49 protein-coding genes (2 of these 49 running past the window's edge) are annotated in these 56,652 nt (G+C 67.1%); 21 read left to right on the forward strand and 28 right to left on the reverse strand.

The window, feature by feature from the left end:
- Both BLR24_RS12120 and BLR24_RS12125 read left to right on the forward strand, forming a co-directional pair.
- On the forward strand, nt 1–955 hold the 3' portion of the coding sequence (locus BLR24_RS12120; RefSeq protein ID WP_093017071.1) for an ATP-binding cassette domain-containing protein. Its footprint begins 944 nt before the window's first position; only the last 955 of its 1,899 coding nucleotides appear in the window; its start codon lies off the left edge, out of view; its stop codon occupies nt 953–955.
- 93 nt (nt 956–1,048) lie between these two features.
- On the forward strand, nt 1,049–2,797 hold the full coding sequence (locus tag BLR24_RS12125) for a phospholipase D family protein (RefSeq protein WP_093017073.1): 1,749 nt from the start codon (nt 1,049–1,051) through the stop codon (nt 2,795–2,797).
- Nucleotides 2,798–2,833: 36 nt separating this feature from the next.
- Here the strand turns inward: BLR24_RS12125 and BLR24_RS12130 are convergent, their stop codons facing one another.
- The 4 genes from BLR24_RS12130 to BLR24_RS12145 all read right to left on the reverse strand — a co-directional run bounded on the left by BLR24_RS12130 (nt 2,834) and on the right by BLR24_RS12145 (nt 7,760).
- Nucleotides 2,834–3,739: a copper chaperone PCu(A)C domain-containing protein gene (locus tag BLR24_RS12130; protein ID WP_093017075.1), complete on the reverse strand. Its 906-nt coding sequence runs from the start codon at nt 3,737–3,739 to the stop codon at nt 2,834–2,836.
- Between the two features lie 40 nt (nt 3,740–3,779).
- The gene (locus BLR24_RS12135; protein WP_093017382.1) at nt 3,780–6,065 is read right to left on the reverse strand and encodes a TonB-dependent receptor; all 2,286 of its coding nucleotides are present in this window, start codon (nt 6,063–6,065) and stop codon (nt 3,780–3,782) included.
- Between the two features lie 118 nt (nt 6,066–6,183).
- Nucleotides 6,184–6,555 (reverse strand): DUF2946 family protein, encoded by a 372-nt coding sequence (locus BLR24_RS12140; RefSeq protein ID WP_093017077.1) that lies wholly within the window; start codon nt 6,553–6,555, stop codon nt 6,184–6,186.
- 11 nt (nt 6,556–6,566) lie between these two features.
- Nucleotides 6,567–7,760, reverse strand: a complete 1,194-nt coding sequence (locus BLR24_RS12145; RefSeq protein WP_093017384.1) for a TraB/GumN family protein — start codon at nt 7,758–7,760, stop codon at nt 6,567–6,569.
- A 64-nt stretch (nt 7,761–7,824) separates the two neighbouring features.
- Here BLR24_RS12145 and BLR24_RS12150 point away from each other — a divergent pair, with 64 nt between their 5' ends.
- Nucleotides 7,825–8,238: a VOC family protein gene (locus tag BLR24_RS12150; protein WP_093017079.1), complete on the forward strand. Its 414-nt coding sequence runs from the start codon at nt 7,825–7,827 to the stop codon at nt 8,236–8,238.
- Complete coding sequence (locus BLR24_RS12155) at nt 8,235–9,428, forward strand: toxin-antitoxin system YwqK family antitoxin (protein ID WP_093017081.1); 1,194 nt, start codon at nt 8,235–8,237, stop codon at nt 9,426–9,428. Before BLR24_RS12150 ends, BLR24_RS12155 begins: the two co-directional genes overlap by 4 nt.
- A 26-nt stretch (nt 9,429–9,454) precedes the next feature.
- Here BLR24_RS12155 and BLR24_RS12160 read toward each other — a convergent pair whose 3' ends face one another.
- The 3 genes from BLR24_RS12160 to BLR24_RS12170 are packed head-to-tail and all read right to left on the reverse strand — an operon-like array spanning nt 9,455 to nt 12,449.
- Nucleotides 9,455–10,429: a Bug family tripartite tricarboxylate transporter substrate binding protein gene (locus BLR24_RS12160; protein ID WP_093017083.1), complete on the reverse strand. Its 975-nt coding sequence runs from the start codon at nt 10,427–10,429 to the stop codon at nt 9,455–9,457.
- Nucleotides 10,430–10,434: 5 nt separating this feature from the next.
- Complete coding sequence (locus BLR24_RS12165; RefSeq protein ID WP_093017085.1) at nt 10,435–10,665, reverse strand: hypothetical protein; 231 nt, start codon at nt 10,663–10,665, stop codon at nt 10,435–10,437.
- Complete coding sequence (locus tag BLR24_RS12170; protein WP_093017087.1) at nt 10,662–12,449, reverse strand: FAD-dependent monooxygenase; 1,788 nt, start codon at nt 12,447–12,449, stop codon at nt 10,662–10,664. Before BLR24_RS12170 ends, BLR24_RS12165 begins: the two co-directional genes overlap by 4 nt.
- A gap of 81 nt (nt 12,450–12,530) precedes the next feature.
- Here BLR24_RS12170 and BLR24_RS12175 point away from each other — a divergent pair, with 81 nt between their 5' ends.
- A complete protein-coding gene (locus BLR24_RS12175; protein ID WP_093017089.1) occupies nt 12,531–13,319 on the forward strand; it encodes a LuxR C-terminal-related transcriptional regulator in 789 nt (262 codons plus the stop codon).
- A gap of 9 nt (nt 13,320–13,328) precedes the next feature.
- On the opposite strand, the gene BLR24_RS12180 is transcribed toward BLR24_RS12175, so the two are convergent.
- Both BLR24_RS12180 and BLR24_RS12185 read right to left on the reverse strand, forming a co-directional pair.
- Nucleotides 13,329–14,093 carry a metalloprotease LoiP gene (locus BLR24_RS12180; protein WP_093017091.1) on the reverse strand — a complete coding sequence of 255 codons (765 nt, stop codon included), beginning with the start codon at nt 14,091–14,093 and terminating at the stop codon, nt 13,329–13,331.
- A gap of 141 nt (nt 14,094–14,234) precedes the next feature.
- Nucleotides 14,235–15,305, reverse strand: a complete 1,071-nt coding sequence (locus BLR24_RS12185) for a fumarylacetoacetate hydrolase family protein (protein WP_093017093.1) — start codon at nt 15,303–15,305, stop codon at nt 14,235–14,237.
- A 134-nt stretch (nt 15,306–15,439) separates the two neighbouring features.
- Between BLR24_RS12185 and BLR24_RS12190 the strand changes: the two genes are divergently transcribed.
- Together BLR24_RS12190 and BLR24_RS12195 are read left to right on the forward strand one after the other, a co-directional pair.
- On the forward strand, nt 15,440–16,636 hold the full coding sequence (locus BLR24_RS12190; protein ID WP_093017095.1) for a DUF3108 domain-containing protein: 1,197 nt from the start codon (nt 15,440–15,442) through the stop codon (nt 16,634–16,636).
- Between the two features lie 87 nt (nt 16,637–16,723).
- Nucleotides 16,724–17,035: a BTH_I0359 family protein gene (locus BLR24_RS12195; protein ID WP_093017097.1), complete on the forward strand. Its 312-nt coding sequence runs from the start codon at nt 16,724–16,726 to the stop codon at nt 17,033–17,035.
- Between the two features lie 70 nt (nt 17,036–17,105).
- Here BLR24_RS12195 and BLR24_RS12200 read toward each other — a convergent pair whose 3' ends face one another.
- A complete protein-coding gene (locus BLR24_RS12200) occupies nt 17,106–18,167 on the reverse strand; it encodes an AbrB family transcriptional regulator (protein ID WP_093017386.1) in 1,062 nt (353 codons plus the stop codon).
- Nucleotides 18,168–18,227: 60 nt separating this feature from the next.
- Here BLR24_RS12200 and BLR24_RS12205 point away from each other — a divergent pair, with 60 nt between their 5' ends.
- Nucleotides 18,228–19,085 (forward strand): ChaN family lipoprotein, encoded by an 858-nt coding sequence (locus BLR24_RS12205; RefSeq protein WP_093017099.1) that lies wholly within the window; start codon nt 18,228–18,230, stop codon nt 19,083–19,085.
- Nucleotides 19,086–19,099: 14 nt separating this feature from the next.
- Here BLR24_RS12205 and BLR24_RS12210 read toward each other — a convergent pair whose 3' ends face one another.
- On the reverse strand, nt 19,100–20,434 hold the full coding sequence (locus tag BLR24_RS12210) for an omega-aminotransferase AptA (protein WP_093017101.1): 1,335 nt from the start codon (nt 20,432–20,434) through the stop codon (nt 19,100–19,102).
- 67 nt (nt 20,435–20,501) lie between these two features.
- Between BLR24_RS12210 and purU the strand changes: the two genes are divergently transcribed.
- The 3 genes from purU to BLR24_RS12225 all read left to right on the forward strand — a co-directional run bounded on the left by purU (nt 20,502) and on the right by BLR24_RS12225 (nt 23,436).
- Nucleotides 20,502–21,359: a formyltetrahydrofolate deformylase gene (gene purU / locus BLR24_RS12215; protein WP_093017103.1), complete on the forward strand. Its 858-nt coding sequence runs from the start codon at nt 20,502–20,504 to the stop codon at nt 21,357–21,359.
- A 101-nt stretch (nt 21,360–21,460) separates the two neighbouring features.
- The gene (locus BLR24_RS12220) at nt 21,461–22,162 is read left to right on the forward strand and encodes a DUF2846 domain-containing protein (protein ID WP_254787250.1); all 702 of its coding nucleotides are present in this window, start codon (nt 21,461–21,463) and stop codon (nt 22,160–22,162) included.
- Nucleotides 22,159–23,436, forward strand: a complete 1,278-nt coding sequence (locus BLR24_RS12225; protein ID WP_093017107.1) for a S1 family peptidase — start codon at nt 22,159–22,161, stop codon at nt 23,434–23,436. Before BLR24_RS12220 ends, BLR24_RS12225 begins: the two co-directional genes overlap by 4 nt.
- A gap of 72 nt (nt 23,437–23,508) precedes the next feature.
- Here the strand turns inward: BLR24_RS12225 and BLR24_RS12230 are convergent, their stop codons facing one another.
- The 4 genes from BLR24_RS12230 to BLR24_RS12245 form a co-directional block, all read right to left on the reverse strand.
- On the reverse strand, nt 23,509–23,886 hold the full coding sequence (locus tag BLR24_RS12230) for a YXWGXW repeat-containing protein (protein WP_093017109.1): 378 nt from the start codon (nt 23,884–23,886) through the stop codon (nt 23,509–23,511).
- 120 nt (nt 23,887–24,006) lie between these two features.
- On the reverse strand, nt 24,007–25,335 hold the full coding sequence (locus tag BLR24_RS12235) for a GDSL-type esterase/lipase family protein (RefSeq protein ID WP_254787251.1): 1,329 nt from the start codon (nt 25,333–25,335) through the stop codon (nt 24,007–24,009).
- A 63-nt stretch (nt 25,336–25,398) separates the two neighbouring features.
- Entirely contained in the window at nt 25,399–28,701 is a 3,303-nt protein-coding gene (locus BLR24_RS12240) for a carboxyl transferase domain-containing protein (protein ID WP_093017113.1), read from the reverse strand.
- Nucleotides 28,702–28,711: 10 nt separating this feature from the next.
- A complete protein-coding gene (locus BLR24_RS12245) occupies nt 28,712–30,325 on the reverse strand; it encodes an AMP-binding protein (RefSeq protein ID WP_093017115.1) in 1,614 nt (537 codons plus the stop codon).
- Between the two features lie 86 nt (nt 30,326–30,411).
- Here BLR24_RS12245 and BLR24_RS12250 point away from each other — a divergent pair, with 86 nt between their 5' ends.
- The 3 genes from BLR24_RS12250 (at nt 30,412) to BLR24_RS12260 (ending at nt 35,769) form a co-directional block, all read left to right on the forward strand.
- Nucleotides 30,412–31,101: a TetR/AcrR family transcriptional regulator gene (locus BLR24_RS12250; protein WP_093017117.1), complete on the forward strand. Its 690-nt coding sequence runs from the start codon at nt 30,412–30,414 to the stop codon at nt 31,099–31,101.
- Between the two features lie 62 nt (nt 31,102–31,163).
- Complete coding sequence (locus tag BLR24_RS12255; protein WP_093017119.1) at nt 31,164–32,429, forward strand: branched-chain amino acid ABC transporter substrate-binding protein; 1,266 nt, start codon at nt 31,164–31,166, stop codon at nt 32,427–32,429.
- A 121-nt stretch (nt 32,430–32,550) separates the two neighbouring features.
- Complete coding sequence (locus BLR24_RS12260) at nt 32,551–35,769, forward strand: bifunctional cytochrome P450/NADPH--P450 reductase (RefSeq protein WP_093017121.1); 3,219 nt, start codon at nt 32,551–32,553, stop codon at nt 35,767–35,769.
- 18 nt (nt 35,770–35,787) lie between these two features.
- Here the strand turns inward: BLR24_RS12260 and BLR24_RS12265 are convergent, their stop codons facing one another.
- The 5 genes from BLR24_RS12265 to BLR24_RS12285 form a co-directional block, all read right to left on the reverse strand.
- Nucleotides 35,788–36,561 (reverse strand): esterase/lipase family protein, encoded by a 774-nt coding sequence (locus BLR24_RS12265; protein WP_093017122.1) that lies wholly within the window; start codon nt 36,559–36,561, stop codon nt 35,788–35,790.
- A gap of 86 nt (nt 36,562–36,647) precedes the next feature.
- A complete protein-coding gene (locus tag BLR24_RS12270) occupies nt 36,648–37,283 on the reverse strand; it encodes a TetR/AcrR family transcriptional regulator (protein ID WP_093017124.1) in 636 nt (211 codons plus the stop codon).
- Nucleotides 37,284–37,324: 41 nt separating this feature from the next.
- Nucleotides 37,325–37,849, reverse strand: coding sequence for a phasin family protein (locus tag BLR24_RS12275; protein WP_093017126.1), 525 nt, complete (start codon nt 37,847–37,849; stop codon nt 37,325–37,327).
- Between the two features lie 17 nt (nt 37,850–37,866).
- On the reverse strand, nt 37,867–38,421 hold the full coding sequence (locus BLR24_RS12280) for a hypothetical protein (protein WP_093017128.1): 555 nt from the start codon (nt 38,419–38,421) through the stop codon (nt 37,867–37,869).
- Between the two features lie 137 nt (nt 38,422–38,558).
- On the reverse strand, nt 38,559–40,238 hold the full coding sequence (locus tag BLR24_RS12285; RefSeq protein ID WP_093017130.1) for a WS/DGAT/MGAT family O-acyltransferase: 1,680 nt from the start codon (nt 40,236–40,238) through the stop codon (nt 38,559–38,561).
- A gap of 188 nt (nt 40,239–40,426) precedes the next feature.
- Here BLR24_RS12285 and BLR24_RS12290 point away from each other — a divergent pair, with 188 nt between their 5' ends.
- Both BLR24_RS12290 and rocF read left to right on the forward strand, forming a co-directional pair.
- A complete protein-coding gene (locus BLR24_RS12290) occupies nt 40,427–42,484 on the forward strand; it encodes a prolyl oligopeptidase family serine peptidase (RefSeq protein WP_175543256.1) in 2,058 nt (685 codons plus the stop codon).
- A complete protein-coding gene (gene rocF, locus BLR24_RS12295) occupies nt 42,481–43,404 on the forward strand; it encodes an arginase (RefSeq protein ID WP_093017134.1) in 924 nt (307 codons plus the stop codon). The genes BLR24_RS12290 and rocF overlap by 4 nt, the downstream gene beginning before the upstream one ends.
- Nucleotides 43,405–43,420: 16 nt before the next feature.
- Here the strand turns inward: rocF and BLR24_RS12300 are convergent, their stop codons facing one another.
- The 4 genes from BLR24_RS12300 to BLR24_RS12315 all read right to left on the reverse strand — a co-directional run bounded on the left by BLR24_RS12300 (nt 43,421) and on the right by BLR24_RS12315 (nt 49,257).
- Nucleotides 43,421–44,107, reverse strand: a complete 687-nt coding sequence (locus BLR24_RS12300) for a DUF2242 domain-containing protein (RefSeq protein ID WP_093017388.1) — start codon at nt 44,105–44,107, stop codon at nt 43,421–43,423.
- 87 nt (nt 44,108–44,194) lie between these two features.
- Nucleotides 44,195–44,848 (reverse strand): nucleoside/nucleotide kinase family protein, encoded by a 654-nt coding sequence (locus tag BLR24_RS12305; protein ID WP_093017136.1) that lies wholly within the window; start codon nt 44,846–44,848, stop codon nt 44,195–44,197.
- A gap of 34 nt (nt 44,849–44,882) precedes the next feature.
- Complete coding sequence (locus tag BLR24_RS12310) at nt 44,883–46,157, reverse strand: Glu/Leu/Phe/Val family dehydrogenase (RefSeq protein WP_093017138.1); 1,275 nt, start codon at nt 46,155–46,157, stop codon at nt 44,883–44,885.
- 127 nt (nt 46,158–46,284) lie between these two features.
- Nucleotides 46,285–49,257: an L-glutamate gamma-semialdehyde dehydrogenase gene (locus BLR24_RS12315; RefSeq protein WP_093017140.1), complete on the reverse strand. Its 2,973-nt coding sequence runs from the start codon at nt 49,255–49,257 to the stop codon at nt 46,285–46,287.
- 88 nt (nt 49,258–49,345) lie between these two features.
- Between BLR24_RS12315 and BLR24_RS12320 the strand changes: the two genes are divergently transcribed.
- The gene (locus BLR24_RS12320) at nt 49,346–49,819 is read left to right on the forward strand and encodes an Lrp/AsnC ligand binding domain-containing protein (protein WP_093017142.1); all 474 of its coding nucleotides are present in this window, start codon (nt 49,346–49,348) and stop codon (nt 49,817–49,819) included.
- On the opposite strand, the gene BLR24_RS12325 is transcribed toward BLR24_RS12320, so the two are convergent.
- The gene (locus BLR24_RS12325) at nt 49,820–50,521 is read right to left on the reverse strand and encodes a YggS family pyridoxal phosphate-dependent enzyme (protein ID WP_093017144.1); all 702 of its coding nucleotides are present in this window, start codon (nt 50,519–50,521) and stop codon (nt 49,820–49,822) included.
- A 51-nt stretch (nt 50,522–50,572) separates the two neighbouring features.
- Here BLR24_RS12325 and BLR24_RS12330 point away from each other — a divergent pair, with 51 nt between their 5' ends.
- From BLR24_RS12330 to BLR24_RS12340, 3 genes are all read left to right on the forward strand, one after another.
- A complete protein-coding gene (locus BLR24_RS12330) occupies nt 50,573–51,616 on the forward strand; it encodes a type IV pilus twitching motility protein PilT (protein WP_093017146.1) in 1,044 nt (347 codons plus the stop codon).
- A gap of 76 nt (nt 51,617–51,692) precedes the next feature.
- Entirely contained in the window at nt 51,693–52,829 is a 1,137-nt protein-coding gene (locus BLR24_RS12335) for a PilT/PilU family type 4a pilus ATPase (protein ID WP_093017148.1), read from the forward strand.
- 41 nt (nt 52,830–52,870) lie between these two features.
- Nucleotides 52,871–53,779 (forward strand): NAD(P)-dependent oxidoreductase, encoded by a 909-nt coding sequence (locus BLR24_RS12340; protein WP_093017150.1) that lies wholly within the window; start codon nt 52,871–52,873, stop codon nt 53,777–53,779.
- Between the two features lie 42 nt (nt 53,780–53,821).
- Here the strand turns inward: BLR24_RS12340 and BLR24_RS12345 are convergent, their stop codons facing one another.
- From BLR24_RS12345 to BLR24_RS12355, 3 genes are all read right to left on the reverse strand, one after another.
- Nucleotides 53,822–54,586, reverse strand: coding sequence for a BON domain-containing protein (locus tag BLR24_RS12345; RefSeq protein ID WP_093017152.1), 765 nt, complete (start codon nt 54,584–54,586; stop codon nt 53,822–53,824).
- Nucleotides 54,583–55,227 (reverse strand): SIS domain-containing protein, encoded by a 645-nt coding sequence (locus BLR24_RS12350; protein ID WP_055808093.1) that lies wholly within the window; start codon nt 55,225–55,227, stop codon nt 54,583–54,585. Before BLR24_RS12350 ends, BLR24_RS12345 begins: the two co-directional genes overlap by 4 nt.
- A 65-nt stretch (nt 55,228–55,292) precedes the next feature.
- Complete coding sequence (locus BLR24_RS12355; RefSeq protein ID WP_093017390.1) at nt 55,293–55,670, reverse strand: YraN family protein; 378 nt, start codon at nt 55,668–55,670, stop codon at nt 55,293–55,295.
- Nucleotides 55,671–55,717: 47 nt separating this feature from the next.
- Between BLR24_RS12355 and rsmI the strand changes: the two genes are divergently transcribed.
- Nucleotides 55,718–56,652, forward strand: partial view of a 16S rRNA (cytidine(1402)-2'-O)-methyltransferase gene (gene rsmI, locus BLR24_RS12360; RefSeq protein WP_093017154.1) — the 5' portion only. 28 nt of this gene lie beyond the right edge of the window; the window shows 935 of its 963 coding nt (coding positions 1–935); its start codon is at nt 55,718–55,720; its stop codon lies off the right edge, out of view.

Consider the following 56,652-nt stretch of genomic DNA (forward strand, 5'->3'; position numbering starts at 1 on the left):
GACCAAGTCCTTCGGCGAAAAGACCGTCATCCGCAACTTCACGGGCACCATCCTGCGCGGCGACAAGGTCGGCCTGCTGGGCCCCAATGGCGCGGGCAAGACCACGCTGCTCAAGCTCATTTTGGGTGAACTCGAACCGGACAGCGGCAAGATCCGCCGCGGCACCAACCTGCAGGTGGCTTATTTCGACCAGATGCGCGACAAGCTCGACCTGGACGCCACGCTGGAAGACTTCATCAGCCCGGGCAGCGAATGGATCGAGATCGGCAGCCAGCGCAAGCACGTGAAGAGCTATCTCTCCGACTTTCTCTTTTCCCCTGCGCGCGCCAATTCTCCGGTGCGCTCGCTCAGCGGCGGCGAACGCAATCGGCTGCTGCTGGCCCGCCTGTTCGCGCGTCCGGCCAATGTGCTGGTGCTGGACGAACCGACCAACGACCTGGACATCGACACCCTCGAACTCCTGGAAGGCCTGCTGCAGGACTACGACGGGACCGTTTTCCTGGTCAGCCACGACCGGACCTTCCTGGACAACGTGGTGACCAGCACGATCGCATTCGAAGGCGACGGCCATTGGCGCGAATACGAAGGCAGCGTGCAGGACTGGCTGATCCAGTCGAAGCGCGCGCGCGAGATCGCGGAACAACGGCAAGCCGCCAGCCCTCCGCCAGCGCCGGCTCCGACGCCTGCCCTGGCCGAATCCGCTGCCGCCCGCCCCGCGGCGGCACGCAAGAAGCTCAGCTACAAGGAGCAGCGCGAACTCGAGGCGCTTCCGGCGCAGATTGAAGCGCTCGAAGCCGAGCAGAAGCGCCTCACCGAAATGCTCGAACTCGACGGCGGGGCAATCTATGCCACCGACGCTTCGCGCGCGGCCGAACTGAGCCAGCGCCACGCCCAGATCGACGACGAATTGCTAGCCGCCCTGGAGCGCCAGGAGGAATTGTCCGCCGCGCGTTAGTGCCTTGGTTTTGCATCGGGCTGTCACGCCGTCCCACGCGCAGACGCCGCCAACTGGGCTATATATGCGGCTTCAAAGCTCCCAGAACGCCGCATGTCTTCCATCTACGCGCTCTTCGGCCGGTCCGTTGCACTCCTGGCCATTGTCCTGCAGGGCGCTTGCGCACAGCTGCCCGAGCACGTCGACCGCCCGGTATCGGTGGCACTTCCCTCGCCCAGTGGCACTGCCCTGGAGGCCTTGGTCCAGCAGCGGCGCAGAGCCGACGCAGCGCGATTCGAATCCGGTTTTTTGCTACTCGGCGGGCCTCCTGCCGCCTATGGCAGCCGGCTCGCATTGATTGAAGGCGCCCAGAAGACGCTGGACCTGCAGTACTACGCGATCCACGCCGACGCCAGCACCGGCCGGCTGTTGCGGGGAATCCGGGCGGCGGCCGGGCGTGGCGTGCGCGTGCGGATCCTGCTCGATGATCTTCACAGCACCGGCCGCGACGCGCTGGTGCTGGGCCTGGCCTTCGTGCCCAACATCGAGATGCGCCTGTTCAACCCGCTCGCCGGCGCGCGCGGCTCTTCGTTCGCACGAATCTTCAACTCGATCGGCGATGCCTCGCGGATCCAGCAGCGGATGCACAACAAGCTCTTTCTCGCCGACAACGTGCTCGGCGTGACCGGCGGCCGAAATCTGGGCGACGCCTACTTCGGCAATGCGCTGAAGGGCAACTTCATCGATCTGGACATCCTGGCGGCCGGCCCGATCGTGCAGGATCTGTCGCGCAGCTTCGATAGCTACTGGAACAACGAGCGCGCCTACCCTGTGCAGTCGCTGGTCAAGCGCGAAGAGCTGAAGGCCATCCGCGAACGTGCGGAACAGGCCGACCGGGAACTGGCCGATGAATCGGCCCGGGCCTTGAACGCGCCGCCGACATCCCAGACGCCGGCGCCCGCGGAAGGCGAACCGAAGCCCGGCGCTCCCCCAACGGCGGCACAGCTGGCCCGCGCCTGGGACGAAAAACCCCTGGATCTGCGCACCGCCCGCTTCGTCTGGGCGCCCGCGGTGATGCTCGCCGACCAGCCCGGCAAGATTCCCGCCGACAAGGGGCCGAACCAGACGAAAGCACCGGGCCTGGTGGTGAGCCAGCCCAACGACAGGGCCAACCCGTCGCGCCGGGCCGCATCGCTCGAGGCCAGTTCCGACATTGCCGCCGGCAGCGACACGGTGGTGGAGGGCCTGTTGCAACTGATCGGACAGGCGAACAGCGACCTGCTCATCATCTCGCCCTATTTCGTGCCCGGCCCGGACATGAAGCAAGCCTTTGCGGCGGCCCGGGGCCGCGGGGTTCGCATCCGCGTGCTGACCAACTCGCTGGCGTCGAACGACGCGCCGGTGGCGCATGTCGGCTATTCGCGCCATCGCCAGGATCTGCTCAAGATCGGCGTCGAGCTTTACGAACTGCGCAGCGAGCAAGCCAGTGTCAGCAACGCCTTCGGCTCATCGGGCGACGGCAGCGTCGGCGCATCGCGCTCCATGCTGCACTCGAAGGTGCTGGTGATGGACGGCCGGCTGCTGGTGGTCGGCTCGATGAACCTCGACCTGCGCTCGCAACTGCAGAACACCGAACTCGCCCTGCTCGTGCGAAGCGCCGAACTTTCCCGCACGGCGTCCGAGCAGATCGAGCGCGGCATGCGCGAAGGCTCGTGGCGGATCGAGCTGAACGACGGCTCGCTGGTCTGGCGGGCGCCCGAAGGCAGCGGCTTGAAGGACACCACCACCGAGCCCGACGCCAGCCTGACCCTGCGCCTGATGCTCAAGCTGTTCGGCCCGCTGGCGCCGGACCAGCTGCTGTAGCCCTAGAGGCCGAGGCCCGCCGCTCGGGATGGCAGGTCAGTGCTTGTGAGCAGCCGGCGCGGCCGCGTCGGCGCCTTCCGGCGCGCCCACCGGCAGCTTCAGGTCGAGCGAGGTCTTCTGGCCCTTCGCATCCTCGAACCTGAGCGTCATCGGCACGGTCGAACCCTTGGCCAGCGCCTGCTTCAGGTCCATCATCATCACGTGGTTGCCGCCCGGCTTGAGCTCGACGGTCTGGCCGGCGGGGAGTTCGAGCCCGCCCGCCAGCTCGCGCATCTTCATGGTGTCGCCTTCCATCTTCATCTCGTGAACTTCGGCCACGCCGGCGGCCGGCGTCGAGATACCGACCAGCCTGGTGCCGGTGGGCGCGGTGAGCTTCATGAAAGCGCCGGTGCCGCTCTGACCCGGGACCGACTGGCGCACCCAGCCGTCGCGCACGTCGACCGTGGCCACGCCCTGCGCCACCACGTCGAGCCTGGCGGCAGGGGTCTTGAGCCCGGCGGTCGAGTTGCCCGACGCCGGCACCTCGGCCCAGTCGATGCTGCCCACGTCGCAGGTCTGCAGCACTTTGAACCACAGCGGACCCGGCGTGCCGGGCACCTTGCCGCGCAACACGAATTCGGCGCGTTCGCTCGCAGGCAGCGCCGCTTGCGGGCTTTCCGCGGTCCAGCGCACTTCGCCGTCTCCGGCATTCTTCTGCACGTCGAGCCTCCAGCCCTTGCGCGCCTGCGCATCGCTCAGGATGAAGCCCTTGGGCAGGCGGACGGCCAGGCCGGTGGTGGCCTTGGCGCCTTCGCAGGCATGGCCCACGCGGAAGGCCGCGTCGTAGTCGCTGCCGACGGTGACGCCGCCGCGCGGCAAGGTGACGTGGGCGAACGCGGTCGCGGTGCCCGCCAGCATGGCGCATGCGGCGACGGTCTTGAGGGTGATTCGCGGGTGGTTCATCTGGAACTCCTTGAAGAAAGCGGTGAAAAGAGAGAGAAGGTCAGAGGTCGAACTTGAGTTCGGCCACGTAGGTGCGTTGGGTGTAGGGATGGAAGGCCCAGTACTTGTTGTTGTTCAGGTTGTCGATGCCCACGGCGGCGCTCCATTGCCGGTCGATGCGATAGCGAATGCGCGCATCGACCACGAGGAACTTCGAAAAGCCCGTATACGCAGCGCCGTTCGTGTCGCTGTTGTCCAGCGTGCCGTATTGCTTGCCGCTGTAGCGCGCGCCGACCGTGTAGCTCCATCTGGCGTCGGGCCGATAGGTGGCGAGCAGCGTGGCTCGCACCTTCGGAATGCGCGGCTGCTCGTGGCCCACGCTGGCGGGAAAGCCGCTGTTGGCGGCAACCTTCGATCGGGTCAGCGTGAGGCTACCGCTCAAGTCCAGCCCCTTGACGCCCACGTCGACCGCGTTCAGCGCCACCTCGAGCCCCCGCGTGCGGATGGCATCGACGTTCTGCACCGTGCTCACCAGGTTGGTGATTGCCTGGCTGTAGAGCGCGTCCTTGGTGTTCTCGAAGAAGAGCGTGGTGCGCAGGACGCCGTCGAACCCCCATGTTTTCAGGTCGCGCTCGGCGCTGAGTTCCGTAGTCCACGAACGCTCCGGGCGCAAATTCGGGTTGGTATTGACGATGCGGTTGCCGTCGATCGAGCCCTGGTAGAGCTCGCTCACGGTCGGCATGCGCACCGCGCGGCCGGTCGAGGCCTTGAACAACCAATCGGGCGTAGCCTGCCAAGCGATGGCGGCCTTGGGCGAGTCGTAGCTGTTCTTGCGCGGCGCAAAGTCCAGCAGCCTGGTCGCGTTGCCGAGCTGCCCGCCATAGGCTTCCCATCGCTCGTGCCGCAGGCCCAGCGTGGTCTTCCAATCCTTGGCAAAACGCCAGGTGTCCTGCACGTAGAGCGACTGGAGCCGCGTGTTGCCGTTGAAGGCGGAAAACGGCGTCACGGCGGGCCCCTCGATCCAGTCGAGCGTGTTGCCGACGCTGGTGCGCAGGCGCGCCGTGTCCTGCTGGAAACCGAAGTCGACCACATGCGCGCCCACGCCCTCGGCCGAGCCGGTGGGCCGCCACGTGCCTGCCGCCTTGAAGGTGTGCCAGCCAGAGCCGCCCATGTCGGTGGTGCGCCCGGGGCCGCCGTTGAAGGCGCCGGGCAAGGGCGTGGTCGGCGTGCGCGAGGTGTCTCTCGAATAGTCGAACAGGCTCGCGGCCACCTCCCAGTCGAACACGCCGCCGGTGTGGCTCTTGACCGAGAGGCCATGCATGTAGTGCGTGAGCGCTGTCTCCGTCGGCGCCAGCGCGGCGCTCGGCGAATCCAGGTTGTAGGTACGCCCGGCGATGTTCACACGCCCCGAATAAACGGGCCGCCCGAGGCCATCGCGCAGGTAGGTGTCGACGCTGCCATGCGTGGTGTTGTTCCAGGCACCCAGCGTGTAGGTGGCGCGAACGGTGGGCGAAAAGTCGTAGGCCACCTTCAGCTTGGCCTGCTCCTGCGTGGTGTCGTAGATGGTGGAGCCGCCCACCAGCCACCAGGGTTGGTTCGACGGGTTCAGCCCCAGCACCGCGCCGGTGACCGGCGTGCCCGCATTGCCCACCGTGCCGGCGCTCACCAGCCGGTTGCCGAACACCAGCGCCTGTCCCTTGCTGTGGGTGCGCGAGGCACTGATCCACCACGACCAGTCGCCGCTGCGGCTGCCCAGCGACAGGTCGAGCTGCTGGCCCGCGGGCGACGAGTGGCTGTTGTACAGGTCGAAGTTCGAGGCAAAGCCGCTGAGCTTGACGTGCGCCTCGAGCTTGGTGGGCATGCGCGTCACATAGTCGACCACGGCGCCGACCGAGTTGCCCGGGTAGGCGGCCGAGAACGGCCCGTAGAGCACGTCGACCCGTTCGATTTCTTCGGGCGACACCATGCCCCAGCGCGGCGCGTAGGTGGCGCCGTTGCCCAGCGGATTCGACAGCATGATGCCGTCCGCGTACACCATCGAGCGTGCACTGTTGCCCGTGCCCGAGGCGCGCGTGGCAAGCACCGCGTGGTTGAAATCGCCGATGTAGCGCTTGCGCACCACCAGGCTGGGCAGGTACTTCAGCGCGTCTTCGCTGTCGGTCGCGTTCACCGTTTCGACGATCTGCTCGTGCGTCAGGCCCTCGATGGTGGTCGGAATCTGCGTCGGCAGCGAGGTTGGGCGGCCGTCAATGACGGTGACGGTGCTCAGTGTGCGCGGACCGCTGCCGTCTTCGGACGGGTCGGGCGCGTTTTGCGCCCACACGGGGGCGCCAAGGGGAAATGCCATGGCGATCGCCAAGGCGCGGGAATGCTTTTTCACGGTGAACCTGCTCCACGAACTTCAAGCCGGAAAGGCCACATGCGCCCCTCGGATCGGGGCGCGTGCGGCTACGGTTTTGGCAGTTTCAGGAGAAGGTCGGGGGTCCGCGCGCCGGCAGCGGCGCGGCGGTGGCCGCGGCAAGTCGCGCGGCGGGAATCGACTGGAGCACCCGGCCCAGCGGCAAGGGAAGATCGAAGGCCGCCGCGGCCGACGACGGAGGCGGTGCGCCAGTCAGCAGGCACAGCGGACAGTCCATGTGCGAGGCGCCCACTTCCTGCACGCCGTCATCGGTCTGCACCACCGCCTTGATCGAACCGGCGCTCGAGCACACCAGTTCCATGGCCTGCGGATGCACGATGGGCGACGCCACCGCCACGCCAAGCGAGAGCATGAACCACAGCAGCGCCCATCGGCCGACGAGGCCGAGGAAGCGGGGGGGGTTTCGCAGCAGGTGCATGGCAAAGGAGATTATCGGCGCTGTTTGCCCTTGGGTGCCGAAGTGCTGCGCTGTGCCGGCTTGGCATTGCCGGCGCTCCTGGCGCCGCTCTTCGCGGTGGAACCCTTGGCGGCCCCCTTGGCGTTCCGACCGCCCCGCTGCGCGGCCTTGGGCGCTGGCGCCGTCGGCACCGCCACCGGCGGCTGCGCGGACAGCGGCACCGCTGAGACCGTGAATCCACGCGCCGCCAGCAGCGCGGGCAATCCCTCCGGCCCGACCATGTGCAATGCACCCACGGCGGCAAAGACGCGCTTGCCGCCCGCATGCATGCGTTCGATGCCGTCCGCCAGGGTGGGATTGCGGTCGTCGAGCAGGCGCTTCATCAGCCGCCGCTCAGCCGGCGTGTTGAGGCAGTTGCACCACTCGGGGTAGCGGGCGAGCTTGTCGGCGTCGCCGCGGGCCCAGACGTCTGCCAGCTCTTTCATTTGCGTGCGCAGCTGGCCCGACTCCAGTTCGTCGAGGGCGCCGTCGATCTGCTCCGCCTCTTCGGCTTCGGAATCGCCGGTCAGCATCTTCAGTTGCGCGGCAGCGCTTTCCAGGGCGAACACCGGCTTGCCGCTATTGCGCGCGGAGACGGCCAGCGCCTCGTCCGCGCCGAACTCCGGGTACAGGCCGTCGACGCGCGCCACCAGGCCGGTCAGCGCCATCACCTGCAGGATGGGTTGCAGCCCGGCCGTGGTCTCGGGCGCCACGCAGGCCGCCTCTCGCTGCCTGGCCAGGCGCTGCGCGCGCTCGCCGCTCAGCAACCGCGCCACCACGGCCGGATCCGCCGGCTGGGTCAGGGCGCGCATCGCGACCTGGTCGCGCGTGTCGAGTTCGAGTGCCAGCGCGTCGCTCTGCTCCAGCGCCTTCTGCACGGTGGGTCCGGGCCGCACCCATTCGGCGCGGCCGAGATGAATGGTTCCATAGAGCCAGGCGGTCCGGCCGTCCCTGTCGGCGCGCCACAGCAGGCCGCGGTCGGCGGCGTTCCATTGGCCCACTGCCGCACCTGGTTTTCCAAGGCTGGCAATGGCCGACGGCGGGCAGGCGGCTTGCGCCGCCAGGGCAAGAACAGAACAGACGCCGGCCAGCGCAAGGCGCGGCAGGCGTGAAAAAAGCGAGGGGCGCAAAGGCGCCTTCAAATCGATATTGCGCCACGGCGCAATCAGGGCCCGGAGTATCCGCAAGGCTTGCTCCACGATGAAAGAAAGTCCGGCATTCTCACAGCACCGCTGCCCATAATCCGGAACCATGCAGAGCATCTTCCATCTTGCCTTTCACGTCCGCGATCTCGAAGTGGCTCGCCGCTTCTATGGCAACGTCCTCGGCTGCGCCGAAGGCCGCAGTACCGACACCTGGGTCGATTTCGACTTCTTCGGCCACCAGATCTCGCTGCATCTGGGCGAACCGTTCGCCACCACACGCACCGGCCGGGTCGGCGATGCGATGGTGCCCATGCCTCATTTCGGCATCGTGCTCGCACTCCCTGACTGGGAAGCACTCGCCCAGCGGCTGAAGGCTGCGAACACGGACTTCGTGCTTGCCCCGCAGGTGCGCTTCGAAGGCCAGCCGGGAGAGCAATGGACCATGTTCTTCTGCGACCCGTTCGGCAACCCCATCGAGGTCAAGGGCTTTCGCTCCCTGGCGGCTCTCTACGACAAATGAACCCCCTGCGCCGGGCCGCCCCCAGCCGGCTCGCAGCTTCTGCGCGAGCGCGCGCCGTCGCGCCTCGCATTGCAACCGCCGCGCTCTGGCTTTTTGCGGCCGGCGCCGCTCACGCCGCGGTCGACTGCGAGTTCAATGATCGCAGTATCAACCTTTCGGACGCCAGCAACATCGCAGGCAAGACAGGGCTCCTGCGCTGCAAGGAACGCGAAACCGGCGAACTCCAGCGCGAGCAGCAAGTGCAGAACGGGGTTTTCACGGGCCTTGCGCGCTTCTACGAAAAAGGCAGACTGGCCAAGGAGCACGTCCTCAACGCCAAGGGCAACATCCACGGCCTTGCACGTGAGTTCGCGCCCAACGGGAAGGTCGTGCGCGAGGCCGTCTACGACGACGGCCGCGAGCGCGGGCTGGTGCGCAGTTTCTATCCCAGCGGCCAGTTGCGCCGCGTGACCTTCTATCCCGACGTTGGAACCGACCGTGCCTTTGTCGAGTTCACCGAGCGCGGCAAGATGGCGGCACTGCGCTGCGGCGAAAAACCGATGCTAGCGCCGGCGGCAGACGACGCCGGGCTGTGCGGGTTCACTGGCGGGCCTTCGCAAGTCGAGCTTTTCGATGAGCGCGGCATCCTGCGCTCGCGGCTCTCGTACCTGGCGGGCAAGCGCGTGCGTTCGCAGAACTTCTACGACAACGGCAAGCCGTCGGTGCAGGACGAAATCGTGGGCACCCAGCGCACCGAACGTCAGTTCTCGTCCGAGGGCGTGAAGCGCCGCGAAACGGTCTGGCGGATGCTCGAGCGCAGCGCGGTGCGGCAACGCGAGCAGGAGTACTCCGAAAAGGGCGCGCTCATCCGCGAACAACGCTGGAACCTTGCGGGCGATCCCGTCAGCGACGACAGCTATTACCTCAATGGCCAGCTTCGCAGCAAGTCCGTCTATCGCGGATCGGGCGATGCGCGCACGGTCGAGATCACCGAGTTCTACGATAGCGGCCAGCGCGCCGCCCACGGCCGCTTCCTGGTCGTGGGCCGCGGGCGGCAGGTGCCCATTGGCAAGCACCAGCGCTTCAGCGAGAAAGGCACGCTGCTGGCGGAGTCGAGCTTCGATGCCAAGGGCCGCGTGACCCGCGAGCGCAGCTGGGACGACAACGGCGTTCTGGAGCGCGACGAAGATGTCTTCGACGAGAAGAGATAACTCGCGGGCCCCCAGCCTCGCGCGCTTCAGTCCAGCTTGACCCCGGCCTGCTTGATGATGGGGCCCCAGCGCTGCGACTCGGCGCGCGACAGCGCCGCGAACTGCGCCGGCGTGCCGGGCATCGCTTCCATGCCGAAATCCTCGAAGCGCTTCTGCACCGCCGGTGTGCCGAACGCACGGTTCAGGTCGCCGTTGAGCTTGGTCACCACGGCGGGCGGGAGGCCGGCCGGGCCGAGCACGCCCTGGAACGCGAACACCTCGGTATTGGGTACCCCCACTTCCGCCAGCGTGGGCACGCTGGGCAGCAGCTTGCTGCGGGCGCCCGAGCCGATGGCGAGCACGCGGACCTTGTTGGCCTGCATGATCGACAGGCCCGAGGCCAGGTCCAGGAACATGCATGGCACCTGGCCGCCCATGACGTCGGCCATCGCGGGCGCCGCGCCTCGGTAGGGAATGTGGGTAATGAAAGTGCCGGTGCGCACCTTGAACATTTCCATGGCCAGGTGATGCGGCGAGCCGTTGCCCGGCGAGGCATAGTTGACCTTGCCCGGATTGGCCTTCACATAGGCCAGGAACTCCTTGAAGTTCTTGGCCGGGAAATCGGGATGGACCACCAACGCGAGCGGAAACTTGCCGATGGCGCCGATGTAGGTGAAGTCTTTCTCGGGGTTGAACGGCAGCTTGCCGAACAGGTGCTCGTTGAAGGCCAGCACCGCGTTGTCCGCCGACATCACGGTGTATCCGTCGGGCTTGCTCTTGGCGACCAGGTCGGCGCCAATGTTGGTGGAGGCGCCGGGCCGGTTGTCCACGACGATCTGCTGGCCCAGCGTCTGGCGCATGGCCTCGGCCAGCGTGCGCGCGATCACGTCGGTGCCGCCGCCCGCGGGATACGGCACCACCCACTTGATGATCTGCGAGGGATAGTCCTGCGCGCGTGCGAAGGGCGTGGCGGCCACGGCGGCGCCCGAAGCGAGCGTGGCAAGAAGTGTGCGGCGGTCCATGTCGATCAGTCTCCAGTTTGTAGTGATTCTGCTGCGGACAGCGATGGTACGGGCAGCGCATGCAGCGCGTCGGCCAGAGCGCGGCGGCAGCGTGCCTCGTCGCCGACCTGCTCGAACAGCAGCAGCGCGAGCCGCGCGAGGAACAGCGATTCGCGCTCTGCGCCGGCTTCGCTGATGGCGCGCGCGCACTCGGCATAAAGACGGTCCCGTGCGTCGGGATGAAGCGATGTCGTCATGCGGCAATCTCCTTGGTCGCAACCGCGGCCCGAGCCAGCGCGGTCGTCAGTTCGCCACGCGGCATGCGGTGCCAGCGCGCGGCCACGTGGCCGTCCGGGCGCAGCAGGTAGACGGCTCCGTCGCTTGCGCCAAGCGCTGCGAACACGGCCGGTCCGGCGTGCGCATCCGCGCCCTCGACGCCCGAACCTGCAATGGTGCGAACCGTGAATGGCAGGGCCCCTTGGCGGGCCTGCGCCACTTCGTCGGCGGGCAGCGGGACAGCATCGGCCCCCGGCTGCAACACCAGCAACGTGAAGACCGGGCCGATCCAGTCGCTCAGGTGGCCGTGTTCGAGCTGCTGCTCGGCCACCACCTCGCCGGGCAGCGGCCCCGCCGGCAGCGCATCGCCATCGCTGGACAGCGCCGAGTCTTCGTAGCGCACGGCCTGCGTCTGACGGGGATTGATCAGTTGCGCAATGCCGCGATGCGATTCCGACAACGAAAGCGCGGCCTCGCGCAGCAGATCGAAGCCGCGCGAAGGCGGCGACATGAACTCGGTGCTGCGCATCGCGTTCTCCGCGTTCACATGAAAGGCCGCAATGCGCTCCTGCGAGTACGAATCGAGCAGCGCAGGGTCCGACAGGCCGCGTGCCACGAATGCCAGCTTCCAGGCCAGGTTGTCGGCATCGTCGAAGCCCGAATTGAGGCCGCGCACACCGAAGATCGGCATGGCGTGCGCCGCATTGCCAGCAAAGAGCACACGGCCATGCCGATAGCTTGCGAGCGTCATTGCCCCCGCGCGGTAGACCGAGGTCCACACCGTTTTCCAAGGCAGGTGGCCTTCGCCGATCGCGTCGAGATGGCGCTGAACGAACTCGGCCACCGCGGCCGGCTGCAGCGCTTCCTCGGTGCTCTGGCCCGCGCGCAGCTGGTAATCGATGCGCCAGATATCGTCGGGCTGGCGGTGCATCAGCACGGTCGAGCCGGGGTTCCACGTCGGATCGAACCAAGCGCGGCGCTCGGTCGGGTGCTCGCTGTGCAGCTCGATGTCGATGATCACGTAGCGGCCTTCGTAGCCCGTGCCCTCGAGCGCGAGCCCCAGCGCCTTGCGCACGAAGCTCTGCCCGCCATCGCAGGCCGCGAGCCACTGGCCCTGTAACCGATACGCGTCGTCGGCATTGCGCACGTCGAGCGTCACGCCGTCCTCATCCCGCACGATGCCGGTGAGCTCGGTGCCCCAGCGAATGTCGATGACCCCCGGCGTCTTTTCGTTGCGGCGGAAGATCTCTTCCAGCAGGTACTGCTCGATGTAGTACTGCTCCAGGTTGATCATCGGCGGCAGCTTCTGCTTCTCGTCGTGCGGCATCTCGAAGCGAAAAACCTCGGACGTCTTGTAGAAGCTGCGCCCGCCGGTCCAAGGCAGCCCCTTGGCCATGAAGGCCGGCAGCACGCCAAGCCGTTCCATGATCTCCAGGCTGCGGCGCGATATGCAGGCCGCGCGGCTGCCCACGCACACCGTGTCGTCGGCTTCGAGAATCACGCAGCGCACGCCCTGGTTCGCAAGCCCCAGCGCGAGCGCCATTCCGACGGGTCCGCCGCCCGCAATCACCACGGGGTGGCGGCCGGGCTCCATGCCGTCGTGTTCGAGCGGCGGCGTCCAGGGCTTGTAGCGCGCGTAGTGAAAGGCGCCGACGGAGGGCGGCAACTCGGAGGCACTGGCCATTGGCGGCACAGGGCCCGTCGCGGCATCGGCCGCGCGCGTGCCGGGCGCCGGTGCAGCGACCGCAATGGTGGGGTTCGTCATGCAGCGGGATTGTCCCGATGCGCAGCGCCGGCCACTGTCATAACTTCGTACGAAGTAATTACCCTTGGCTCATCTGCTCTCATGAGGCGTTGGCGCATTCAACCCGCCGCGGACAGTGCGCTGTCCGCGGCCATCGTCAGCGACGTGCTGGCAGGTGTCGCCACGCCGCATCTGGCGGCCAGCTGCCTCGCGGCCATGCACCGCGTGATGCCCGTGACCTTCTGCACCGTGTTCGCGGTCGATGCCACCGGCCGCATCGAGGCGGTGTCGGCCGCCAGCAGCTACGGCACCACGGCCGAACGAACGACCGAGCGCTACGTGGCGCAGCGCTTCGACCTTCTCGATCCCAACATGATCTGGCTTGCATCGCGCAAGCTGCCCAAGCGCCCGCAACTCTGGCTGGGCCATCAGCGTGCCGACGAAGTGGCCGACCCCGCCTACCGTGCGGCCTGCTATGGCGACGTGGGCATCAGGGAACGTGCGTCGGTGCTGCTGCTGACACCGGCCGGCCAGCGCGTGGCCGTGAGCTTCTACCGCAGCCTCGCGCAGTCCGAGTTCGACGCCGCCGACTTCGCGAAGATCGAAAGCCATGCCACCCTGCTCGCCGATGCCACCCTGGCCCACGGCCGCAGCGCGATGGCCACGCGCGAAGCGGTGGCGCCCGCCCTCGCCTCGCGCCTCTTGACCTTGAGCCTGCGCGAACGCGAGGTCATCGGCCACCTGCTCGCGGGCAAGACCGCCAAGCAGGTGGCGCGCGACGTGGGCATCGAGCTGACCACGGTGCGCACCCACCAGTACCGGGCGTTCCGCCGGCTCGGGATACGCACGCAGAAGGAACTGCTGCTGCGCGTGACACAGGAAGCGCCGTAGCGCTTCGCCTTACTTGGCGGCGTCCAGGCGCTTCTGCATGCGCGCCGAACGCTCGGCCGATGGCGGATGCGAGCTCATGAGCGAGCTGCCGGTGGCGCCGCCGCCGAGCTTGGCCAGCTTGTCGAACGCGCTGACCAGCCCCTTGCGCTCGAGCTTGCGTTCGGTGAGCAGGTCGAAGGAATAGTTGTCGGCCGCGCTTTCGTTTGCTTGCGAGAACTGCGCGTTGACGAACTTCTCGCCCAGGTCGCCGGCTTGCGACTGCGACAGCTGGGCCGCCACGCCGCCGGCGGCGCCGGCCAGTCCGCGAACGGCCGAGGCGGCGTAGGCCGTCTGCATGCGCGACTTCGAATGGCCCAGCGCCACGTGACCGATCTCGTGGCCGATGACGCCGCGCAATTCGTCGTCGTTCATCAGGTCCATGAGGCCGCTGTACACGCGGATGCAGCCGTTGGCCATCGCCCAGGCATTCACGTCGCTGGTCATGTAGACCTTGTAGTTGGCCGTCTTGCCGTTCACGGTGGTGGGCATCTGCTTGATGACCTGGTTCAGGCGCGTGGCGTAGCGGCTGCTGGCCGGCGCGATCTGGTTCTTCTGGTCCATGGCGGCGCACGACTGGTCGGACATCGTGGCGATCTCGCCGTCGCTCAGCGACATGGCCTTGAAGGCCGAGCCGCCCGCCTGGGTGAGTGCGCCGGTGTCGGCGTTCTTCATGGTTTCGCAGCCCGCGAGGGCGAAGGCCGCAACGACGGCGGCCGCAATAGGCAAATAACGCATCGAAAACTCCCGTTTTTCTTGATTTGAATGGCGACCGCGGAAGCAGCCGCCGAACGCACTGCCGCTCGCGAATGATTCCGAGTCGCGGCAGCGGGAGGATCATAGCCATGGCGGGCGCGATACCCGCGAAGCGCGGCGGCTTCAGTCTTCGCCGGCGTCCTCGGCCTGCGGGTTCACCAGCGACACCGGCGCCACCTTCGGCCGCCCGCTCGTCGACACGATCTCCTGGTCGATTGCACCGAACAGCGAGCGGCCGTCCAGACCCTTCATCTCGATGCGGATCGTGTCGCCGAACTTCATGAACTCGGTCGCGGGCTCGCCTCCCTGGATGGTCTCGATGCAGCGCTTCTCCGCAATGCACGAGTAGCCCTTGGGCCAATCCATCTGGCCATTCCTTTCCACGCCCTTGTTGCTTACGGTGCCGCTGCCGACGATGCTGCCGGCGCGCACGTTGCGCGTCTTGGCGATGTGGGCAATGAGCTGGCCGAAGTGAAAAGTCATCTCGGGTCCGGCGTCGCACATGCCGACCTTGCGGCCGTTCCAGCTGCTTTGCAGCGTCAGGTGCACGCGGCCGTCCTGCCAGGCTTCGCCGATCTCGTCGAGCGTCACGGCCACGGGGCTGAAGGCGGTGGCCGGCTTGCTCTGGAAGAAGCCGAAGCCCTTGGCAAGCTCGGCCGGAATCAGGTTGCGCAGGCTCACGTCATTGGCCAGCATCACCAAGCGGATGCCGTCGAGGGCCTGGTCGGGCGTGGCGCCCATTTTCACGTCGCCGGTGATCACCGCGATCTCGGCCTCGAAGTCGATGCCCATGGCTTCACTGGGCACGACCACGTCGTCGGTCGGACCGAGGAAGTCGTCGCTGCCGCCCTGGTACATCAGCGGGTCGGAATAGAAGCTCTCGGGCACCTCCGCGTTGCGAGCCTTGCGCACCAGCTCGACGTGGTTCAGGTAGGCCGAGCCGTCGGCCCACTGGTAGGCGCGCGGCAGGGGCGCCATGCACACCGAGGGATCGAACGGGAAGGAATGGCGCGCGCGGCCCGTGTTGACGGCGTCGTACAGGTCCTGCAGCTGCGGGCCCATGAAGCCCCAATCGTCCAGCACCTGCTGCAGCCGGCTCGCGATGCCGGTGGCGTAGTGGGCGAGCGTGAGGTCGCGCGAGACGACGACGAGCTGGCCGTCGCGCGAGCCGTCCTTCAGGGTGGCGAGTTTCATGATGGCAAATGCGTGATGAAGGACACGGCGCGAACACGAGAGCCGGCGCCGCGCCCACTAAACTGGTTGAACGGGCGGCAGTGTACCGAGGTGCTCTTGGTGAACCTCCGCGCTGGCGCCCACTCCACCACCCCATGCCGACGCTCGTCGCCCCCCTGCCGCCGTCCACCGCCCCTCCCGGCCGCCCCTCGTGGCGGGTGCTGGCCGGGTTGACGCTGGCGGTGGCGCTGGTCCACGTGCTGCTGCTGGGACTGGCGCCGGCCGCCATGGGGCCTGACCCCTCGCCCCTCGCGAACAAGTTCATTACCCGCACCATCGTGATCGCACCACCGGCTGCGGAAAAGCCGACAGCGCCGGCTGCCGTGGCGCCCGCCGCCCCAGCCAAACCACCGCCGCCCGCAAAACCGCGGCGGCCGCGCGAGCCATCCCCGCCCAAGCCGGCGACGGCACCGGCGCCCCAGGTTTCCGAACAGCCCCCCCCGCCAACGCCCGATGTCATGGCACAGAACGCTCCCGATACAGGGGCTACCGCCCCTGAACCGGCGGCAAGCGCTCCGGCAGGCGCGGCACTGGGCGGCGCGGGCAGCACGGCCAACACCGGCATGGAGAGCGGCACGCCCGGCGGGTCCGCGGGCGCGGCCTCCGCCACGGCGGGCAACGTCGTGGGAGCTGAAGCGCTGCGCATTCCGGGCTCCGTGAAACTGGCCTTTGCGGTCACCGGCCAACAGGGCGCCTCGCCGATGCAGGGCGTTTTCGGCGACCTGGTCTGGCTGCAGGACGGCAGCAGCTACGACGCCCGGCTGTCGCTCAAATTCCTGTTCAAGACCATTCGCAGCCAACACAGCACCGGCCAGATCGGAGCCACCGGCATCGAGCCGGCGCGCTTCTCCGAGAGCCGCAAGGGCGAGGTGGCCTCGCATTTCCTGCGCGACCAGGGACAGGTGATGTTCAGTAACAACGCGCCGAGCGTGCCCCTGCTTCCGGGGGCGCAAGACAGGCTCAGCGTAGTGATGCAGTTGGGCGGCATGCTGGCCGGCAATCCGGCCCGCTACCCGGCCGGCAGCCGAATTTCCGTCCAGACGGTCGGGCCGCGCGACGCGGGCGTGTGGGTGTTCAACATCGAAGGCGAAGAGCAGATGACGGTGCCGGCCGGCGAGTACGCGGTGCGCAAGCTCACACGCGACCCGCGGCGCGAGTTCGACGACAAGGTCGAAATCTGGCTCGCCCCGGCAATGGGGTACCTACCGGTACGGATGAAACTGACACAGCCCAACGGCGATTTCGCCGACATGCAGTTGCGCGAAACCCTTCCCGCCGGCCCGGCCAGCTGAGCGTACAAATCAAGTAAAGAAACACTGTTGTGACTGCAATGCGACAACCCTTCTTGAAACTGGCGCGTTGATTGCTATCTAACCCTCATGAACGCCATCGACATCCTCACAGGCCCCGCAATGAACATGCTCTATGACTCGGAGTCCTTCGTCGTCGTGCACGTGCAGCCGAACGAAAGTGATACACCGGCGCAACCCAATGTGCCGGTTCTGGAACGCCACGGCTTCGAGATCGTCGACAAGCGCTCCGGCAAGGAGGTCTATCTCGACGGTTCGTGGGCCGAACTGTTCCAGCAGCAGATTGCCGCCTGGCAGCTCAACACGCCCACGCAGGAAGAGGTCGAGGACACGCTCGAGGGCTATGCCGAACTGGCCCACACGCCCGTGCTCGTGCACTGAAACACGCCCCGCCGATCGCAAAAAAGCGCCCGATGGGCGCTTTTTTTGTGTCTTTTTCAGGCCCAGCCGTTCATTTGCGCCCGTAGATCCACCGGTACATCGGCCCCACCAGCAGCAGCACCGCCACCAGCCGGCACACCTGGAAAGCCGTCACCACCGGTACGCCGAGCTGCAGCACCTTGGCGGTGATCGACATTTCCGCAATGCCGCCGGGCGAGGTGGCCAGGATCATCGTGGCAGGATGCAGATCCGTGGCCCAGGCCAGCAGCCAGGCAGCACCTGCGCACAGCACCAGCATGGCGGCGGTGCCCAGCGCAACCGACCCCAGCCAGCGCGGCGCCGTGTGCAGGAACTCCCGGCTGAAGCGCACGCCCAGGCTCACGGCAATCACGAGTTGCGCGGCGTTCGACATCCAGGTGGGCACGGCCGAAAGCGACTGGCCCGCGATGGTGAACCCCATCGCCACCACCAGCGGCCCCATGAACCAGGGGTTGGTGCGGCCCAGCGCACGCATCGCGAGACCGCCGACGCCCGTGGCCAGCGCCAGCAGCAGGAGCCCGGCGGCATTCACTTCGCGCACCATGGGCGGGTTGATTTCGAGCCCGTGCAACCCGCTCCACTGCATGGCGAACGGAATTGCGATGGTCACCACCACCAGGCGCAGACTGTGCGCCGCGGCCACCAGATCGGTGCGTGCGCCGGCCGATTCGGACAGCAGCGTCATCTCGGACGCACCGCCGATGGCACCCGCAAAGTAAGTTGTCGCTCTCATGGATCGTGCCGGCACATGGGGCATGCGCCTGGCGTGCAGCCCATGCAACCAGCGCCCGAAGCCCCAGCCGAGGAGCAAGGCCCAGGCGATGGCTAGCGCAATCGCCCACCAGACGCCGGCCACCAGCGCAACCACCTGCGGGGTGAAGTAGAGGCCCAGCGCGGTGCCGATGGTCCACTGGCCCGCATTGCGCAGCGGCGTGAAGCTGGCGGTGGGCGCTCCCGCGATTGAGGCCAGCGACACCGCGAGCAGCGGGCCGATCATCCACGGCAGCGGCGTGCGCAGGGCGAGGCAGAGCTCCGCCGCGGCGAGTGCCAGCAACAACGTGGCCAGCACGCGAACCAAAAAGCGGAAAGACACCACAGGAAAAAGCGGAAATGGACGGCACGGCGTGCGGGCGTCAACGCATAGTATGGCGCGATGCGATGCCAACCCTCACCCGCGCGGGCCGCCCGTTTGCCGTTGTTGCCCCTGTTCGCGGTCGTTGCCGCAGCCATTGCCATTGCGTTGCTGGCGGGTTGCACCGCATTCTTCGACGGCCCCAATGCGCCGGTCGCGCGCCGCGCCGCGGCGCTGCTGCCCGCGGACGCGCTGATCCTCGGCGAGCAGCACGACGCCGCCGAACACCACGCGATCGAGCGCGAAACCGTCGAAGCGCTGGCGGGCCAGGGCAAGCTGGCCGCGCTGCTGCTCGAAATGGCAGAGGAAGGCAACAGCACCGCCCGCCTCGACGCCGCAGCCACCGATGCGCAGGTGCAGGCCGCGCTCGGCTGGAACGACAAGGCCTGGCCCTGGCAAAGCTACGGTCCGGCGGTGATGGCTGCGGTGCGCGCCGACGTGCCGGTCATCGGCGCCAACCTGCCGCGTGCGCGAATCAAGAACGCCATGGCCGACGTTTCGCTCGATGTGCAACTCAACGGCGAGGCCTACACCGCGCAGCAGGACGCCGTGCGCGAAGGCCACTGCAAGCTCTTGCCCGAACCCCAGATCGTGCCGATGACGCGCATCCAGGTGGGGCGCGACCGCGCCATGGCGCAAGCCATCGTCAAGGCCCGTCAGCCGGGCAAGACGGTGCTGCTGATCAGCGGCGCGGGCCACGCCACCAAGGTGCTGGGCGTGCCGCAGCACTTGCCGACCGATGTGTCGGTCAAGGCCGTGCGGCTGCAGGCCGGCGAATCGCCGGACGAGGACGAAGCCAACAAGGGGGCGTACGACGCCGTCTGGCGCACGCCCGCGCTGCCACCCAAAGACTACTGCGCGGGCATCCGCGTCAAGTAGCTGCGCGCTGCGGCTCAGGCAAACTTTTTGATCGAATCCGCCAGCGTGTTGACCAGCGTGTCGATGTGCTGCTTCTCCACGATGTAGGGCGGCGCAATCACCAGCACGTCGCCCGCGGGCCGCACCAGCGCGCCCTTGTGGAAGCAATCCAAAAAGATGTCGTAGGCGCGCTTGCCCGGCGTGCCCGCAATGGGCGCGAGCTCCACGGCCGCGGCAAGGCCGAGGCTGCGGATGCTGATCACGTTCGGCAGGCCCTTGAAGGAGCTGTGGAATGCATCGCCCAGCACCTTGCCCATCTCGCCCGCGCGAGCAAACAGGTTCTCCTGCTTGAACAGGTCGAGCGTGGCAATGGCCGCGGCGCAGGCCACGGGGTGGCCCGAGTAGGTGTAGCCATGGAAGAACTCGACCACGTGCTCGGGCGCGTCGGTCTTCATCATCGCGTCGTACAGCTTGTCGCGGCAGATCACGCCGCCGAGCGGAATGACGCCGTTGGTCACGCACTTGGCAAAGTTCAGCATGTCGGGCACCACACCGTAGTAGTCCGACGCGAAGTTGGTGCCCATTCGGCCGAAGCCGGTAATGACCTCGTCGAAGATCAGGAGGATGCCGTGCTTGTCGCAGATGGCGCGCAGCTTCTGCAGATAGCCCTTGGGCGGCAGGTACCAGCCGGCCGAACCCGCCACCGGCTCAACGATGATCGCGGCGATGTTGCTCGGGTCGTGCAGCGGCAGGATGCGGGTCTCGAGCTCGACCAGCGGGTCTTCGGCCCACACCGGCTCCTCGTTGTGGATGTAGGCGTGGTTCACCGGATCGTGAATGAAGCGCATGTGGTCCACGCGCGGCAAGAAGGCCGAGCCGAACACCTTGCGGTTGCCCGGAATGCCACCCACCGACATGCCGCCGAAGCCCACGCCGTGGTAGCCCTTCTCGCGGCCGATGAACACGTTGCGATGGCCCTCGCCGCGTGCGCGGTGGTAGGCCAGCGCCACCTTCATCGACGTGTCGGCCGCTTCCGAACCCGAATTGCAGAACAGCACCTTGTTGAGGTCGCCCGGCGCCAGCGACGCGATCATCTCCGCCGCCTTGAACGCCTTGTCGTTGCTGACCTGGAAGGCGGTGGCGTAGTCGAGCGTGTCGAGCTGCTTCTTGATCGCTTCGTTGATCGGTTTCCTGTTATGCCCCGCGCCCACGCACCACAGCGACGAGATGCCGTCGATCACCTTCTTGCCGTCGTGCGTGGTGAACTCCATGCCGTCGGCCGCGACGAAGACGCGCGGGTCTTTCTGGAAGTGGCGGTTGGGGGTGAAGGGCAACCACTGGTTGCCCATGTTGAAGTCCTGGTAAGCCATCGATTGCTCCTGCTTAACGCGCACTGAAAAGCGGCATTCTGGCACCCCTGCGACAATCGTGCCCCTCATGACGACCACTACGCCCGCTTACATCCTGACCCTCTCCTGCCCCGACCGGACGGGCATCGTGCATGCCGTTTCGGGCTTCCTGCTCGAACGCGGCGGCAACATCGAGGAAGCCGCCCAGTACAACGACCACGACACCGGCCTGTTCTTCATGCGCGTGCGCTTTGCCTGCAGCGACCACACCGAAGCGGCGCTGCGCGAGCAGCTCGCCACCTTTGGCGCCGGCTTCGGCATGAGCCTGCAGCTGCACGCGGCGGCCGAGCCGATGAAGACCGTGATCCTGGTCAGCAAGGAAGGCCACTGCCTCAACGATCTGCTGTTTCGCTGGAAGAGCGGCCTGCTCGCCATCGACGTGCGCGCCATCATCTCGAACCACCGCGACTTCTACCAGCTGGCCGCGAGCTACAACGTGCCCTTCCACCACATTCCCGTGACGGCGGCCACCAAGGCGCAGGCCGAGGCCAAGCAGCTGGAAATCGTCGAGGCCGAGGGCGCCGAACTCGTGGTGCTGGCGCGCTACATGCAGATCCTGAGCAACGACCTGTGCAAGAGCCTGGCCGGACGGGCGATCAACATCCATCACTCGTTCCTGCCCAGCTTCAAGGGCGCCAAGCCCTACTACCAGGCCCATGACCGCGGCGTGAAGCTGATCGGCGCCACCGCTCACTACGTGACGGCCGACCTCGACGAAGGCCCGATCATCGAGCAGGACGTGGCGCGCGCCGACCACACCGACACGGTCGAAGACCTCACGGCCCGCGGCCGCGATACCGAGAGCCAGGTGCTCGCACGCGCGGTGAAGTGGCACAGCGAGCACCGCGTGCTGCTGAACGGGCACCGCACGGTCGTGTTCCGCTAAGGAGCGCTCGCCGGTCCACGGCGCCCCGCGTGTAAGCGGGTGTAGCATCCAGCGCCAAAAGAGGAGAAGGCGCAATGCGACGTTGGATCGGTGGTTTTCTGTTGGCCGCACTGGCGGCCTGCCTGTTCGGGTGTTCCGCGACGGGGCCGCGGTATTCGGAAATGGCGGAAAGTCTTCCCTCGCTCGGCGAGAACACGGGACGGATCTATTTCTATCGCAACACGCTAGCTGGCATGGCGGTTCAACCCGAGGTCACCGTCAATGGACAGGTCGTCGGCAAGTCGCAACCCAACAGCTTCTTCTTCATCGATCGGCCGGCCGGCACCTACCGGGCCAGTGCCCGCACCGAAGCCGAGAACAGCATCGACATCGTGCTGCTGGCCAGGCAGACCGCCTATGTCGAAATGAGCATCGGCCTGGGCTTCGTTGTCGGCCGTCCGGCGTTCGAGCGGGTGGCGGAATCGGAAGGCCGGAAGGCGCTGCCTCCGCTGGCCTACGGCGGAACGATGCCGGTGTTGGCCAAGGCGGCGAATACATCGGCGCCCGCACAAGCCGCTCCGATTGCACCGGACAGCACAGCTGCCGCGGCAACTGCCCCTATGGCAACGTCGTCTTCCGGTCCGCCAATGGCCTCACCAGCCGTCCAGCGCACACCCATTGCAGCAGCAGCGCCGTCCGCCACACCGGCACCTCCACCTGCATTGCCGCCGGTCCGCAGCGCCGCGACCGCGGCGCCTGAAGCGACGCCATTTGCCAAGACTTCGATCAACGATCTGCGACTGCTTCTGCAAGCCAACCGATGAGACATCTGCTTCTGCCTTTCACACTGGCGCTTGCAACAGCGCTGGCCGTCCCCTCGGCGTCGGCGCAGGAAGCACGAAGCGGCGTGGCGCTCGCGCCAGACGCGCTCTTCGCTCGTGTCTCACCCAACGTCTGGGTGCTTCAAGCCCATGACGCACAAGGCAAAGTGCTGGCCACCGGGAGCGCCGTCGCCATCGGCGCAGGCACTGCCGTCACGAGCTGCCAATTGCTCGCAAAGGCTGCCAGCGTGGCGCTGAAGCGCGACAACGTGAGCTATGGAGCCACGCTGGTATATCCAGACGTCGCACGCGACCTGTGCCAGCTGCGGATTGCGAATTTCTCCGCATCGCCGATCGGCATCGCGCCCGCGAATGCGCTGCAGGTCGGCATGCCGCTCTTCATCGTCGGATCGCCGCGAGGGAAAGAACTGACGCTCGGCACCGGCATGCTCGCCGGCTTGCGGCGCAACGATGCCGGCGAACTCGAAGCCCTGCAGCTTGCGGCACAGCCGGAGGCGGGCCTCGGTGGAGCGGGACTGTTCGACGCGCAGGGCCGACTGGTCGGTTTGGTGAGCGGCGCGGCTGCCGGTTCGGGCGCGGCAAATCTCGCCATGCCGGCGTCATGGATTGCGGAATTGCCGGCGCGCGGCCAGCTTGCCATCGAGCGATTGGCGATGCAACCCGTAGCGACCTCCGCAAGCGGCGTTGCAGCGCCGGGTCGGAGCTCCAGCCAGCCTGGCGTTGTCGAATACCAGTTGCACGACCGTCTCACCAACATCTATCGCAAGGTCATCTACCGTGCCGACCCCGCCACGGACGATCGCATCAGCTTCAACAGCGGCGGGTGGATCGAGAAGCCCGGCGGCGAAGTGGTCAGCGTCAACAGCGCCATCGCCGGCGAGTTCGACGGGGCAATGCCGCCAGGTGGCTGGGCCAAGGAGAACCTCAAGCAGGAAGCGGCCTGGAGAACGCGCTACGACTCCACCATGGGCGGCACCCGAATCCACATGGATCTGTCTGCCTCGGTGATGGAAGACACCGTGCTGACGGTGGGCGGGCAGGAAATCAAGGCCGTTCGCATCGAATACCGCGGGTTCACGCAGCGCGCCGCGAATGCAGGCGCCTCCTCCGGCACCCAGTACGGCCCGTATCGGGCCGAGGTTTGGTTTTCGCCGGAGCTCGGCCGCGTCATTCGCTTCGAAGTGAAGACGCGGGGCGGCGGAGGCAGCGGGGCATTCCAGGTCAGCGAAGTCCTGGAGCTGGTCAGTCTGCGTTAGGCCCGCCTCGCGGCGGCAGGCGGACACCCAGCATTGCCGGGGTCGTGGCCGCCTGCCGCCGCGGAGACCGCATCAGTTGCGGTTCGGATTGTCCGGACGGCGGTCATAGCGGTTCGGCACGCCGTCGCGGTCACGGTCCCATTCGCCGCGGCGGTATTCCCAACGGCCGTCGCGTTCGCGCCATTCCGGCGGACGGTAGGCATAGCCCCGACGGGCACGCACCCACGAGCCCCGGACCCACACGTGTTGTCCGTTGCGCCATTCGTAGTGCCCCGGAGCCCACACGTAGCCACGGCGCGGAGGCGGCATGCGCTCCGAGCGCGGCGGCGGCGGCGGCGTCTCGACGATCACTGCGCGCTGCGCGTGCGCGGTGGTCGGCAGCGTGAGTGCGCCCCCCACGGAAAGCAGCGAAGCTGCGCCGATGGCCAAAGTGATTGCGACTCTTTTCATGGGTGTCCCCTCATGAGTGGTTGGAGCCTTCATGCTGCCGCGGCCATGTGAAGCGCCTGTAAGCACTCAGCGGGACTTTGTGTAGAGGTGTTTCGCAGGAACGAATACCTTTGTCAGCGCTCACTCTTGCAATTCGCGAAGATCGATGGCCGCTGCCATGGCGGCATGGCCCGCCTTGTTGGGATGCAGGTGGTCGCCGTTGTCGTACAGCGGGTTCAGGGACTGAGGATCGGCGGGGTTGCGCAACACCGCGTCGAAATCGATCACCGCGTCGACGTCCTGGCGGCTGCGGATCCAGCGGTTCACTTCGCCGCGCATGGCCTCGGAACTTTCTGCCCAGTAGAGCGTGTTCTTGAACGGCGGCACGGTGCCGATCAGCACTTTCACGCCCTTGGCGCGGGCCTGCTTGATCAACTGCTGCAGGCCGTCGGTAATGCGCTCCGCGGTCGCCACCTCGTGTTCGGGCGTTGGCCGCCCCGGCAGGCCGACGAACACGCTGCGGCCGATGTCGTTGGTGCCGAGCAGCACGATCACGTGCGTCACGCCCGTCTGCCCCAGCGCGTCGCGCGCAAAGCGCGAAAGGCCATTGGGGCCGATCCCGTCGACCAGCAGTCGGTTGCCGCCGATGCCCGCGTTGAGCACCGACACCGGCTGTGCCGCCGCGGGACTGTTGCGCAGCCGCGTTGCAAGCAGGTCGGGGTACGACCCATCGCCCCCCTCGCCGCCGCCCGCGGTGATCGAGTCTCCAAACGTGACCACCGCGCGGGTCGGCTGCGAGGTCATCACGTCCAGGCCCGTCACGATGTGATTCAGCGGCAAGGGCGCGGCATCCGGCAGCGTGGCCGCGGCAATGGCGTTACCGCCGGCCACCCAGCTCGCGTCGGGCGCCTGCAGGTGAACGGTCGCAAAAGGCACGGCGCGGTCGAAAAAGGCGCTCGCAACCACTGCCTGCCCGGCCTCGACCTTCAGATCGACGCCATCGCTGAAGATTTCCGCGCCCGGTGCGACGACCACGCTGCCACGCCCGCCGAAGCGCAGCACCCGCAGCGTGGACGGCGAGATCGCGCCACCGCCGGTGCTGCGCGCCACGCTCGCCGCGGCAACGTGCAAGGGCGTCTTGCCGAACCGGTTGGAGAAGCGGATGCGAACACGCTCGCCCCCCAGCGCGGGCTCGAACTGCTGCCGCACCGTCTGCCCGCGGAAGGCGTCACCGCCGGGCCGGGGAGCCGCAGCCTTGAGCAGGGGGTTCGCACTCAGCTCGCGAAAGTCCACCGGCGCGGCAGTCCAGCCAGCCACCCATTGCGCCTCGGCGGGCTGGTGCGGACGCGCCGTGGGCTGAACAGCCTGCACGGCCACCGCAGCGGCCAGCAGCAAGAAGCCGACCGCGGCCACTCCATGCCGCAGCACACCTCGGCGAAGAACGGAAAGCCGATGCGAACCCAGTTTCATGCGCAAAGCGACCCAGTGTACGGAGCCCCCTTGCCCTCGCATGTGACGAGGTCTAGTGGATCGTTACCAAGTGTCTACGTAGGGCAAGGGCGCCTCCATGGGACGCGTTGCGGAAGCAAGCCCGCGCACCAGCCAAGTGCGCGTTTCCGCCGGATCGATCACCGCATCGATCTCCAGCGTCTGCGCCATGTGGATCGCCTCGCCGTTGGCGTACTGCTGCGCCACGAGCTTTTTGAACAACGCATCGCGCTCGGCACCTTCGGGCACTCCGGCGAGCTCCTTGCGGTAGCCCAGTCGCACCGCGCCTTCGAGCCCCATCGCGCCGAATTCGCCCGTGGGCCATGCCACCGTGAAGACCGGCGCATCGAAGCCGCCGGCCGTCATGGCCTGCGCGCCCAAGCCATAGCCCTTGCGCAACACCACGGCGAAGAAGGGCACGCGCAGATGGGAAGCCACCATGAACATGCGGCACACGTGGCGAACCTGGGCCTGTGCCTCGATCTCCGGCCCCACCATGAAACCGGGCGTGTCGCACAGCGAGACGATAGGCAGCCCGTGCGCATTGCACAGCTGCATGAAGCGCGCGGACTTGTCGGCCGCTTCCACATCGATGGCGCCGCCGAGGTGATGCGGGTTGTTGGCCATCAACCCCACCGGCTTGCCCTCGATGCGCGCGAGCGCGGTGATGATGCCCGCGCCGAAACCGGCGCGCAGCTCGAGCAGAGAGCCCGTGTCGACCACCCCGCGCATCGCGGCGCGCACGTCGTACACGCGCAGCCGGTTCTCGGGCACCACGTGGCGCAGCATGCGCGGATCGGCGCATTGCCAGCCGCTGGTCGGCCCCTGGAAGTACGAGAGGTATTGCTTCGCGGCAGCTACCGCCGCAGCTTCGTCTTCGACCAGGATGTCGATCACGCCGTTGCGCGACTGCACACTGCTCGGCCCGATCTGCTCCGGCGCGAAGGTGCCGAGCCCTCCGCCCTCGATCATCGCGGGGCCGCTCATGCCGATGTTGCTGCCCTTGGTGGCGATGATCACGTCGGCGCAGCCCAAAAGCGCCGCATTGCCCGCGAAGCAGCGGCCATGCACGATGCCCACGACCGGCACCTTGCCCGACAGCGCCGCGAACTGACTGAAGGTGTGGTTGTTGAGGCCTGCGACGATGGGCATGTCGGTGTCGCCCGGCCGACCGCCGCCGCCTTCGGCAAACAGCACCACCGGCAGCTTGAGCTGGTGCGCCACCGCCAGCAGCCGGTCGGTCTTGTGGTGGTTGCGCATGCCCTGCGTGCCGGCCAGCACCGTGTAGTCGTAGGCCAGCACGGCGCAGCGCGACACCTCGGGGCCGAACTGCTTCGCGTTGATGCTGCCGAGGCCGGTGACCATGCCGTCGGCTGGCGTGTTTGCGATCAGGTCTTCGAGCGTGCGGCGCCTCGTTTGAGCGGCAACTGCCAGTGCGCCGTACTCGATGAAATTACCCGGGTCCGATGCGGTATCGCACAGGTCGGCGATGTTCTCGCGGGCGGTGCGACCGCCCTGCGCGTGCCGCTTGGCGACGGCCGCACCGCGGTTGGCATCGAGCGTGAACGCATGGCGGTCGATCACCTTCTGCAGGTCGGGGCGGACAGTATCGAGGTCGTGCTCGGCGAGTGCCTCGGCTTCGACTGCTTGCGCGTCGACCGGCTCCAGCCGCACCAGCGACTGGCCCTCGACGAGGTAGTCGCCCGGCTCGGCCAGCAACGCCACCACCCTTCCTGCCGTCGGCGCGTGCAGCAGGTGTTCCATCTTCATCGCCTCGAGCACGCCAAGCTGCGCACCGGCCGGCAGCACGTCGCCCACCGACACTTCGAACTGCACCAGCCTTGCTGGCATCGGCGCTTTGACCGTCAGGCCGTCGGTTTCTTCCGAAGCGATCGGCGCCTGTGCGCTTGCGTCGAAAACGGGCGCGATCTTTTTTGTTCGCTTGTTTTCCAACGCGGCCGCCGAGGCCAGCAGGTCGCCCAGATGCGCCTCCACGAAGCGCGTGTGCACGCTCTGGGTCGCAAACTCGGGCCGCGTCGCAATGGCACGCAGCAACGCAAGGTTGGTGGCAATCCCGTCGATGTGGCATTCGTCCAGCGCGCGCAGCGAGCGGCGCAGTGCATCGGCGAAGTTGGTCGATGGCGAATGCACGATGAGCTTGGCAAGCAAGGTGTCGTAGTGCGGCGATGGAGCGAGCCCTGCGTAGCCGTGCGTATCGATGCGCACGCCCGGCCCCGTCGGCAGATCGAAGCGCGCGAGCGCACCACCGGAAGGCCGCGCGTTACCGTCCGCATCGAGCGTCTCGGCATTGATGCGCCATTGCACCGCGAAGCCGCGCTGCGGTGCGGTGCGGTCCAGGTCGACGCCGAGCGCGCCAAGCGTCTTGCCGGCGGCCACCGCGATCTGCAGCTGCACCAGGTCGAGCCCGGTCACGGCTTCGGTCACCGTGTGCTCCACCTGCAGCCGCGGGTTGGCCTCGATGAAGACAAAGGGAAGCGTGGGCGATTCGGCATCAACGAGAAATTCGAACGTGCCCAGGCTGCGATAGCCCACGGCCTTGGCCATGCGCAGCGCCGCCTGCGTGACCTGCGCACGCAATGCATCGGGCAGCGAAGGGCTGGGCGCGATTTCCACCAACTTCTGGAAGCGCCGCTGCAAGGTGCACTCGCGCTCGCCGAGACTGGCGACGGCCTGCCCATCGCCCAGCACCTGCACTTCGATATGGCGCGCATTGCGCATCAGGCGCTCGACATACACGCCCTCGACACCGAAGGCAGCCTTGGCTTCGGACATGCAGCGCGCGTGGGCTTCGGGCAACTCGCCCGCATGGAGCACCGCGCGCATGCCACGCCCGCCGCCGCCGCCGATCGCCTTGATCATCACGCCCGCGCCATCGGCATGCTGTTCGGCAAAGAAGGCCTGCGCCTCCGCGAGCGTCACCGCACCGGCGCTGCCGGGCATCACGGGAACGTCGCATTGCGTGGCGAGCGTGCGTGCGTGCGCCTTGTCGCCGAACAGCGCCAGCTGATCGGGGGTCGGCCCGATGAAGACCAGGCCGGCCTCGGCACAGGCCTCGGCGAAGTCGGCGCGCTCGCTCAAAAAACCGTAGCCGGGATGCACCGCATCGCAGCCCTGCGCGCGCGCAATGGCGAGCAACGCCGGAATGTCGAGATAGGCCGACGGGCCCGTTGCATCGAGCGCCACCACGGCATCGGCCATCTGCACATGCAGCGCGGACGCGTCGTCACGCGCATGCACCGCCACGCTGGCAATGCCCAGGTCGCGCAGCGCGCGCACCAGCCGCACGGCAATCTCGCCGCGGTTGGCAATCAGGATCTTGGAGAACAAGAGAGGCCTTTCAGGTCTGGTCTTTCAGCAGACGGCGCAGCACCTTGCCGGCGCCGGTGGTCGGCAACGCATCGATGAAGCTCACGGCTCGCGGCGCCTTGTAGCTCGCCATGTTGTCGCGCGACCAGGCGATGAGCGCCTCGGCGTCGAGCGTGGCGCCGGGCTTGCGCACGATGAAGGCCTTGACCACCTCGCCCTTCTCGGGGTCGGGCTGCGCGATGACGGCCGCCTGCGCCACGGCCGGATGCTTGACGAGGATGGTCTCGACCTGCTCCGGAAACACGCTGTAGCCCGAGACCTTGATCATCTCCTTGATGCGGCCCATGAAGGTGAGGTAGCCGTCCGCGTCGAGCTTGCCGATGTCGCCGGTGTGCACCCAGCCATTGCGCAGCGTGGCGGCCGTGGCCTCGGGCTTGTTCCAGTAGCCCTTGAAGCAGCCGGGGCTGGTCAGCACGATCTCGCCCACCTCGCCGGTGGGCAGGTCGGCCTGCGTTTCGGTGTCGACGATGCGAATGGTCACGCCCGGCACCGCAATGCCCTGCGTGCCCCAGCGCGGCGAATGGTGCGGCGTGTAGGTGTCGCAGGTGTGGGTTTCGCTGAGCCCGTACGCGGCTTCGAACGACGTGCAGTTGGGCGCATGCGAGCGCCACTGCGCGGCCAGCGCTTCGGTGAAGGTGATGCCGAAGCTCGTGACCGGATTGCGCCGGAGGCTCGAGAGATCGAAGCTCGCGATGTCGGGCACCTGCATGCAGGCCACGTTCATCGGCGCGATGCTGTACCACCAGTTCACCTTGTACTGCGCAATGGCCTGCAGTACGGCGCGCGGATCGAAGCGATGCAGCAGCACCGACGTCGCGCCGCTGAGCACGGGCACGTTCACACCCATCAGCATGCCGGCGATGTGATAGAGCGGTGGAATCGACAGCAGCACGTCGCTGCTTGCCACGCTGTTGCAGTCGGACGCCGCGCGCGTCTTGAAGAGCGCGTTGCCATAACTCAGCATGGCCCCCTTCGGAAGCCCCGTGGTGCCCGAGGTATAGGTCATGAGCGCCACGTCGTCCAGATCGATATCCACGGGCTGCGGCACGGCGCCGCTTTGCATCACGGCGAGGAAGTCTTCGCCGTCCGCAGGCACGCTGCGCGCGGCATCGCGCTCGGCCGCCAGTTCGGCGGGCAGGTCGAGCGTGGGCTGCTCGGGCAGCAGGTCGGCGTAGTGCACCACGAACACGTGCGCGAGTGCGCTCTCCGGCTGCACCTTGCGCACCACCGGCAGCAGCGGCGCGGCGGCAACGATCGCGCGCGCACCGAGATCGTTTACCTGGTAGGCCAGCTCGTGCTCCTTGTTGAGCGGACTGCACGGACAGACGATCGCGCCGATCTTCTGGATGCCGTAATGCGCAACCAGGTACTGCGGGCAGTTGTTGAGAAACAGCACCACCGGCTCGCCCTTCTTCACACCGATGGCCTGCAGCCTGGCCGCGAAGGCATCGCTTGCGCGGTCGAGCTGCGACCACGTCATGGCATGGCCGTACCAGATGCAGGCGGCGGCGTCGGCGCGCGCTCGCGCATGAGCGCGCAGGTACTCGTGCAGGGGCTGTTGCGGGCGATCGGGCAATGTCTCCATGGCGTCACTTTCTCAGGGTTATCGATAGCCGCCCGTGCGGGGCGGACGCTTGCCAACGAGCGCATGGTGCACCAACAATCCTACCCATGGGTATAACTTCGGCGACACGGCAAAAACCCTCTGGCAAGGGCTCTGCGCAGGCGCACCAGCCCCAGGGCACGGGCCGCCAGCGCGCGGCCACGCAGGGCACCGACCTGCAGCGCGAGCGCATCCTGCAGGCCGCGGCGCAGCTCTTTGCCGCGCAGGGCTACGCCAACACGACCATGGCGCAGATCGTTCGCGCGCTGGGCGTGACCAAGCCCTTCGTGTACTACTACTTTCGGGACAAACAGGAGATCTTCGAAACGCTCTCCTGGCGCCCCACGGTCGACTGCTTCACGGCGCTCGACTTCGCGGCGGGCGATCCGCGCCGCGCGAGCGAGAAGGTGCTCGAAGGCATCGAGCGGCTGATACGCGCCACCATCGCGCATCACCCCTGTGCCTTCTTTGCGTACCGCGAGCCGCAGGTGTACCGGCCCGAATACGTCGCCGCGCAGAAGAAGCTCTCGCATCACTTCTACGACCTGCTCTGCCCGTTGCTCGAAGAAGCGCGCCGTGACGGCGACCTGGATTTCACCGAGACCAAGATCACCGCGCTAGCCGCCTGCAGCCTGCCGGGTTTTCTCTACAGCTGGTACCGGCCCGACGGCCGCCTCTCGCCCGAGGAAGTGGTGGCCGAGCTTACGAAGCTGGCGAGCCGCGTGATCGGCCTGCGCAGCGCCAAAGAACCGCGTTGAAGCGAAGGCGCATCGCGCGCCCTCCGCGGAAGTTTTACCAACGACACCGGAGACAGACGGACATGCTCAAGTTCAATCGCGCGCCATTGGCGCCCATCGCCCTCGCCTCACTGCTGGCGCTTTCGGGCGCAGCACAGGCCCAGCAGTCAACCTACAAGATCGCCTACATCGACCCGCTGTCAGGCCCGTTCGCGAACGTGGGCGAACTGATGCTCATGCACGTGCAATACGCCATCGAGGAGATCAACGCCAAGGGCGGCGTGCTCGGCGGCACCAAGCTGCAGCTGCTGCAGTTCGACAGCAAGCTGTCGGCGCAGGAAAGCCAGAGCGCGCTGCAGGCGGCCATCGACCAGGGCGCCAGGGCCATCGTCACGGGCGGGTCGGGGTCGTCGGTGGTCACTGCGCTCGTGCAATCGGTGGCGCGCTGGAACCAGCGCAATCCGGGCAAGGAGCTGATCGTGCTGAACCACTCCTCGATCGACCCCGAGATGACCGGCAAGACCTGCAGCTTCTGGCACTTTCAGACCGAGGCCAATACTGCGATGAAGATGAAGGCGCTGGCCAATTACATCAAGAAGACGCCCGACGTGAAGAAGGTCTACCTGCTGAATCAGGACTATGCCCACGGCAAGCAATGGGCGAGCTACGGACGCCAGCTCGTTGGCCTGGCGCGGCCCGACGTGCAGTTCGTCGGCGAAACACTGCACCCCATCGGCCGCGTGAAAGACTTCTCGCCCTACATCGCGAACATCAAGCAAAGCGGTGCCGACTCGGTCATCACCGGCAACTGGGGGCAGGACATGACCCTGCTGCTCAAGGCCGCGGGCGATGCGGGCTACAACCTGCGCTACTTCAACCACAGCGCGGGATCGGTGCCCGGCACGGTGCTGGCGGTGTCGCAGGCCAAGCTGGGGCAGCTGACCTGGGTTGCCGAATGGCATCCGGGTCAGGCCGACACGCCGCGGGTCGATGCGCTCGCCAAGGCTTACAAGGCCAAGACCGGCAAGGACTTCCTGGCGCCGCGCATCGACTTCACTCCGCGCCTGCTGGCCGCTGCCATCAACAAAGCAGGCAGCACCGACACGGTGAAGGTGGCCTACGCGCTCGAAGACATGACCTTCGATTCGGTGGTCGGCCCCATCCGCATGCGCGCCGAGGACCACCAGCTGCTGTTGCCGCAGGTGGTCAACACCATCGCACCGGTGAACGGCAAGAGCGTCAAATTGGGCTGGGAGGGCACCGACTACGGCTTCCGGACCGATGCGGTCTATGCCGGCAATGAGCTGGCCCAGGGCTTCGATTGCAAGATGGTCCGCCCCGGCGGTTGAAGCGCATGCACCGGGGCTCCTAAGGGAAACCCCGTCCTGCCGCGCGCCTGTGGGGTCGAGATACTCCGGGTGTCACACCCCGGATCTCCGAAGCGGGTCCATACCAAAGGCACAAGAACCCATGGCAGGCAAGAACTCGCTCCATCCGATACCGCATCCTGCAAAGAAGCCGTTCGTCGGCAACCTGCTGTCGATCGGATCGGACTCCCCCGTGCTGGACATGTGGAGGATCGCGCAGGAACTCGGCGGCATCTACTGGCTCGACATGCCGGGCATGCCGGTGATCGTGGTCTCATCGCCCGCGCTGATCGACGAGCTCTGCGAAGAGGCGCGCTTCGACAAGAGCACGCGCGGCGCGCTGCGCCGGTTGCGGGCCGCATCGCACGGGCTCTTCACCTCCGATACGCACGAGGAAACCTGGTCCAAGCCGCACAACATCCTCCTGGCCAACTTCAGCCAGCGCGCCATGCAGGCTTACCACCCGATGATGCTGGACATCGCGGACCAGCTGGTCACCAAGTGGGAGCGCCTGAACTTCGATGAAGAAGTGGACGTGGTGCGCGACATGACGGCGCTCACGCTCGACACCATCGGGTTGTGCGGCTTCGGCTACCGCTTCAATTCGTTCTACCGCGAGGGCTTTCATCCCTTCGTCGATGCGATGGTGCGCACGCTCGAAACGGTGCAGAACCGCCGCGGCCTGCCGCTGGAGGAGCTGATGCTCAAGAAGGAGCTCGCCCAGCAGCGAAAAGACATCCGCTTCATGCACAAGATGGTGGAAGACATCATCGAAGAGCGCCGCGCGAGCGGTGCCGACATCGCGACCAAGCCCGACCTGCTGAGCTACATGATCGCGGGCGTCGACAAGAAGAGCGGCGAGAAGCTCACCGACAAGATGATCCGCGACGAGTGCATCGAGTTCCTCATCGCGGGGCACGAGACCACGAGCGGCCTGCTCTCGTTCGCGATCTACTTTTTGCTGAAGAACCCCGAAGCGTTGGCCAAGGCGCAGGCTGAGGTCGACAGCGTGTTCGGGCCCGACACTTCGCAGAAACCGACGTATGCGCAGGTCAACCGCCTGCAGTACGTGATGCAGGTGCTGAAGGAGGCCCTGCGCCTGTACCCGACCGCGCCCGCGATCTCGATGCGCGCGAAGGAAGACACCATCATCGGCGGGCAGTACACGATCAAGAAGAACAACATGATCATCATGCATGCGCTGGCGCTGCATCGTGACAAGGGCATCTGGGGCGAGAACGCCGACCAGTTCGACCCCGACCACTTCAGCCGCGAAGCCGAGCGCGAGCGTCCGGCCAATGCCTTCAAGCCCTTCGGCAATGGGCAGCGCGCTTGCATCGGGCGCCAGTTTGCCTTGCAGGAAGCCGTGCTCACGCTGGGCATGATCCTGCAGCGTTTCACGCTGATCGATCACACGGACTACAAGCTCAAGATCAAGGAAGCGCTGACGATCAAGCCGGAGAATTTCAAGATCAAGGCGCTGCTGCGCGACCCGGCCACGCGACCGCGCGGCAACGGCGATGCGGCCGCCGCGGTTGCAACGCCGGCACAGCCCGCCGCCCGCAAGCCGCAGGCTCAACGGCACGGCACCTCGCTGCTGGTGCTGCAGGGTTCCAACCTCGGCACGGCCGAAGACCTGGCACGCCAGCTGGCCGAGGCCGGCGAGCTGCGCGGCTTCTCGACCCAGGTGGCCTCGCTCGACGACTACGCCGAGCGGCTGCCCGCCAGCGGCGCCGTGGCCATCGTCTGCGCCTCTTACAACGGCGTGGCGCCCGACAACGCCGCCGAGTTCCATCGCTGGCTCGACAAGGCCGACGACTCGCTCAACGGCGTCCGCTTCAGCGTCTTCGGCTGCGGCAACACCGACTGGGCCGCCACCTACCAGGCGGTGCCGCGCCGCATCGACGAGCGGCTCGAAGCGCTCGGCGCCACACGCGTGCATCCGCGCGGCGAAGGCGACGCGCGCGAAGACATGGACGGCGCATTCCAGGACTGGAGCGATGCGCTCTGGCCGCAGCTGGTGAAAGCCTTCGGCATTCAATCGGGCGCCGACACGCCCGCCGAGGCCGAGCCGCTCTACACGCTCGAGGAACTGCCCCCGCCGCAGAAGAACGCCCTAGTCGATGCGCTGGGCGCCGTGGCGTTGCGCGTGATCGAGAACCGCGAGCTGCAGAACCCCGGCAGCGACACCGAGAGTGGCCGCTCCACGCGCCACGTTGAACTGACACTGCCCGAGGGCGTGAACTACCTCCCCGGCGACCACCTGAGCGTGGTGCCGCGCAACAGCCCGGCCCAGGTGGAACGCGCGATGGCGCGCTTCGGTTTCGACCGCTCCGCGCATGTGCGGCTGCATGCCGCTTCAGGCCGCAAGACGGCCTTGCCGGTCGATCAGGTCATCGCGGTCGATCGGCTGCTTGGCGACTATGTCGAACTGCAGGACGTGGCCACGCGCAAACAGATCGCCACGCTGGCGGCGCACACCGAGTGCCCGTTCACCAAGCCCAAGCTCGCTGCGCTATCAGGCAGCGACGACGCCTCGCAGGCCACCTATAAGGCCGAGGTCCTGCACAAGCGCAGGTCGCTGCTCGACCTGCTCGAAGAACATCGCGCCTGCCAGGTGCCGTTCGCGGTGTTCCTCGAAATGCTGTCGCCGCTCTCGCCGCGCTACTACTCGATCTCGTCCTCGCCGGGCATGACGCCGGGGCGCTGCAGCGTCACGGTGGGCGTGGTGAGTGCGCCGGCGCTCTCGGGCAACGGCATCTTCGAAGGCGTGTGCTCCAACTACCTCGCGCGCGCCGAAGCCGGCGACACGGTGCACGGCGTGATTCGCGAAACCACGGCTGAGGGCTTCCGCCTGCCTGAGGACCCGCAGCGCCCGCTCGTCATGGTCGGCCCCGGCACCGGCCTTGCGCCGTTCCGCGGCTTTCTGCAGGAGCGCGCGGCGCAGGTCGAGCGCGGCGAGGCGCTGGGCGATGCAATGCTCTTCTTCGGCTGCAGGCATCCCGAGCAGGATTTCATCTATGCCGAAGAACTCAAGGCATGGTCGCATCGCGGGCTCATGAAGCTGCACACCGCGTTCTCGCGCGCGGGCGAGCGCAAGGTCTATGTGCAGGACTTGATTCGCGAACAGGGCGCGGCCGTATGGAAGCTGCTCGAGGCCGGCGCGGTGATCTACGTGTGCGGCGACGGTTCGCGCATGGAGCCCGATGTGCGGCGCACCCTCGCCGATCTGGCACGAGAGCACGGCCACGACAGCCAAGCCTGGATGGACAAGATGATCGCCGACCAGCGCTACGTGCTCGACGTGTGGGCGGGGGCATAGAGCCCCGCCGCCCCTGGCTCAGGCCTTCCGGTCGGGGTCGGGATAGACCAGCGGCCCCAGCAAGCCGCGGTTGAACGGCTTCCACTCGCCCTCCGGCTGGGCCAGGCGATCAGCCAAGGCATAGAGCACCGCAGGATGTGCGCCGAGTCCAAGATGGCTCGCCACCACCTCGATGTTTTCTGCCTGCGGGCCCGGCTTCTCGATGCTGCAGCGCCACGCGACGACGCCGTCGGTGCGGCTGAAGATCGAGGTCGTGGGCACCGGCGGCGTGGGCTGCACGAACTTCATGCGGCGCGGGTCGTGCGAGCTCTGGCCGCTCACGCCCTCGTACACGCGCCATGCGTTGGTGGCGCGCGGGCTGCCGGAAAACGGGCTGCCAAGGGTGACGACGTTGCGCACCAGGTCCGGCTGCGCCGACGCCAGCAGGCGTGCGTAGATTCCACCCAGGCTCCAGCCGATGACGCTGACCTTCTGGCCGCTTTTCTCGTGCAGGGACTTGAGCAGCGCGACCATGCCATCTTCCACGCCCTGGCGCGGACCGAAGTTGCGGCCCAGGCCCCAGCCGTGCGTGTCGTAGCCGCGGCTGCACAGATAACGGCGCAGCACCAGCGTGGAGCCGTCGCCCGCCACGAGGCCGGGCAGCACGAGCACCGGGTGCCCGTCGCCGCGCGGAGTGAGCTGCAGCAGCGGCCACATGGCGATGCCGGCACCCGTTTCCCAGAGTGCGCGCGCTTCGGCCAGCATCAGCAAGCCCGATGGGGGCGCGATGTGGTCTCGGGTTGCAGTGGTCATGAGGGCGGCTTTCCTTTCTGGTCTTTGTTTTATAGGACGAGCATGGCGAACCAAAGTTTCACCGCCCCGTCGGACAACAGCGATGTTTATCCGAGGTATTTGCCCCGCAGGTAATCAAGGTAAGCCCTCGATTCGCTCGAAACATACGGGGAAATCAAGGTGAGCGTGTAAAAAGCCGCCAATCCGGGGTCGGCCTGCGCCAGCGCGTCGCGCCCCGGCACCAGGCGTTCGAACGAAAGCCAGCAAGTAGTGGTGAAGACCATCTGCAGCGCGAGGATGCGCGCCTGCTCGGCGCTGGTTTCTATGACGCCCGAGGCCACCAGCCCTTCGCACAGCGCCTGCGCCGCCAGCAGGTTCTGAGCGGTGAGCGCCTGCGCGCGCTGGCCGAGCGTGGGGTATTCGCCGGCCAGGAAGGCCATGTCGCGATAGATGAACCGGTACTGGTCGATGGCTTCAAAGCGCAGGTGCAGCGCCAGCCAGAGGTCGTCGATGGCGGTGATCGCGCCGGAAGAGCCGTCGAGCACCTCGAGCCGCTGCTCGAAACGCCGGAACAGCCACTCGACGATCAGCTGCTTGGCCTTGAAGTGATAGTGCAGGTTGCCCGGGCTCATGCCGAGCTCGGCCGCGATCTTGTGCGTGGACACCGCCGCGAGGCCTTCCGCGTTGAACAGCGCAAGGCTGGCCTGCAGGATGCGATCGCGCGTGGTGTTGGAACTGGCCACAACCGGCTGCTGCGTGCGTCGGTGCTTCGCTGGGCCGAGGCTCAGCGTTTGCCGCTGCCGCGCGGGCCGGCGTTCTTCGGGTCGAGTTGGGCAAGGCGTTCGTGCAGCCGGGCCACTTCTTCGCGCAGGGCCTGCACCTCTTCGGCGCTGGGCATGCCCAGCCGCTGAAGGGCGGTGGCAACGCGCTGGTCGAACACGTCTTCGAATTTGCGGAGGCCAAAACTGTCGAGGCTCGGAAAGCCGCGCGGAACGGCCGCCTTGGCGGCACCGGCCGCGTCGGGCTTGCCCTGGCCGATGCCCAGCAGCCCCTCGATCACGTTGGCCTGACGCTTGGCAACGTCGTCGCGCACGTTGCCAAGTACCTTGAGGCCTGCGCGCAGCAGGCCTTCACCGACGGCCTTCGGGCTCGCCGGTGCATTGGGTGTGACAGCAGCAGTTTTTTTCTTTGGCGCCGCCGCAACCGTCTTTTTGGCTGCGGGGGCCTTCCTGGCCGTGGGAGCTTTCTTCGCAGGCGCCGCCGCCTTCTTCTTTTTCAGGCTTGCGGTAGCGTCGGGGCGGGTCGCCATGCGTTCTTGCTCCAGGATCAGGCTGCCTTGCGGGCGGTGGTGCGGCGAACCGACTTCTTGGCCGCGGCGGCCTTGGCCTTCACGGTGCGCACGGTCTTGGCTTCTTCGGTGCCGCTCACGCGCACTTCGATCTGCTTGGCGCCGGCTGCAATCTTGTCGGCGATCTGCACCGACACGTTGGCGATCGGCTGGTTCAGCGCGTTCAGGGTCTTGACCACCGAGGTGACGATAGGCGATTCGACACCCGCCACGCGGTCGGCCACGGCTTCGATGCCGCTGGTCGTGCCTGCGGCCACGCGGTCCATCACCGAAACGATGCGGCCGGTATCGATGTCCAGGCGGTTGGCCAGGAAGCCGTTGATCTTTTCTTGCGCGCCGATCAGGTTGGCCTTGATCTGTTCGCTCACCAGCGGAATCTGGCGGCTGCCCAGGAATTCGCTGTAGCGCGAAGAAGCGCCGCCGAGCAGGCGATGCACGCCGGCGCGATAGGCACCCACCAGGGTCTTGCCTGCGTCGTTGTACTGGCCAACGACGTGGATGGCTGCGGAAGAGAAAGAAGCTTGCGTGGTCATGTGGATTTCCTGGAAGTTGATTGATCGGTCGCTGGATTCGCGATGGAGTGATCTTCTTCCAGAGCGCCTAGGCCTGAAAAGCTAGAACCGTCGGAAAACTAGTCCAACTGCCCCAATTTTCTGCCGCGGCCTGCGGATCATGCCGCAGCAGCCGCCCTGGCGCGCTTGGCCGGCGCGGCGGGCTTGCGCGGCGGCGCCTTGCCCGCGGCCGCCTTGGCGGGCACTTTCCTGGCGGCTGTCTTGGCGACCGGCGCCTTGGCCGCGGGGGCTTTCGCTGCGGGCGCCTTCTTGGATGCGGCCTTTTTCACCGCAGGTTCCACTGCGGGCTTGGAGGCAGGTTTGGCCGCCGCCTTCGCGAGGGGTGCCGGCTCGGGAGCCGCCGCCTTCGGCACTGCCGCGGGATGGCTCTGCGTCAGGCTCATCAGCAACTGGTGCTCAGCCAGCAGGTAGTCGCCAATCTCGGTGATGTCGGGCACCGCGCGGCGGCAGGCGATGAGGCCATAGTCCATGCGCCCGTTGTAGCTTTGCACCGTGACGTTCAGCGCCATGCCGTGGCCTGCGATCGACACCGGGTAGTAGCTGGTGACGAGCGCGCCCGCAAAGTACATCGGAAACGGCGCGCCGGCCACATTGGAAATGGCCACGTTGGCCCCCGGCGGCAGCAGGTTCACGAGCCCCGAGCGCCCGACCATCGAGGCGATGCCCGACACCAGCCAGGGCGCGGCAAAGGTGGGAAAGTCGTCGAGGATCACCGCCTTGAAGCGGTTCATGGTCGACTTCGAGCTGGTCGACGAGGCGTTGATGGCCTTGAGCCGCTGCACGGGGTCGGTGATGTCGGTGGCCAGGCTCACCAGGATCATGCTGGCCTGGTTGTTGGCCGTCTCGTCGCCCGCTTCGCGCAGGCTCACGGGCACGCCGGCCACCAGCGGCTTGGCGGGCAGCTCGTTGTTGTCGGCCAGGTAGTGGCGCAGCGCGCCGGCCACCGTGGCCATCACCACGTCGTTGAGCGACACGCCGAAGTGCTTGGCGATGTGCTTGGTCTCGGCCAGCGAAATGGTGCGGCCGGCAAAGGTGCGCTGGTTGGTGATCGACACGTTGAGCGAGGTGCGCGGCGCAAAGAGGTTGAACTTCTTGGGCGCGGTGGCTGCGTTCTTCTCGGCCGCCTTCTCGTCCGGCTTGGCGAGCCCACCCAGAGCACGCGCGATGGCCGGCGCCATCTTGAAGAGCTTGACGTACTGCTGCGCCGTGTTGCGCAGCGCCGCGGTCGCGAGTTCGGCCATGCCCAGCTGGTAGCCGCTGCTGCGCGGGCGTGAGCGCGGCGGCTTCACCACGCGGCCCGTGGCCTCGAGATCGAAGATGGCCTTGCCGAGCGCCACGCCGGCCTGCCCGTCGATGCCCGCATGGTGCACCTTGGTGTAGAGCGCCACCTGCCCGCTCTTCAGGCCGTCGATGATGAAGAACTCCCACATCGGGCGGCTGCGGTCGATCAGCGTGGAATGCAGCCGCGCCACGTACTGCTGCAGCTGCCGGTTGGTGCCGGGCTTGGGCAGCGTGATGTGGCGCACGTGGTAGTCGAGGTCGATGTCGTCGTCTTCCACCCACACCGGGTTGGTCAGGTCGAAGGGCATCAGCGCGAGCTTGCGCGTGAACACGTCGGCCAGGTGAATGCGGCTGGCCATGAACTGCTTGGCGTCCTCGTAGAAGTCGCCCTCGTAGCCCTTGGGCAGATCGAGCACGTTGAGCGAACCCACGTGCATCGGCATCTCGGGGGTCTCCAGGTGCAGGAAGGTGGCATCAAGACCGCTCAGGTGTTTCATGTGTCGTGTCTCCTTGTGTGCGCAGGCGCCGTCCGGCAGGATACCCGTGCGCGGCCCTGCGAATCGGACCGAAAGCAGCGAACGCGGGTTTGTCCCGAGACCCTTGCACGATGCGCTATTAATTCAATAGCTTTCGCCGGGCCTGCGCGAACCATGCCCTCTTCATGCCGGATTCGTACACTGGGCCCATGACATCCATCGCTTCCATGCAGACCGACGAGTTCCTGTGGCTCGAAGACATCGACGGCGCCGAACAGCTCGACTGGGCCCGTCAGAACAACGCGAAGACCGTGCAGCGCTATGCGCAATCGGCCGCCTTCGAGCGCATGGAGCAAGGCATTCTCGAAGTGCTCGACTCCGATGCGCGCATTCCAATGGTGCGCAAGATCGGGCCGCTCTTCTACAACTTCTGGCGCGACAAGAAGAACCCCAAGGGCCTGTGGCGCCGCACCACGCTGGCCGAATACCGCAAGCCGCAGCCCGACTGGGAAACCGTGATCGATCTCGATGCGCTGGCCGAGGCCGACAAGGAAAACTGGGTCTGGCACGGCGCGCAGTGCCTGCAGCCCGAGTACAAGCGCTGCCTGATCTCGCTCTCGCGCGGCGGTGCCGATGCCGACGTGGTGCGCGAGTTCGACCTCGAGCTCAAGCAGTTCGTCTCCGGCGGCTTCACGCTGCCCGAGGCCAAGAACAGCGTCGCATGGAAAGACATCGACCACCTCTACGTGGCCACCGACTTCGGCCCCGGCTCGATGACCAGCTCCAGCTATCCGCGCATCGTGAAAGAGTGGAAGCGCGGCACACCGCTGGAGAACGCGCAGGTGGTGTACGAAGGCGGCATGGACGACATGACGGTCAGCGCCTGGCGCGACAACACGCCGGGCTTCGAGCGCGACTTCGTCTCGCGCCAGATGGACTTCTACGACAGCGAAACCTGGCTGCGCGGCAGCGACGGCCGGCTCGCGAAGATCGATGTGCCCGACGATGCCAACGCCGACATCACGCGCGAGTGGATGCTGGTCGAGCCGCGCAGCCCCTGGACGGTGGCCGGCACCACCTACAAGCCGGGCTCGCTGCTGGCCACTCGGTTCGACGACTACATGGCCGGCAAGCGCGAGATCACGGTGCTGTTCGAGCCCGACGACACCACCGCGCTCGACGACCATTCGTGGACCCGTCACCACTTGATCCTCAATGTGATGCACGACGTGGTGAACAAGCTCGAGGTGCTCACCCCGCAAGCCGGCTCGCAAGAATGGAAACGCGAAAGCCTGGGTGGCGCCCCGGAGCTCTCGACCATCGCGGCCGGCGGCATCGACGAAGACGAGAACGACGACTATTTTCTGACCGTGAGCGGCTTTCTGCAGCCGACCACGCTCTACATCGGCACCATCGGCCAGGGCGAGCCCGAGCCGCTGAAGGACAGCCCCGCCTTCTTCGATGCCTCGCGCCACCGCGTGAGCCAGCATTTCGCTACTTCGAAGGATGGCACGCGCGTGCCCTATTTCGAGATCGCGCCGAAGAACCTGCAGGCCGACGGCAGGAACCCGACGCTGCAGTACGCCTACGGCGGCTTCGAGATCTCGCTGCAGCCGAGCTACAGCGGCAGCATCGGCCGTGCATGGCTCGATCAGGGCGGCGTGTACGTGGTGGCCAACATCCGCGGCGGCGGCGAGTACGGGCCACGCTGGCATCAGGCCGCGCTGCAAGAGAACCGGCTGCGCACCTGCGAAGACTTTGCCGCTGTTTCCGAGCACCTGATCGCGCGCAACATCACCTCGCCGCAACACCTGGGCGCCATGGGCGGCAGCAACGGTGGCCTGCTGATGGGCAACATGCTCACGCTCCATCCCAAGCTCTATGGCGCCATCGTGAGCGAGGTGGCGCTGCTCGACATGAAGCGCTACACCCAGCTTTCGGCCGGCGCCTCGTGGATTGCCGAATACGGCGACCCGGAAGATCCGGAAGAATGGGCGTGGATCCAGGCGTTCTCGCCCTACGAGAACGCCAGGCCGGGGCAGCCCTACCCGCCAGCGCTCTTCACCACGTCGACGCGCGACGACCGCGTGGGCCCGGTGCATGCGCGCAAGATGTACGCGAAACTGGCCGCCATGGGCTACGACGCCAGCTTCTACGAGAACATGGAAGGCGGCCACAGCGCGGCGGCGGACAACAAGGAATCGGCCTTCATGGATGCCCTGGGCTATGCCTATCTTTGGAAGCACATCGGACGCACATCGACATGAGCAACGACAACGGCACCACCCTCGAACTGATCGGCGCGCCCACCGACGTCGGCGCCAGCGTACGCGGTGCCGGCATGGGCCCTGATGCGCTGCGCGTGGCGGGGCTTCCGGAGGCGCTCGCGCGGCAGGGCTTCACCGTGCTCGACCGCGGCAATCTCGCCGGGCCGGCCACCCCGTGGACGGCGCCCACGAACGGCCTGCGCCATCTCGACGAGGTGATCGCGTGGAACCGCTCCGTCTATGCGGCGGTGGACACCGCGCTGGGCACCGGCCACGTGCCGCTCATGTTGGGCGGCGACCATTGCCTTGCCATCGGTTCGGTCAGCGCCGTGGCCTGGCATGCGCGCAAGCGCGGCAAGAAGCTGCGCGTGGTGTGGCTCGATGCGCACTCCGACGTCAACACCGAAACCACCAGCCCGAGCGGCAACCTGCACGGCATGCCCGTGTCGTGCCTGCTGGGCCACGGGCCCGCGGTGCTCACCGGTTGGAGCGGCGAGCGCGCGGCGCTCGAGCATGACGCCATCCGCTTCATCGGCATCCGCAGCGTCGATGCCGACGAGAAGGAAGCCATTCGCACCCTCGGCCTGCACGTGTTCGACATGCGCCACATCGACGAGCACGGCATGCGCACCACCATGACCGAGGCGCTGCAGGACGTGGACGAGGACACCCACCTGCACGTGAGCTTCGACCTGGACTGCCTCGACCCGAACATCGCGCCGGGCGTGGGCACCGGCGTGCGCGGCGGCCCGACCTACCGCGAGATGCAGCTGTGCATGGAAATGATCGCCGACACCGGCCGGCTCGGCTCGGTCGACGTGGTGGAGCTCAACCCTGCGCTCGACGTGCGCAACCAGACCGCCGAGGTGGCGGTGGAGCTGATCGAGAGCCTGTTCGGAAAGTCGACGCTGGTGCGCTGAGCGCGTCAGGCCGGTCTCAACCCGGGTTCGGTACCGGCTTCACCGGAAAAGGCGTGGCCGGCGCCGGGGGTGCCAGCGGCGCCGATGGCCGCGGAGCTTCGGGCGCGACGCTGGGGGTTGCCGGCTCTTCGCCGCCCTGGCCTTCCAGGAAGCGGTCGAGCAGCGCAAAGAAGCGGTCGTAGAAGAGTTCGTCGGTGAGCGTCTCGCTGGCCACCTTGACCATGGCGTCGTCGCTGCCTGCAAAAGGCAGCGAGAGCGAGCCGAAGGCGCCGACGCCGACGCTGGCCGAGTTGTTGACCTTCTTGATGCCATAGCGGTCTTGCAGCGCGGTCGCAAAGGCCACGGTGCTTCGCTTGCCGGCCTTGCCGCCTTCGCGCGCGCACACCACGCGGAACTCGACCTCCACGTGCACCTCGAAGGCCGGCTGGAAACTCTTGCGACCCGTCACCAGGTCGGGATTGGCCGCGTTGATCATGTAGCCCTGGCTCAGCAGGGCGCGTCGCGCGGCTTCGCAGGTCTGGGCCTCGGTGGCGGCGTAGGTGCGCGTGTGGGTGGTGGTGGAGTCGAACTCCTCGGTTTCGTACGACACCCGGCGCGGGCTGCTACCGCAGGCGGTGAGCAGGAGGGACGACAACAGGCCGAGGACCAGAACCGGCGTGCGAAGAACGGAAAGGTCAGAAGAGAAGCGAAGGGGCATGATCATGGCGCGGCGAATCCTAACCGGCGTCTCCGCCGGCGAGGTTTCGAGCATCGCCGGGCGCCGGCGTTCCCAACGCGGCGCAAGAATTTTTCAGGACCAGCGCAGCACGTGGTGCGCACGCACGCGCGTCGCGGCAATCAACCGGGCATTGGGCGCGTCGGTGCGGGCCACCCAGTCGCGCGCGGCCTCGGCGCTGCGGCCGAACTGCTGGTGGCGCTTTTGCAAACGCTCTTCGCGCACCGCATCGTCGATGTCGACGTACCAGACCTCGTCGAGCATGGCCGCCGCGCCGGCCCAGGGGCCGTCGTCGTGCAGAAGATAGTTGCCTTCGGTGATGACCAGCTGCGTCTCTGGCAGCACCGCGATGGCGCCGGCGATCGGCTCCTCGATCTCGCGGCGGAACTCGGGGGCGTAGACGATGGGGTCGTCCGGCCCCTGCTCGCGCAGCCGCTGCAGCAGCGCTACATAGCCGGCGCTGTCGAAGGTATCGGGTGCGCCCTTGCGGCCGGCACGGCCGAGCCGTTGCAGCTCGACGTTGGCCAGGTGAAAACCGTCCATCGGCACGACCTGCGCGCGGCCCGCGCCCACCGCTTGGAGCAGCGCCAGCGCGAGCGTGGACTTGCCCGCGCCCGGCGCGCCGACCAGCCCCAGCAGCTTGCGCTGCCCGCCGGCCATCAGGGCCTGCAGGCGCGCCAGGCTGTCGGCGGGAATGGAGGGAAAGTCTTGCGCGGGGATGGTGCTCATCCCCCGAGCGTACAACCCTCCTTCGCTCCGAGAATCAGGGATACAGACCGCGTTCTTGGCGAGCCATCAGGATCCGCTCGCAAGCCACCGCATAGGTGGCAGTGCGCAGCGAGATCTTGTGCTTGTCGGCCGTGTCCCAGATCTGATTGAGCGCGTTCATCATGATGCGGTCCAGCCGCACGTTGATCTCGTCCTCGTCCCAGAAGAAGGACGAGAAGTCCTGCACCCATTCGAAGTAGCTCACCGTCACGCCGCCGGCGTTGCAGATCACGTCGGGCACCACCAGCACGCCGCGCTCGGCCAGGATGTCGTCGGCCACGGGCACCGTGGGGCCGTTGGCGCCTTCGAGCACCAGCTTGGCGGTCGTTTTCTGCGCGCGCTCGGCCGTGATCTGGCCTTCGAGCGCGGCCGGAATCAGGATGTCGCAAGCCACTTCCCAGAAGTCTTCGTTCGGCACGACGTCGCCGCCGGCCTTGAAGCCGACCACGCCATCGGTGCGCGAGATGGGCACCAGCTTCGTCAGGTCGAGGCCGTTCGGGTTGACGATGGTGCCGGTGTGGTCCTGCACCGCGACGATCTTGGCACCCGCCTCGGCAAAGAGTTCGGCCGCAACCGAGCCCACGTTGCCGAAGCCTTGCACCGCGATGCGTGCGCCGCGCAGATCCATGCCCAGGCGTCGCGCCGCTTCGCGGCCCGTGACGAACACGCCGCGGCCGGTGGCCTTGACGCGGCCGAGCGAGCCGCCCAGGTGCAGCGGCTTGCCGGTGACCACGCCGGTGGCGGTGCCGCCGACGTTCATCGAGTAGGTGTCCATCATCCACGCCATGATCTGCGCGTTGGTGTTCACGTCGGGCGCGGGAATGTCGGTGTGCGGGCCGATGATGATGCCGATCTCGCTGGTGTAGCGGCGCGTGACCTTCTCCAGCTCTTGCAGCGACAGCTTCTTGGGATCGACGCGGATGCCGCCCTTGGCACCGCCGTAGGGCAGGTTGACGGCGGCCGTCTTGATGGTCATCCAGGCCGACAGCGCCATCACTTCTTCGAGCGTGACGTCGGGGTGGAAGCGAACGCCGCCCTTGCCCGGGCCGCGGCTCATGTTGTGCTGCACGCGGTAGCCCTCGAAGTGGGCGATGCTGCCGTCGTCCATCTCGATCGGCACGTCGACGATCAGCGCGCGCTTGGGACGCTTGAGCGTCTCGACCCAGCGGGCCAGCGGGCCGAGATACGGCACCACGCGGTCGACCTGCGAGAGGTATGTGCCCCAGGGGCTGTTGGCGGTCGGATTGACGAAGGAGAGCTTTTCACTCATGGGAGGTCCCTTGGTTTGAATGGATGGCCGCAACGATAGACCTCTCCCGCCCGCAGCGCCATGGCTTATGCGCGCCGCGCTGGCGGGTTATGCAAGAGAGGCTTGGCCGGCCAGCCCGCCCAAGGGCCTACGCCACCGCGCTCAGCAGCGCCGCATTGCCCCCAGCAGCGGTGGTGTTGACCGTGACCGTCTGCTCGCCACAGAAGCGATACAGATAGTGCGGCCCGCCCGCCTTGGGCCCGGTGCCGCTCAGGCCCTCGCCGCCGAAGGGCTGCACGCCGACCACCGCGCCGATGATGTTGCGGTTCACATAAATGTTGCCCACGTGCGCGCGGGTGGCGAGCGCCTGCGCGCGTGAATCGATGCGGGTCTGGATGCCGAGCGTGAGGCCATAACCCAGCGCATTGATGCGTTCGATTACGTCCGCAGGGTCGCTCAGTTCGCCATGGCCCCAGCGCGCGATCTGCAGCACCGGGCCGAATATCTCGCTCGTCACGCGGTCGATGGAGCGCACCTCGTAGGCCTGCGGCGGAATCAGGTTGCCCTCGGCTGAAGAAGACACCGGTGCGAGCAGGCGCTTCGCTTCCGAGTCCAGCCGCTTCAGGTCGCGCCGGATGTTGTCGGCGGCTTCGCCGTCGATCACGGGACCCACGTCGGTCGCCAGCAGGGCCGGGTCACCGGCAGCGAGTTCCCCGGCCGCGCCGCGGATCATCTCGATCACCGCATCGGCAATGCTGTCGTGCAGCACCAGAAGGCGCAGCGCCGAACAGCGCTGGCCGGCCGAGCGGAATGCGCTCTGCACCACCGCATCGACCACCTGCTCGGGCAGCGCGCTCGAATCGACCAGCATCGCGTTGATGCCGCCGGTCTCGGCGATCAGCGGCACGATGGGGCCGTCCTTGGCGGCGAGTGCGCGATGGATGATGCGGGCCACCTGCGTCGAGCCGGTGAACACCACGCCCGCTACGCCGGGCGCCGAGACCAGCGCGGCACCGACTGTTTCGCCCGGCCCGTGCAGCAATTGCACCGCATCGGCCGGCACGCCGGCGGCGTGCAGCAGCTTCACGGCTTCAAGAGCGACGGCGGGCGTCTGCTCGGCCGGCTTGGCCAGCACGGTGTTGCCCGTGGCCAGCGCGGCCGCCACCTGGCCCATGAAGATCGCGAGCGGAAAATTCCAGGGGCTGATGCAGACCCAGGGCCCGCGCGCGGTGAGCCACAGTTCATTGCTCTCACCCGTGGGGCCGGGCAGCGCCACGGGCTGCATGATGCGTTCGGCCTCGTCGGCGTAGTAGCGCAGGAAGTCGACGGCCTCGCGCACTTCGGCGACCGCGTCGCCCCAGGTCTTGAAGGCCTCCTTCACCAGCAGCGCGCAGAAGCGCGGCAGTTCGCGCTGGAGCGCATCGGCGGCCTGGCGCAGCATCGCGGCGCGCTTTTCCACCGGCGTCTTGCGCCAGCTGCGGAAGCTGGCCGCGCTGGCAGCGACAGCTCGTGGCGCGTTGCCGGCATCGAACACTTCGACGCGAGGCACGGCGGTGGTCGACAGGGCCGCCAGCAGCGGCGCGCGCATCGACTCGACCGCAAGGTCCAGGCCTTCGCTGTTGCGCCGTGCAGGAAGCGGCCCATAGAGCGCCGGCGGCAACGGCAAGGCAGGGTTGGTGGGCTCGAGCCAGAGCGGAGACATGAGCAGCTCGTCGAGGTCCACCGTTTCGTCTCCCAGCTGGTTCACGAACGACGAATTCGCGCCGTTCTCCAGCAGGCGCCGCACGAGGTAGGCCAGCAGGTCCTTGTGCTGGCCCACCGGCGCATACACGCGCACCGGCGCGGCCGTGCTCTTCATGACTTCGCGGTAGACGCCCTCGCCCATGCCATGCAGGCGCTGCAACTCGAACGGCGCCCGCGCCGCTTCGGCCATCTGCAGGATGGCCGCGATGGTGCCCGCGTTGTGCGTCGCAAATTGCGGATAGATCGCGTCGGGCGCCGAAAGCAGCGCGCGCGCGCAGGCCAGGTAGCTGATGTCGCTGTGATGCTTGTGCGTGAAGACCGGATAGTGCGGCAGCCCAAGCTCCTGCGCACGCTTGATCTCGGCGTCCCAATAGGCGCCCTTCACGAGCCGGCACATCAGGCGCAGCCGGTGTTTGCGCGCCACCGCCGTGACATGCTCGATCAGCTCGAGCGCGCGCGTCTGATAGGCCTGCAGCGCGAGGCCGAAGCCGCGCCACTGCGGCTGCTCGGCCGCCACGCGCGCGGCCAGCGCCTCGAACACGTCCAGCGAGAGCTCGAGCCTGTCGACCTCTTCCGCGTCGATGGTGAGGTTGAGGTTGGCCGCGGCCGCCAGCTCGCACAGCTGCCACACGCGCGGCACCAGTTCGCGCATCACGCGTTCGCGCTGCGCGTCTTCGTAGCGCGGATGCAGTGCGCTGAGCTTGATGGAAATGCCGTCGTTGTGCTCGGGCGTGCGTGCCGCATCGGCGCCGGTTGCGATGGCACGGATGGCATGCGTGTAGCTGTCGAGGTAGCGCAGCGCATCGGCGTCGGTGCGCGCGCCTTCGCCGAGCATGTCGTAGCTGAAGCGCAGGGCATTGTGCTTACGGTGCGCCGAGCGGGCCTCGTCCATGGCTTCGGCAATGGTCTGGCCCAGCACGAACTGGCGCCCCAGCAGCTGCACCGCGCGCAGCGTGGCAGCCACCACCGTGCGAGCGCCCAGCTTGGCCATGAGGCCAGGCGGATGGTCCCCTTCAGGCAGGAACTTCTTCGACATGGCGATGGCCGCGGACGAAAGGCGCGACAGCGTGGAGTCGGCCGCACCTTCGAAATCGGCACGGCCCAGCTGGTCGGCCGTGAGCGCAATGGCCGTGGCGGCGTCGGGCACGCGAAGCAGCGCTTCGGCCAAGCGCATCAAGGCCAGGCCCTCTGCGCTGGAAATGGGGTATTCGCGCAGCAGGCTTTCCATGGCCCAGAAGGGCGGCGGATGCTTGCGCACCGCCTCCACCCAAGGCCGGGCGGCGGCCGCCGCGGCGCTCCATTCGAGTGCGCCTGCCAGAGAGGCGAGGCGGTGCGAGACGACATCGGCTTCGGGCCGGTAAGGGATGGGCAGGTGCATGGCAGTTCCTTGGTTCTATCCCCTATGGTCTTTGGATATAGACCGAATCTTTTGCCAAAAATGACAACCTCAACCGGATAATTCACCAATGCACGACTTGGACCTGGACCGCATCGATCTCCGGCTCCTGAAGATTCTTCAGCAGGATGGCCGCATCACCAACCTCAAATTGGCCGAGGCGGTGGCGCTCTCACCCACCGCCGTGCTGGCCCGGGTGCAGCGGCTCACGCGCGATGGTTTCATCCTGGGCTACGAGGCTCGGCTCGATCCCCACAAGCTCGGGCGCGGCCTCACAGTGTTCGTCGAAATACTGCTCGACCGCACCACGCCCAACGTGTTCGACCAGTTCAAGGCGGCCGTGCAGGTGCGCGACGAGATCATGGAATGCCACATGGTGGCGGGCGGCTTCGACTACCTCCTCAAGACCCGCATGGCCGACATGGCGGCCTACCGCGAGTTCGCGGGCACCGTGCTGTGGCAACTGCCCGGCGTGCGCGAGACGCGCACCTACGCCGTCATGGAAGAAGTGAAGAGCAGCGCGAGGCTGCCGCTGGGCATCTAGTCAGGCCGGCTTGCGGGGACGACCGCCGAAGATGGCGGTGCCGATGCGCACCATCGTGCTGCCGGCGCTGATGGCCGCCTCGAGGTCGGCGCTCATGCCGAGCGAGAGCGTGTCGATCTCGATGCCCGCGGCGTTAATGGCGTCGTAGACGGCGCGGGCGCGCAGGCACAGTTCGCGCTGCGCGGCGAAATCCGGCGCCGGTTCGGGAATGGCCATGAGCCCGCGCAGCTTCAAATGTGGCAAAGCCACCACAGCGCGCGCAAGGGGCAGCGCCTCTTCGGGAGTCACGCCGGACTTGTTCGCGCCGCCATCCACGTTGACTTGCAGGCACACCTGAAGCGGCGGCAAATGCGCGGGCCGCTGGGCCGAAAGACGCTCCGCAATCTTCAAGCGGTCGATGCCGTGCACCCAGTCGAAATGCTCGGCCACGGGCCGCGTCTTGTTGCTTTGCAGAGGGCCGACGCAGTGCCATTCGAGTTCCGCGCGCAGATCCGAAAGCGCCTCGATCTTGTCCAGCCCCTCTTGCACATAGTTCTCGCCGAAGGCCCGCTGCCCTGCCTCGAAGGCCTCGCGCACGGCCTCCGGCCCGAAGGTCTTGGACACCGCCAGCAACCGGACTTCGGCCGGGTTGCGCCCTTCGGCGGCGCACGCCTTTGCGATCCGGCTCTTTACTTGCTGGAGGTCGTCGCCAATCATCGTCATAATCGTCCCCAAATCGTATCAAAACGTCACCGAACTCGATCGAGGAGCCCCGTGGACATTACCCAACTGCTGGCATTCAGCGTCAAGAACAAAGCCTCCGACCTGCACTTGTCGGCCGGCCTCCCGCCGATGATTCGCGTTCACGGCGACGTGCGGCGCATCAACGTCGATGCGCTCGACCACAAGGCGGTGCACGCCATGGTGTACGACATCATGAGCGACACGCACCGCAAGCACTACGAAGAGTTCCTGGAGGTCGACTTCTCGTTCGAGATCGACGGCCTGGCGCGCTTCCGCGTGAATGCCTTCAACCAGGCGCGCGGTGCGGCCGCGGTGTTCCGGACCATTCCTTCGAAGATCCTGACGCTGGAGCAGCTGAACGCGCCCAAGATTTTCGCGGAACTGGCGCTCAAGCCGCGCGGGCTGGTGCTGGTGACCGGACCCACCGGCTCGGGCAAGTCGACCACGCTGGCCGCGATGGTCAACTACCTGAACGAAAACGAGTACGGCCACATCCTCACGGTGGAAGACCCGATCGAGTTCGTGCACGAATCGAAGAAGTGCCTGATCAACCAGCGCGAGGTCGGGCCGATGACGCTCTCGTTCTCCAACGCCCTGCGCTCTGCGCTGCGCGAAGACCCGGACGCCATTCTGGTGGGCGAGCTGCGCGACCTGGAAACCATTCGACTCGCGATGACCGCGGCCGAAACGGGCCACCTGGTGTTCGGCACGCTGCACACCTCGTCGGCCGCCAAGACCATCGACCGGATCATCGACGTGTTCCCGGGCGAGGAAAAGGAAATGATCCGCGCCATGCTGTCCGAATCGCTGCAGGCCGTGATCTCGCAGACGCTCTGCAAGACCAAGGACGGCCAGGGCCGCGTGGCGGCGCACGAGATCATGCTGGGCACGCCGGCCATCCGAAACCTGATTCGTGAGGCCAAGGTGGCGCAGATGTATTCGGCCATCCAGACCGGCCAGGGCTCGGGCATGCAGACGCTGGACCAGAATTTGACCGAGCTCGTGCGGCGCAGTGCCATTTCGGCGGCGGAAGCGCGCGGCAAGGCCAAGATTCCCGAAAACTTCCCCGGGTGACTGTCCCCGCATGGGGATCAACTTTTAAACGCCGCGTTCGTCGAATAATGACGGCACACTGAATCAGGAGTCGCACATGGAACGCGATCAAGCCAGCCAGTTCATCAACGACCTGCTCAAGCTCATGGTGAGCCGCAACGGCAGCGACTTGTTCATCACCGCCGACTTTCCGCCCGCGATCAAGGTCGACGGCAAGGTCACCAAGGTGTCGCAGCAGGCGCTGGGCGCGCAGCACACGCTGGCGCTCACGCGCTCGGTCATGAACGACCGCCAGACGGCGGAGTTCGAGCGCACCAAGGAATGCAACTTTGCGATCTCGCCGACCGGCATCGGCCGCTTCCGCGTGAACGCCTTTGTGCAGCAGGGCAAGGTCGGCATGGTGCTGCGGACCATTCCGGCCAAGCTGCCGACCATCGACGGCCTGGGCATGCCGCAGGTGCTGAAGGACGTGTCAATGACCAAGCGCGGCCTCACGATCCTGGTGGGCGCCACGGGCTCGGGCAAGTCGACCACGCTGGCGGCAATGATCGACTGGCGCAACGAGAACTCCTACGGCCACATCGTGACGGTGGAAGACCCGGTCGAATTTGTGCATCCGCACAAGAACTGCGTGGTGACGCAGCGCGAAGTGGGCATTGACACCGACAGCTGGGAAGCCGCGCTCAAGAACACGCTGCGCCAAGCGCCCGACGTGATTCTGATGGGCGAAATCCGCGACCGCGAAACCATGGAGCATGCAGTGGCTTTTGCCGAAACCGGCCACCTTTGCATGGCCACGCTGCACGCGAACAGCGCCAACCAGGCGCTGGACCGGATCATCAACTTCTTCCCCGAAGAGCGTCGCGCCCAGCTGCTGATGGACCTGTCGCTGAACCTGCGCTCGCTGGTTTCGCAGCGCCTGGTGCCCACCGAGGACGGCGTGGGCCGCGTGGCGGCTGTGGAAGTGCTGCTGAACACGCCGCTCATTTCCGACCTGATCTTCAAGGGCGAGGTGGGCGAGATCAAGGAGATCATGCGCAAGAGCCGCAACCTGGGCATGCAGACCTTCGACCAGGCGCTGTTCGACCTGTTCGAGAGCCATTCGATCACCTTCGACGACGCCATCCGCAACGCTGATTCGGCCAACGACCTGCGCCTGCAGATCAAGCTCAACAGCCAGCGCGCGCGCAGCACCGACCTCGCAGCAGGCACCGAGCACTTCGCGATTGTCTAGACGCGTGACGCGGGCGCTGCGTTGGCTTTAAGCTCTGGCCCATGAGCAGCATCAACTCCCGAACCTACGAATCCGTACCCGCCCAGACGGTGGCTTTCCTGGGCCTTGGCGTCATGGGCGGGCCGATGGCCGGGCACCTGGCCAAAGCCGGCCACAAGGTCACGGTCTACAACCGGACCCCGGCCAAGGCCGAAGCCTGGGTGGCCGAATTCGGCGCCCCCGGCCGCCATGCCGCCACCCCGCGCGAAGCGGCAGCCGGCGCCGACATCGTCTTCAGCTGCGTCGGCAACGACGACGACCTGCGCGCCGTGGTGCTGGGCCCGAACGGCGCCTTCGCGGGCATGAAGCAAGGCAGCGTCTTTGTCGACCACACCACCGCTTCGGCCGACGTGGCGCGCGAGCTGTCGAATGCGGCGCAGTCGGCCGGCTTCCAGTTCATCGATGCGCCGGTGTCCGGTGGGCAGGCCGGCGCGCAGAACGGCGCACTCACCGTCATGTGCGGCGGCGACAAGACGAGCTTCGAACGGGCCAAGCCCGTGATGGCAGCCTTTGCGCGGGCCGTCACGCTGCTGGGCGCGAGCGGCGCCGGCCAGCTCGCAAAAATGGTGAACCAGATCGCCATTGCGGGGCTGGTGCAGGGCCTCTCGGAAGCCATTGCCTTCGGCCAGCGCGCCGGGCTCGACATGAAGCTGGTGCTCGACGTCATCGGCAAAGGTGCCGCCCAGAGCTGGCAGATGGACAACCGCGGCAAGACCATGATCGAAGGCAAGTTCGACTATGGCTTTGCCGTCGACTGGATGCGCAAGGACCTGGGCCTGGTGCTCGACGAGGCCAAGCGCAACGGCGCGCGCCTGCCTGTGACGGCGCTGGTCGACCAGTTCTATGCCGACGTGCAGCAGGCCGGCGGCAAGCGCTGGGACACGTCGAGCCTGATCACCCGGCTCAAGTAAAAAAGAAAGCCCGCGCAAGCGGGCTTTTTCTTTGCTTTCCGGTCAGCGCACCGGCGTGGGCGTCGCGCCGCCGGGCTGTGCCGGCGGCAGCGGTTCCATCGGCGGCAGCGGCACGCGAGAAGAAGACGAAGACGGCGCGGGCCCAGGTCCAGGCCCAGGCGCTGGTGCAGGCGCCCCTGTGCCGCCGCGCTGCGCCTGATTGGCCAGTTCGGATTCACTCACGACCTCGACCACGCGCACCACCTTCTGCACGCCCGAGACGCCGCGTGCGATGTCGGTCGCGCGATCGGTTTCGCGCCGCGTTGCAATGCCCATCAGGTAGACCACGCCGCGTTCGGTCACCACCTTGAACGAATTGGCGAAGATGTCCTTGGCATCGAGCAGCGAAGCCTTGACCTTGCCGCTGACGAACAGGTCGTTCGAGCGTTCCTGGAAGGTGCTGGACGGGCCGACGGTGAGCTCGTTGACCACCGAGCGCACGTTGTCCACGCGCTGGATCACGTCTTCGACGCGGCGGCGGTCGGCCTCGCTGCCCACGGCGCCCGTCAGCAGCACCTGGCGGTTGTAGCTGGTGACGCTCACATACATGTAGTCGTTGGCGATCTCTCGCACGCGCGCGGCCGCACGCAGTTCGATGCCCTGGTCGTCGAGCTGGGCCCCCGAGCTGCGGCGATCGGTCGCCACCATGCCCATGCCCACCGCGGCGGCCCCTCCGACCACCAGCGGCACGCAGGCCGAGAGCCCGGCAACCAGCACGGCTCCCGAGGCAAATGCAATGGCAAGGCGTTTGAACGGTGTCGTCGTCATGTAGAAGCTTCCTGTTCTCCGAGTAACTGGGCATCCACGCCGTCGCACAGGCAATGCAGTGCGAGCAGGTGGACTTCGTGGATACGCGCCGCACGTTCGTGCGACACGCCGATCTGTACATCCGTTTCGCGCAGCGCGCGGCCGATGGCGCCACCGGTTCCGGTGCTGCCCACGCCGGGCGATGCCGCCTGGCCGGCACTGGCGTTGCCGAGCAGCGCGACCACGGTCATGTCGCGCTCATGCGCGGCCAATACCGCGGCCAGCACGGCGGCCGACTGCCCGCTGGCGCTGAGCACCAGCAGCACGTCGCCGGCCTGGCCGAGCGCGCGCACCTGGCGCGCAAAGCGGTCGGCGTCGATGGCGTTGGCGCTGTCGGCCGTGGGATCGGTGCTGTCGCCGGGCAGCGCGATGGCAGCCAGCTCAGGGCGTTCGCGCTCGAAGCGGCCGACGAAATGCGCCGCGAACTGGGCCGCGAGCAGGCCCGACACGCCCGCACCGCAGGCCAGCACCTTGCCGCCGCTGGTCACGCACGCGAGCAAGGCCTGCATGGCCTGCGAAATGGGTTTGCTCAGGACTGGGCCGGCCTGGTACTTGAGGTCGGCGCTATCGATGAAGTGTTGCTGAATCCGTTGCTCGAGCATGGGGCGGGATGATACCGGGGGGGGATGAAACAAGACGTGTGTGGTGTGGAGCTTATGCCGAGCGCTCAGTTCCCGCCCGCATCGAATGCGGCCTTCAGCCACGTGATGCGCTCCTCGACCAGTACCACGTCGAACCTGCACGGCGGCAGCGTGCGCAGGTTGTTCAGGTAGTGGCGGGCCGCAAAGATGATGCGCCGTTGCTTGACGCCCGTGATGCTGCCGCCGGCGCCGCCGTGCGCGCCGGTGCTGCGCTGCCGCACCTCGACGAACACCAGCGTGGCGTCCTGCGGATCGCGCATGATCAGGTCGATCTCGCCGCCGCCTCGTCCGGGCGTTCGATAATTGCGCGCAACCAGCACCAGGCCGGCATCGTGCAGATGATCGAGCGCGGCGTCTTCCGCCGCATCGCCGCGACGCTTGGTCGTCGTTGTGATGGTCTTCATGCTTGCTCCCTGCCGGCTTTCTTTTTTTGTTTCTTCGGAGAAACCCATTGGCTTCACTAGCACCCGCTTCTTTCGGCGCCGTCCTTGCGGCCGCGCGCGACGCCTCGGGTGCACAGCATTATCCGCAGGGCACGCTCTACGTCGTGGCCACGCCCATCGGCAACCTGGCCGACATCACGCTGCGCGCGCTGCACGTGCTGCAGATCGTGGACGCCATTGCCTGCGAGGACACGCGCCACACGCAAAGCCTGCTGCGCGCCTACGGCATCGATCGGCCCGGCGGCCAGCTGCTGGCCGTGCACCAGCACAACGAGGCCGAGGCGGCGCAAACCGTGGTTGCGCGGCTCGCCCAGGGTGAGCGCATTGCCTACGTGAGCGACGCCGGCACGCCCGGGGTGAGCGACCCTGGCGCGCGACTGGTGGCAGCCGTGCGTGCGGCTGGCCAGCGCGTGCTGCCGCTGCCGGGCGCAAGCAGCGTCACCACGCTGGTAGGCGCGGCCGGGCTGGTGGCCGAAGGTGGAAGCGACGGCAATGCCAGCAGCGCCTTCGTGTTCGCGGGCTTCCTGCCGACCAAGGCCGGCGAGCGCGACACCGCAGTCCAGGCGCTCGCGCAAGAGCCCCGCGCTGTCGTGCTGCTGGAGGCGCCGCACCGCATCGAGGCCCTGGCCCGCGCGCTGGCCGCGTTGGGCGAGCGCCGCATCACCGTCGGACGCGAGCTCACCAAGCAGTTCGAGGAGATTGCGACCGTTTCCGCCGCAGAGTTGCCGGGCTGGTTTGCCGCCGGCCGCGATCGCACGCGCGGCGAATTCGCGCTCGTGCTGCACCCCGTGGCCGCATCCACCGACGATGGCGCCGAAGGCGAACGCGTGCTGCGCTTGCTGCTGGCCGAGCTGCCCGTGAAAACGGCCGTGCGGCTCGCGGCCGAGATCAGCGGCGCGCCGCGCAACGCGCTGTATGAAACGGCGCTGCGCATCCGCAGCGA

This window comes from Variovorax sp. OV700 (assembly GCF_900099805.1).
Classification (GTDB): Bacteria; Pseudomonadota; Gammaproteobacteria; order Burkholderiales; family Burkholderiaceae_C; genus Variovorax.

Coding starts and splice junctions, on each gene's coding strand:
- BLR24_RS12125 (WP_093017073.1), top strand. CDS start 1,049: ATGTCTTCCATCTACGCGCTCTTCGGCCGGTCCGTTGCACTCCTGGCC.
- BLR24_RS12130 (WP_093017075.1), bottom strand. CDS start 3,739: ATGAACCACCCGCGAATCACCCTCAAGACCGTCGCCGCATGCGCCATG.
- BLR24_RS12135 (WP_093017382.1), bottom strand. CDS start 6,065: ATGGCATTTCCCCTTGGCGCCCCCGTGTGGGCGCAAAACGCGCCCGAC.
- BLR24_RS12140 (WP_093017077.1), bottom strand. CDS start 6,555: ATGCACCTGCTGCGAAACCCCCCCCGCTTCCTCGGCCTCGTCGGCCGA.
- BLR24_RS12150 (WP_093017079.1), top strand. CDS start 7,825: ATGCAGAGCATCTTCCATCTTGCCTTTCACGTCCGCGATCTCGAAGTG.
- BLR24_RS12155 (WP_093017081.1), top strand. CDS start 8,235: ATGAACCCCCTGCGCCGGGCCGCCCCCAGCCGGCTCGCAGCTTCTGCG.
- BLR24_RS12160 (WP_093017083.1), bottom strand. CDS start 10,429: ATGGACCGCCGCACACTTCTTGCCACGCTCGCTTCGGGCGCCGCCGTG.
- BLR24_RS12165 (WP_093017085.1), bottom strand. CDS start 10,665: ATGACGACATCGCTTCATCCCGACGCACGGGACCGTCTTTATGCCGAG.
- BLR24_RS12170 (WP_093017087.1), bottom strand. CDS start 12,449: ATGACGAACCCCACCATTGCGGTCGCTGCACCGGCGCCCGGCACGCGC.
- BLR24_RS12175 (WP_093017089.1), top strand. CDS start 12,531: ATGAGGCGTTGGCGCATTCAACCCGCCGCGGACAGTGCGCTGTCCGCG.
- BLR24_RS12180 (WP_093017091.1), bottom strand. CDS start 14,093: ATGCGTTATTTGCCTATTGCGGCCGCCGTCGTTGCGGCCTTCGCCCTC.
- BLR24_RS12185 (WP_093017093.1), bottom strand. CDS start 15,305: ATGAAACTCGCCACCCTGAAGGACGGCTCGCGCGACGGCCAGCTCGTC.
- BLR24_RS12190 (WP_093017095.1), top strand. CDS start 15,440: ATGCCGACGCTCGTCGCCCCCCTGCCGCCGTCCACCGCCCCTCCCGGC.
- BLR24_RS12195 (WP_093017097.1), top strand. CDS start 16,724: ATGAACGCCATCGACATCCTCACAGGCCCCGCAATGAACATGCTCTAT.
- BLR24_RS12205 (WP_093017099.1), top strand. CDS start 18,228: ATGCGATGCCAACCCTCACCCGCGCGGGCCGCCCGTTTGCCGTTGTTG.
- BLR24_RS12210 (WP_093017101.1), bottom strand. CDS start 20,434: ATGGCTTACCAGGACTTCAACATGGGCAACCAGTGGTTGCCCTTCACC.
- purU (WP_093017103.1), top strand. CDS start 20,502: ATGACGACCACTACGCCCGCTTACATCCTGACCCTCTCCTGCCCCGAC.
- BLR24_RS12225 (WP_093017107.1), top strand. CDS start 22,159: ATGAGACATCTGCTTCTGCCTTTCACACTGGCGCTTGCAACAGCGCTG.
- BLR24_RS12230 (WP_093017109.1), bottom strand. CDS start 23,886: ATGAAAAGAGTCGCAATCACTTTGGCCATCGGCGCAGCTTCGCTGCTT.
- BLR24_RS12235 (WP_254787251.1), bottom strand. CDS start 25,335: ATGAAACTGGGTTCGCATCGGCTTTCCGTTCTTCGCCGAGGTGTGCTG.
- BLR24_RS12245 (WP_093017115.1), bottom strand. CDS start 30,325: ATGGAGACATTGCCCGATCGCCCGCAACAGCCCCTGCACGAGTACCTG.
- BLR24_RS12250 (WP_093017117.1), top strand. CDS start 30,412: ATGGGTATAACTTCGGCGACACGGCAAAAACCCTCTGGCAAGGGCTCT.
- BLR24_RS12255 (WP_093017119.1), top strand. CDS start 31,164: ATGCTCAAGTTCAATCGCGCGCCATTGGCGCCCATCGCCCTCGCCTCA.
- BLR24_RS12260 (WP_093017121.1), top strand. CDS start 32,551: ATGGCAGGCAAGAACTCGCTCCATCCGATACCGCATCCTGCAAAGAAG.
- BLR24_RS12265 (WP_093017122.1), bottom strand. CDS start 36,561: ATGACCACTGCAACCCGAGACCACATCGCGCCCCCATCGGGCTTGCTG.
- BLR24_RS12275 (WP_093017126.1), bottom strand. CDS start 37,849: ATGGCGACCCGCCCCGACGCTACCGCAAGCCTGAAAAAGAAGAAGGCG.
- BLR24_RS12280 (WP_093017128.1), bottom strand. CDS start 38,421: ATGACCACGCAAGCTTCTTTCTCTTCCGCAGCCATCCACGTCGTTGGC.
- BLR24_RS12285 (WP_093017130.1), bottom strand. CDS start 40,238: ATGAAACACCTGAGCGGTCTTGATGCCACCTTCCTGCACCTGGAGACC.
- BLR24_RS12290 (WP_175543256.1), top strand. CDS start 40,427: ATGACATCCATCGCTTCCATGCAGACCGACGAGTTCCTGTGGCTCGAA.
- rocF (WP_093017134.1), top strand. CDS start 42,481: ATGAGCAACGACAACGGCACCACCCTCGAACTGATCGGCGCGCCCACC.
- BLR24_RS12300 (WP_093017388.1), bottom strand. CDS start 44,107: ATGATCATGCCCCTTCGCTTCTCTTCTGACCTTTCCGTTCTTCGCACG.
- BLR24_RS12305 (WP_093017136.1), bottom strand. CDS start 44,848: ATGAGCACCATCCCCGCGCAAGACTTTCCCTCCATTCCCGCCGACAGC.
- BLR24_RS12310 (WP_093017138.1), bottom strand. CDS start 46,157: ATGAGTGAAAAGCTCTCCTTCGTCAATCCGACCGCCAACAGCCCCTGG.
- BLR24_RS12315 (WP_093017140.1), bottom strand. CDS start 49,257: ATGCACCTGCCCATCCCTTACCGGCCCGAAGCCGATGTCGTCTCGCAC.
- BLR24_RS12320 (WP_093017142.1), top strand. CDS start 49,346: ATGCACGACTTGGACCTGGACCGCATCGATCTCCGGCTCCTGAAGATT.
- BLR24_RS12325 (WP_093017144.1), bottom strand. CDS start 50,521: ATGACGATGATTGGCGACGACCTCCAGCAAGTAAAGAGCCGGATCGCA.
- BLR24_RS12335 (WP_093017148.1), top strand. CDS start 51,693: ATGGAACGCGATCAAGCCAGCCAGTTCATCAACGACCTGCTCAAGCTC.
- BLR24_RS12340 (WP_093017150.1), top strand. CDS start 52,871: ATGAGCAGCATCAACTCCCGAACCTACGAATCCGTACCCGCCCAGACG.
- BLR24_RS12345 (WP_093017152.1), bottom strand. CDS start 54,586: ATGACGACGACACCGTTCAAACGCCTTGCCATTGCATTTGCCTCGGGA.
- BLR24_RS12350 (WP_055808093.1), bottom strand. CDS start 55,227: ATGCTCGAGCAACGGATTCAGCAACACTTCATCGATAGCGCCGACCTC.
- BLR24_RS12355 (WP_093017390.1), bottom strand. CDS start 55,670: ATGAAGACCATCACAACGACGACCAAGCGTCGCGGCGATGCGGCGGAA.